This window comes from Xanthobacter sp. ZOL 2024 (assembly GCF_052932325.1).
Window position 1 is genome coordinate 2,783,143 of the sequence record NZ_CM128808.1, and the last position, 55,826, is coordinate 2,838,968.

50 protein-coding genes and 2 riboswitches (2 of these 52 only partly in view) are annotated in these 55,826 nt (G+C 68.1%); of the genes, 18 read left to right on the top strand and 32 right to left on the bottom strand.

The annotated features are described in order from the left end of the window. Nucleotides 1-1,236: the 3' portion of an NADP-dependent malic enzyme gene (locus ACU4E7_RS12795; RefSeq protein ID WP_447019079.1), read on the top strand. Its footprint begins 1,047 nt before the window's first position; only the last 1,236 of its 2,283 coding nucleotides appear in the window; its start codon lies beyond the left edge, outside the window; the stop codon is at nucleotides 1,234-1,236. 51 nt (nucleotides 1,237-1,287) lie between these two features. On the opposite strand, the gene ACU4E7_RS12800 is transcribed toward ACU4E7_RS12795, so the two are convergent. The 4 genes from ACU4E7_RS12800 to ACU4E7_RS12815 all read right to left on the bottom strand — a co-directional run bounded on the left by ACU4E7_RS12800 (nucleotide 1,288) and on the right by ACU4E7_RS12815 (nucleotide 4,629). Beyond that, nucleotides 1,288-1,836 (bottom strand): GNAT family N-acetyltransferase, encoded by a 549-nt coding sequence (locus tag ACU4E7_RS12800; RefSeq protein WP_447019080.1) that lies wholly within the window; start codon nucleotides 1,834-1,836, stop codon nucleotides 1,288-1,290. A 22-nt stretch (nucleotides 1,837-1,858) separates the two neighbouring features. Continuing rightward, on the bottom strand, nucleotides 1,859-3,112 hold the full coding sequence (locus tag ACU4E7_RS12805; RefSeq protein WP_447019081.1) for a cell wall hydrolase: 1,254 nt from the start codon (nucleotides 3,110-3,112) through the stop codon (nucleotides 1,859-1,861). Nucleotides 3,113-3,190: 78 nt separating this feature from the next. Further along, nucleotides 3,191-4,135, bottom strand: coding sequence for a methylmalonyl Co-A mutase-associated GTPase MeaB (gene meaB / locus ACU4E7_RS12810; protein WP_447019082.1), 945 nt, complete (start codon nucleotides 4,133-4,135; stop codon nucleotides 3,191-3,193). Nucleotides 4,136-4,323: 188 nt separating this feature from the next. Further along, entirely contained in the window at nucleotides 4,324-4,629 is a 306-nt protein-coding gene (locus ACU4E7_RS12815) for a glycine zipper domain-containing protein (RefSeq protein WP_238120147.1), read from the bottom strand. A 277-nt stretch (nucleotides 4,630-4,906) separates the two neighbouring features. Between ACU4E7_RS12815 and ACU4E7_RS12820 the strand changes: the two genes are divergently transcribed. The 3 genes from ACU4E7_RS12820 to ACU4E7_RS12830 all read left to right on the top strand — a co-directional run bounded on the left by ACU4E7_RS12820 (nucleotide 4,907) and on the right by ACU4E7_RS12830 (nucleotide 7,981). Continuing rightward, nucleotides 4,907-5,248, top strand: coding sequence for a rhodanese-like domain-containing protein (locus tag ACU4E7_RS12820; RefSeq protein ID WP_238120148.1), 342 nt, complete (start codon nucleotides 4,907-4,909; stop codon nucleotides 5,246-5,248). A gap of 117 nt (nucleotides 5,249-5,365) precedes the next feature. Further along, nucleotides 5,366-6,760: a glutamine synthetase family protein gene (locus tag ACU4E7_RS12825; protein ID WP_447019083.1), complete on the top strand. Its 1,395-nt coding sequence runs from the start codon at nucleotides 5,366-5,368 to the stop codon at nucleotides 6,758-6,760. A 90-nt stretch (nucleotides 6,761-6,850) separates the two neighbouring features. Further along, nucleotides 6,851-7,981: a polyamine ABC transporter substrate-binding protein gene (locus ACU4E7_RS12830; RefSeq protein ID WP_447019084.1), complete on the top strand. Its 1,131-nt coding sequence runs from the start codon at nucleotides 6,851-6,853 to the stop codon at nucleotides 7,979-7,981. A 179-nt stretch (nucleotides 7,982-8,160) separates the two neighbouring features. Here ACU4E7_RS12830 and rnhA read toward each other — a convergent pair whose 3' ends face one another. From rnhA to ispH, 3 genes are read right to left on the bottom strand one after another with little or no spacing between them, the layout of a single operon-like run. Next, the gene (gene rnhA / locus ACU4E7_RS12835; protein WP_447019085.1) at nucleotides 8,161-8,619 is read right to left on the bottom strand and encodes a ribonuclease HI; all 459 of its coding nucleotides are present in this window, start codon (nucleotides 8,617-8,619) and stop codon (nucleotides 8,161-8,163) included. Further along, nucleotides 8,616-9,581: a homoserine kinase gene (thrB, locus tag ACU4E7_RS12840; RefSeq protein WP_238120152.1), complete on the bottom strand. Its 966-nt coding sequence runs from the start codon at nucleotides 9,579-9,581 to the stop codon at nucleotides 8,616-8,618. The genes rnhA and thrB overlap by 4 nt, the downstream gene beginning before the upstream one ends. A gap of 3 nt (nucleotides 9,582-9,584) precedes the next feature. Further along, the gene (ispH, locus tag ACU4E7_RS12845; protein WP_447021628.1) at nucleotides 9,585-10,577 is read right to left on the bottom strand and encodes a 4-hydroxy-3-methylbut-2-enyl diphosphate reductase; all 993 of its coding nucleotides are present in this window, start codon (nucleotides 10,575-10,577) and stop codon (nucleotides 9,585-9,587) included. Between the two features lie 406 nt (nucleotides 10,578-10,983). On the opposite strand from ispH, the gene ACU4E7_RS12850 reads away from it, so the two are divergent. Then, nucleotides 10,984-14,181, top strand: a complete 3,198-nt coding sequence (locus ACU4E7_RS12850) for an autotransporter domain-containing protein (protein ID WP_447019086.1) — start codon at nucleotides 10,984-10,986, stop codon at nucleotides 14,179-14,181. A 324-nt stretch (nucleotides 14,182-14,505) separates the two neighbouring features. Then, nucleotides 14,506-15,210, top strand: coding sequence for a DUF1013 domain-containing protein (locus ACU4E7_RS12855; RefSeq protein ID WP_238120155.1), 705 nt, complete (start codon nucleotides 14,506-14,508; stop codon nucleotides 15,208-15,210). An 8-nt stretch (nucleotides 15,211-15,218) separates the two neighbouring features. Here ACU4E7_RS12855 and ACU4E7_RS12860 read toward each other — a convergent pair whose 3' ends face one another. Beyond that, nucleotides 15,219-16,229 carry a hypothetical protein gene (locus ACU4E7_RS12860; protein WP_238120156.1) on the bottom strand — a complete coding sequence of 337 codons (1,011 nt, stop codon included), beginning with the start codon at nucleotides 16,227-16,229 and terminating at the stop codon, nucleotides 15,219-15,221. Nucleotides 16,230-16,462: 233 nt separating this feature from the next. On the opposite strand from ACU4E7_RS12860, the gene ACU4E7_RS12865 reads away from it, so the two are divergent. The 4 genes from ACU4E7_RS12865 to ACU4E7_RS12880 all read left to right on the top strand — a co-directional run bounded on the left by ACU4E7_RS12865 (nucleotide 16,463) and on the right by ACU4E7_RS12880 (nucleotide 19,813). Then, nucleotides 16,463-17,500, top strand: coding sequence for a TIM44-like domain-containing protein (locus ACU4E7_RS12865; protein ID WP_447019087.1), 1,038 nt, complete (start codon nucleotides 16,463-16,465; stop codon nucleotides 17,498-17,500). A 96-nt stretch (nucleotides 17,501-17,596) separates the two neighbouring features. Continuing rightward, nucleotides 17,597-18,571, top strand: a complete 975-nt coding sequence (locus ACU4E7_RS12870) for an ABC transporter ATP-binding protein (protein ID WP_238120157.1) — start codon at nucleotides 17,597-17,599, stop codon at nucleotides 18,569-18,571. Next, nucleotides 18,568-19,329, top strand: a complete 762-nt coding sequence (locus ACU4E7_RS12875) for an ABC transporter permease (RefSeq protein ID WP_238120158.1) — start codon at nucleotides 18,568-18,570, stop codon at nucleotides 19,327-19,329. Before ACU4E7_RS12870 ends, ACU4E7_RS12875 begins: the two co-directional genes overlap by 4 nt. Before the next feature lie 25 nt (nucleotides 19,330-19,354). Next, a complete protein-coding gene (locus ACU4E7_RS12880) occupies nucleotides 19,355-19,813 on the top strand; it encodes a carboxymuconolactone decarboxylase family protein (protein WP_447019088.1) in 459 nt (152 codons plus the stop codon). A gap of 47 nt (nucleotides 19,814-19,860) precedes the next feature. Here ACU4E7_RS12880 and ACU4E7_RS12885 read toward each other — a convergent pair whose 3' ends face one another. Continuing rightward, entirely contained in the window at nucleotides 19,861-21,339 is a 1,479-nt protein-coding gene (locus tag ACU4E7_RS12885) for an NAD-dependent succinate-semialdehyde dehydrogenase (protein ID WP_447019089.1), read from the bottom strand. Between the two features lie 132 nt (nucleotides 21,340-21,471). Next, complete coding sequence (locus ACU4E7_RS12890) at nucleotides 21,472-22,077, bottom strand: SAM-dependent methyltransferase (RefSeq protein ID WP_447019090.1); 606 nt, start codon at nucleotides 22,075-22,077, stop codon at nucleotides 21,472-21,474. Between the two features lie 260 nt (nucleotides 22,078-22,337). Between ACU4E7_RS12890 and ACU4E7_RS12895 the strand changes: the two genes are divergently transcribed. Then, the gene (locus ACU4E7_RS12895) at nucleotides 22,338-22,562 is read left to right on the top strand and encodes a hypothetical protein (RefSeq protein ID WP_238120161.1); all 225 of its coding nucleotides are present in this window, start codon (nucleotides 22,338-22,340) and stop codon (nucleotides 22,560-22,562) included. Nucleotides 22,563-22,807: 245 nt separating this feature from the next. Here ACU4E7_RS12895 and gcvPB read toward each other — a convergent pair whose 3' ends face one another. The 14 genes from gcvPB to tesB form a co-directional block, all read right to left on the bottom strand. Next, complete coding sequence (gcvPB, locus tag ACU4E7_RS12900) at nucleotides 22,808-24,385, bottom strand: aminomethyl-transferring glycine dehydrogenase subunit GcvPB (protein WP_447019091.1); 1,578 nt, start codon at nucleotides 24,383-24,385, stop codon at nucleotides 22,808-22,810. Continuing rightward, a complete protein-coding gene (gene gcvPA, locus ACU4E7_RS12905; RefSeq protein ID WP_447019092.1) occupies nucleotides 24,385-25,725 on the bottom strand; it encodes an aminomethyl-transferring glycine dehydrogenase subunit GcvPA in 1,341 nt (446 codons plus the stop codon). Before gcvPA ends, gcvPB begins: the two co-directional genes overlap by 1 nt. Nucleotides 25,726-25,734: 9 nt before the next feature. After that, nucleotides 25,735-26,208 carry an OsmC family protein gene (locus ACU4E7_RS12910; RefSeq protein ID WP_238120164.1) on the bottom strand — a complete coding sequence of 158 codons (474 nt, stop codon included), beginning with the start codon at nucleotides 26,206-26,208 and terminating at the stop codon, nucleotides 25,735-25,737. Nucleotides 26,209-26,217: 9 nt separating this feature from the next. Continuing rightward, on the bottom strand, nucleotides 26,218-26,592 hold the full coding sequence (gene gcvH / locus ACU4E7_RS12915) for a glycine cleavage system protein GcvH (protein ID WP_238120165.1): 375 nt from the start codon (nucleotides 26,590-26,592) through the stop codon (nucleotides 26,218-26,220). 3 nt (nucleotides 26,593-26,595) lie between these two features. Then, nucleotides 26,596-27,768, bottom strand: a complete 1,173-nt coding sequence (gene gcvT, locus ACU4E7_RS12920) for a glycine cleavage system aminomethyltransferase GcvT (protein ID WP_447019093.1) — start codon at nucleotides 27,766-27,768, stop codon at nucleotides 26,596-26,598. 58 nt (nucleotides 27,769-27,826) lie between these two features. Beyond that, a riboswitch (glycine riboswitch) is annotated at nucleotides 27,827-27,934 on the bottom strand. Between the two features lie 3 nt (nucleotides 27,935-27,937). Beyond that, a riboswitch (glycine riboswitch) is annotated at nucleotides 27,938-28,044 on the bottom strand. A 156-nt stretch (nucleotides 28,045-28,200) separates the two neighbouring features. Further along, on the bottom strand, nucleotides 28,201-29,052 hold the full coding sequence (locus ACU4E7_RS12925) for a hypothetical protein (protein ID WP_238120167.1): 852 nt from the start codon (nucleotides 29,050-29,052) through the stop codon (nucleotides 28,201-28,203). 144 nt (nucleotides 29,053-29,196) lie between these two features. Beyond that, nucleotides 29,197-30,492, bottom strand: coding sequence for a M16 family metallopeptidase (locus tag ACU4E7_RS12930; RefSeq protein ID WP_447019094.1), 1,296 nt, complete (start codon nucleotides 30,490-30,492; stop codon nucleotides 29,197-29,199). 80 nt (nucleotides 30,493-30,572) lie between these two features. After that, nucleotides 30,573-31,958 (bottom strand): M16 family metallopeptidase, encoded by a 1,386-nt coding sequence (locus tag ACU4E7_RS12935; RefSeq protein ID WP_238120305.1) that lies wholly within the window; start codon nucleotides 31,956-31,958, stop codon nucleotides 30,573-30,575. Between the two features lie 202 nt (nucleotides 31,959-32,160). Continuing rightward, nucleotides 32,161-32,853, bottom strand: a complete 693-nt coding sequence (locus ACU4E7_RS12940) for a hypothetical protein (RefSeq protein ID WP_238120169.1) — start codon at nucleotides 32,851-32,853, stop codon at nucleotides 32,161-32,163. A gap of 80 nt (nucleotides 32,854-32,933) precedes the next feature. Beyond that, nucleotides 32,934-33,452 (bottom strand): signal peptidase II, encoded by a 519-nt coding sequence (gene lspA / locus ACU4E7_RS12945; RefSeq protein WP_238120170.1) that lies wholly within the window; start codon nucleotides 33,450-33,452, stop codon nucleotides 32,934-32,936. Nucleotides 33,453-33,469: 17 nt separating this feature from the next. Further along, complete coding sequence (ileS, locus tag ACU4E7_RS12950) at nucleotides 33,470-36,475, bottom strand: isoleucine--tRNA ligase (RefSeq protein ID WP_447019095.1); 3,006 nt, start codon at nucleotides 36,473-36,475, stop codon at nucleotides 33,470-33,472. Nucleotides 36,476-36,899: 424 nt separating this feature from the next. Then, nucleotides 36,900-38,261: an ammonium transporter gene (locus ACU4E7_RS12955; RefSeq protein ID WP_238120172.1), complete on the bottom strand. Its 1,362-nt coding sequence runs from the start codon at nucleotides 38,259-38,261 to the stop codon at nucleotides 36,900-36,902. 29 nt (nucleotides 38,262-38,290) lie between these two features. Continuing rightward, nucleotides 38,291-38,629 (bottom strand): P-II family nitrogen regulator, encoded by a 339-nt coding sequence (locus ACU4E7_RS12960; RefSeq protein WP_238120173.1) that lies wholly within the window; start codon nucleotides 38,627-38,629, stop codon nucleotides 38,291-38,293. 279 nt (nucleotides 38,630-38,908) lie between these two features. Then, entirely contained in the window at nucleotides 38,909-39,799 is an 891-nt protein-coding gene (gene tesB, locus ACU4E7_RS12965) for an acyl-CoA thioesterase II (protein ID WP_238120174.1), read from the bottom strand. A 163-nt stretch (nucleotides 39,800-39,962) separates the two neighbouring features. Between tesB and ACU4E7_RS12970 the strand changes: the two genes are divergently transcribed. Then, nucleotides 39,963-41,255 (top strand): ubiquinone biosynthesis hydroxylase, encoded by a 1,293-nt coding sequence (locus tag ACU4E7_RS12970; RefSeq protein ID WP_447019096.1) that lies wholly within the window; start codon nucleotides 39,963-39,965, stop codon nucleotides 41,253-41,255. A 17-nt stretch (nucleotides 41,256-41,272) separates the two neighbouring features. Here the strand turns inward: ACU4E7_RS12970 and ACU4E7_RS12975 are convergent, their stop codons facing one another. The 3 genes from ACU4E7_RS12975 to ACU4E7_RS12985 form a co-directional block, all read right to left on the bottom strand. Further along, nucleotides 41,273-41,968, bottom strand: coding sequence for an SOS response-associated peptidase (locus ACU4E7_RS12975; protein ID WP_447019097.1), 696 nt, complete (start codon nucleotides 41,966-41,968; stop codon nucleotides 41,273-41,275). 34 nt (nucleotides 41,969-42,002) lie between these two features. Beyond that, nucleotides 42,003-42,917 (bottom strand): MBL fold metallo-hydrolase, encoded by a 915-nt coding sequence (locus ACU4E7_RS12980; RefSeq protein ID WP_238120176.1) that lies wholly within the window; start codon nucleotides 42,915-42,917, stop codon nucleotides 42,003-42,005. A 194-nt stretch (nucleotides 42,918-43,111) separates the two neighbouring features. Continuing rightward, on the bottom strand, nucleotides 43,112-43,807 hold the full coding sequence (locus ACU4E7_RS12985) for an outer membrane protein (protein WP_238120177.1): 696 nt from the start codon (nucleotides 43,805-43,807) through the stop codon (nucleotides 43,112-43,114). 344 nt (nucleotides 43,808-44,151) lie between these two features. Here ACU4E7_RS12985 and ACU4E7_RS12990 point away from each other — a divergent pair, with 344 nt between their 5' ends. Next, nucleotides 44,152-44,493: a hypothetical protein gene (locus ACU4E7_RS12990; RefSeq protein ID WP_238120178.1), complete on the top strand. Its 342-nt coding sequence runs from the start codon at nucleotides 44,152-44,154 to the stop codon at nucleotides 44,491-44,493. 255 nt (nucleotides 44,494-44,748) lie between these two features. Further along, complete coding sequence (locus ACU4E7_RS12995) at nucleotides 44,749-45,033, top strand: hypothetical protein (protein WP_447019098.1); 285 nt, start codon at nucleotides 44,749-44,751, stop codon at nucleotides 45,031-45,033. Nucleotides 45,034-45,118: 85 nt separating this feature from the next. Here ACU4E7_RS12995 and ACU4E7_RS13000 read toward each other — a convergent pair whose 3' ends face one another. Continuing rightward, entirely contained in the window at nucleotides 45,119-47,035 is a 1,917-nt protein-coding gene (locus ACU4E7_RS13000; RefSeq protein ID WP_238120180.1) for a propionyl-CoA synthetase, read from the bottom strand. Nucleotides 47,036-47,272: 237 nt separating this feature from the next. On the opposite strand from ACU4E7_RS13000, the gene ACU4E7_RS13005 reads away from it, so the two are divergent. After that, entirely contained in the window at nucleotides 47,273-48,901 is a 1,629-nt protein-coding gene (locus tag ACU4E7_RS13005; RefSeq protein WP_238120181.1) for an acyl-CoA synthetase, read from the top strand. A gap of 34 nt (nucleotides 48,902-48,935) precedes the next feature. Further along, a complete protein-coding gene (locus tag ACU4E7_RS13010) occupies nucleotides 48,936-49,148 on the top strand; it encodes an alkylphosphonate utilization protein (protein WP_024280870.1) in 213 nt (70 codons plus the stop codon). 8 nt (nucleotides 49,149-49,156) lie between these two features. Here the strand turns inward: ACU4E7_RS13010 and ACU4E7_RS13015 are convergent, their stop codons facing one another. Further along, entirely contained in the window at nucleotides 49,157-50,146 is a 990-nt protein-coding gene (locus tag ACU4E7_RS13015; RefSeq protein WP_447019099.1) for a GSU2403 family nucleotidyltransferase fold protein, read from the bottom strand. A gap of 190 nt (nucleotides 50,147-50,336) precedes the next feature. On the opposite strand from ACU4E7_RS13015, the gene ACU4E7_RS13020 reads away from it, so the two are divergent. After that, nucleotides 50,337-52,091 (top strand): ABC transporter ATP-binding protein/permease, encoded by a 1,755-nt coding sequence (locus tag ACU4E7_RS13020; RefSeq protein ID WP_238124999.1) that lies wholly within the window; start codon nucleotides 50,337-50,339, stop codon nucleotides 52,089-52,091. Nucleotides 52,092-52,147: 56 nt separating this feature from the next. On the opposite strand, the gene ACU4E7_RS13025 is transcribed toward ACU4E7_RS13020, so the two are convergent. Further along, nucleotides 52,148-52,957, bottom strand: coding sequence for a ChbG/HpnK family deacetylase (locus tag ACU4E7_RS13025; protein ID WP_447019100.1), 810 nt, complete (start codon nucleotides 52,955-52,957; stop codon nucleotides 52,148-52,150). Beyond that, nucleotides 52,954-53,988: a glycosyltransferase family 2 protein gene (locus tag ACU4E7_RS13030; protein WP_447019101.1), complete on the bottom strand. Its 1,035-nt coding sequence runs from the start codon at nucleotides 53,986-53,988 to the stop codon at nucleotides 52,954-52,956. The genes ACU4E7_RS13025 and ACU4E7_RS13030 overlap by 4 nt, the downstream gene beginning before the upstream one ends. 333 nt (nucleotides 53,989-54,321) lie before the next feature. Here ACU4E7_RS13030 and ACU4E7_RS13035 point away from each other — a divergent pair, with 333 nt between their 5' ends. Then, nucleotides 54,322-55,155 carry a universal stress protein gene (locus ACU4E7_RS13035; protein WP_447019102.1) on the top strand — a complete coding sequence of 278 codons (834 nt, stop codon included), beginning with the start codon at nucleotides 54,322-54,324 and terminating at the stop codon, nucleotides 55,153-55,155. Between the two features lie 36 nt (nucleotides 55,156-55,191). Here the strand turns inward: ACU4E7_RS13035 and ACU4E7_RS13040 are convergent, their stop codons facing one another. Beyond that, nucleotides 55,192-55,826, bottom strand: partial view of an ABC transporter ATP-binding protein gene (locus tag ACU4E7_RS13040; protein ID WP_447019103.1) — the 3' portion only. The gene runs 166 nt beyond the window's last position; 635 of the gene's 801 nt are visible here — the last part of the coding sequence; its start codon lies beyond the right edge, outside the window — the gene reads right to left on this strand; it ends in the stop codon at nucleotides 55,192-55,194.

Below are 55,826 nucleotides of genomic sequence, written 5' to 3' on the forward strand. Positions count from 1 at the left end.
GCGGTGGAGGCCATCGCCGCGCTGGCGCGCGAGACCCCCTCGGACGTGGTGGCGCGGGCCTATGGCGGTGAGACCCGCGCCTTTGGCGCCGATTCGCTGATCCCCTCGCCGTTTGATCCGCGCCTCATCCTGCGCATCGCGCCGGCGGTGGCGAAGGCGGCCATGGATACCGGTATCGCCACCCGGCCCATCGCCGATTTCGAGCATTACCTCGTCCAGCTGGATGATTTCGTGTTCCGCTCCGGCTTCATCATGCGCCCGCTGTTCGCCCGCGCGAAGCAGGACAAGAAGCGCGTCATTTATGCCGAGGGCGAGGACGAGCGCACGCTGCGCGCCGTGCAGGCGGTGGTGGAGGAGGGCATCGCCATTCCGGTGGTGGTGGCCCGCCCCTCGGTGGTGGAAACCCGCATCAAGCGCTTTGGTCTGTCCATCCGGCCCGGCGTCGACTTCGAGCTGGTCAATCCCGAGGACGATCCGCGCTATCGCGATTATGTGCGCGATTACATCGAGGTGGCCGGCCGTCGCGGCGTGACCCCCGATGTGGCCCGCACCCTGGTGCGCACCAATTCCACGGTCATCGCCGCGCTGGCGGTGCATCGCGGCGAGGCCGACGCCATGCTGTGCGGCATCGAGGGCCGCTTCAGCCGCCATCTGCGCCACGTCCGCGACATCATCGGCCGTGCCGATGGGGTGAAGGAGCTGGCGGCCATGTCGCTGCTCATCACCCCCAAGGGCAACCTGTTCATCTGCGACACCCAGATCCAGACCGAGCCGACCGCGCCCGATCTCGCCGAGATGACCATTCTGGCGGCGGCGCATGTGCGCCGCTTCGGCCTGGAGCCGCGGGTGGCGCTTCTGTCCCACTCCAACTTCGGCAGCCATGAGACCATCTCGGCCCGGCGCGTGCGCTCGGCCCTGTCCATCGTCCGCGAGCGGGCACCGGACCTGGAGGTGGATGGCGAGATGCAGGCGGACAACGCCCTGGTGGAAGACATCCGCCGGCGCGCGCTGCCCCATTCGGGGCTCAGCGGCGTCGCCAACGTGCTGGTGATGCCCGACCTCGATGCGGCGAACATCGCCTACAACATGCTGAAGGTGCTGGGCGACAGCCTGCCGGTGGGGCCCATCCTGATGGGCACCGCCAAGCCTGCCCACATCCTGAGCCCCTCCATCACCGCCCGTGGCATCGTCAACATGACGGCGGTGGCGGTGGTGGAAGCCCAGACCAACTGCTGAGCGGGCCAAACCGTTGACCCTGCGGCGTTCCGCTTCGGCGGGACGCCGCGGCTACAGCAGCACGATTTCGTACAGCAGGAAGGGGGCGGGGCTGTACCAGGCCGGCGCGCCGGCCCGCAGCAGCAGCCCGCCATTGGCCTCGATGACCCGCCGCGAGGCCACGTTGTCGGTGGCGCAGCTCAGCCGCACCACGCCCAGCCCCATGCCGCGGCAGATGTCCAGCGCCAGCGCCAGCGCCCGCCGCCCATGGCCACGCCCCTGGCGGGAGGGGCGCACCGCATAGCCCACATGGCCGCCGAAACGGGCGAGCGCCGGCGTGTCGATGCGGGCACGGATGTTGACGGCGCCGATGAAATCGCCGTCCTCCACCAGCCAGAAGGTATTGGCCGGCACGCCGGACAGGCGGGGCGCGCCGCCCTGGGGCGTTTGGCCGTCTTCGTCCAGCTGGCGCAGGTAGTCGTCGAAATGGCTGTCGATGAAGGCGATGGCGTCGGCGTCCGGCGCCGTGCGCGTGGCCCACACGAAGCCTTCGCGCAGGGCTGCCACATAGCTCGGCCGGAACACGGCGTGGGGGCGGGCGAGGTAGCTGTTCGCGGTCATGGCTCCCCCGCCCGATGCGCTCTCAGCCCTGCCAGCGGCGCGGCCGGTAGAAGGTGTGCACGCCGATGCGGTCGAGCTTGCGCATCTCCCGCACCCAGCGCGGATGCACCCAATAGGCATGGTAATGGGTGGCGCGGCCGACACTGTCGAGCCAGAGCTTGCCGTCCAGCATGTCGGCGGCGATCTCCTTGGCCTGCACCCACATGTCGGGCTCGCGGATGACGTCCTTCACATTGTCGCAGGCGAAGGTGAACTGGCAGGCCAGATGCCGGTGGGCGTTCTGGTAGACCGTGCCGCACACGTCCGCCGGGTAGTAGCCGGAGAACACCCGGTTCACCACCACCTGCGCCACGGCGATCTGGCCGCGCTTGGGCTCGCCGCGGCTCTCAAAATAGATGGCCTCGGCCAGGCATTTCTGGGCGCGGGCGAGGGGCGGACCTTCGAGACCCAGGCGCTGCGCCGGCGAGGGCCAGATGCCGTCGCGCTCGGGACTCTGCTCGGCGTTGCCGGCGGTGGTCAGCGCCGGGGCTTCGGCCGGTGGCTGCAACGGCGCCGGCACGAAGCCCTGATCGGCCAGCGCGTGATACTCGAACGCCAGGGGCGGAAACAGCTTGGGATCGCTGCCGAACACCGTGAGGCTGTCGTGGCCGATGACCGGGGGATGGGCGACCTCGGTGGCGGAGACACCGGCCAGGGCATTGTCGGGCGGCAGCTCGTCCGGCGCCTCCTCCGGTACCTGTTCGGGGGCATCCGGCAGGGTGAGGGCGGCAGCTTCCTGGCCATCGAAATCGGGGCCGAAATCACCGGCGGTGACCGCTTCCGCCTCGTCCTGGATCACCGGCAGCTCCAGCAGCGCGTCGAGGGCGACCTCCAGATAGGGATGCAGCGGTGCGCTGGCGGCGGGCGCCGCGGCGGCCGCGAGGCCCGGGTCGCCCAGCACCAGCGGCGGGGGATATTGGAAGGCGCGGTCGGCGGCGGCCGGCAAGGCTGGGGGCAGGGCCGCGACGACGATCGGCGCGGCGGTGGGCGCCTCGCTCTCCAGCGCGGCGCGGGCCACCGGCGGGCCCTCGGGCATGGCGCCCAGGGGCCGGGGCAGATCGAGGGTCGCGACCTTCAGGGTGCGCAGGGGAACCGTCAGCGGCGCCGAGATCAGCGCGGCGCCGGGGGCGTCCAGCCGGTCCATCTCGCCGGCGCTCAGCCGCGCCGGCGCCGTGCAGATGGCGACGGCGGCGACCAGAAGCGGCAGCGGGTGCCGCAAGCTGTTCGATGATGCCATAGCTCTGCCCTCTGCCTGTCCGCTGACGCGCCACCAGCCGGCTGTGTCGTGCCGGCGACAGGCAAGAGCATTGTCCGTTTACCCTTGCGTGGAGGTTAACCGGGTCGCCAATTCCGCCTCGCGGGCGAACGGGGTGGTGGCGACGGTGCCCATGGCGCGGGCGCGGCCGAGGCCGTGGGTGCCGAATCGCACCTTGATGGCCTCTTCCACCCATTTGCGCTCCTGGGTGGCGCGCAAATGGTCGCGGCGCCCCCCTTCGGCCAGATGGTGCTGGTGGCTGCCCACCGCCGCCTCGAAGGCATCGAGCCCTTCGCCGGTGGTGGCCGACAGGCGGATCACCGGCACCTGCCAGCTGTCGCCGCCGTCGCCGGACAGGGAGAGGGCGCCGGCCACCTCGGAGGCGGCGCGCCGCGACACCTCCACCATGTCGGCCTTGGTGACGACGATGATGTCGGGCAGCTCCATGACGCCCGCCTTCATGAACTGCAGGCTGTCGCCGGATGCCGGCTGGATGCACAGCACCACCGTATCGGCGACCAGCGAGATGTCAGCTTCCGACTGACCGACCCCCACCGTCTCCACGATCACCAGGTCGTAGACCGCCCGCAGCAGCACCACGGCGGCGATGGCGTCGTCGGAGAGGCCGCCGAGCCGGTCGCGCGCGGCCATGGAGCGCACGAACACGCCGCGATCCTCGGGATCGGTCTGGATGCGGGCGCGATCGCCCAGCAGCGCGCCCTTGGTGCGCCGCGAGGAGGGGTCGACGGCCAGCACCGCCACGGTCCGCCCCTGCTGGCGGGCGCGCTGCACCAGCGCATTGGTGAGGGTGGACTTGCCGACGCCGGGCGGCCCGGTCAGCCCCAGCACCTGGGCCTTGCCGGCGCGGGCGGCCGCATCGAGCAGGGCCACCAGCGCGGCGGTGCCGCGGGCGGTCTCGATGGCGGCCAGGGCCTGCGCCACCGGCCGCTTGGCGCCGGAGGTGAGGGTGTCGAGAGCGGGCAGGGGAGAGGAGTGCGGCGGCATCAGCGGGAATCGGGCAGACCAAGATGCCCCATCTGAGCAGCTTTGCCGCGTCTCTGCCAACGCTTTGCGCCAGCAGGGGTGCGGCCGGGGCAAAGGGAAAAGGCGCCGGCTTGCGCCGGCGCCTTCCCATTGATCGGAACCGTGCGGGGGAACGGAACCGATCAACAGTTCGAATCTGTGTGGGCCCCTCAGCCGCAGTTGGCGCGGGAGACCCGGATCAGGTCGCCATTGGGCTGCTGCAGGTAGCAGCGCCCGTCGCGTCCCCACAGATAGCGGGGTTGCTGGCGATCGGCCTGGGAGCCGATGATGGCGCCGGTGGCGCCGCCGATGACCGCGCCGGCCGCCGCGCCGCCGGCCCGGCCGGTGACCGCGCCGCCGATGATGGCGCCCGTGGCGCCGCCGATCAGCGCGCCGGCGGCGGTGTTGTTCTGCGCCTGCGCGGCGGGGGCCAGGCTGAGCAGAGCGGCAGCGAGAATTCCGCTACGGATCCACATGTTGTTTCCCTTTCAGCTCCGGCTGCCGTGGCGACCGAAGCCCGACGTGGCAGCGGGTTTAGCAAGCCCAAGATGAACGCCAGATGAGCGGATCGTTCCGCTCCGGTTGAGGTGCCCACCCGGCCACGGCCGCCATCCGCCACTTCCATCCCCGTGAGTGGCGGCAAAAAGCGGCGTGATCGTGTTGCGCGCGCTCCCTTAGGGACGCTGCAATTTGCTTGCGTTGCAACAAGGGTCTGGTGCAGGGTTTGCGCCTTCTTTCGAGGACGTCGCATTCATGAGCGAGAAGAACCCCTTCGGTGGGACCATCGTCAATCTGGAGCCGGCCGACGTGAAGGCCGGCATGGACAACGGCAGCATCGTCCTGGTGGACGTGCGCGAGCCCAATGAGGTGGCCGCGGAGCGCATTCCCGGCGCCTATAACCTGCCGCTCAGCCGCTTCGATCTCGCGGCCCTGCCCGATGCGCAGGGCAAGCGCCTGGTGTTCTCCTGTCGCTCGGGCCAGCGCTCCATGCAGGCGGCGGCCGCCGCGCAGCGGGCCGGCCTTGCCTATGAGGAACATATGAAGGGCGGCATCCTGGGCTGGCGCGCCGCCGGGTTCGCCGTGGAGCGCGGCTGACCATGCGGCCGCGGGCCATCCGGTGCCGCGGCCACGCCCCCGCTGATCGTCGCGCTTGAAGGTTGCGCGGCTTCGCGCTTGGATGGATGCCGCGCTCAACGTTCTGACTGGAGCATCATGCCGGCATCCCCGCCCGGCCAGCCTCTCGACGCCGCGGCTCAAGGGGCCGCCACCGACGAGGTTGCGGCCTATCTCAGCACCTTCGGCTCCCCCGATGTGGTGGAGGTCCTGCTGCCGGACACCTCCGGCGTCTTTCGAGGCAAATGGCTGCCGGGGACCTCGCTGGCCAAGGTCTGGACCGACGGCGTCGCCATTCCCCTCTCCATCTTCGGCCTCGATGTGTGGGGCTGCGAGGTGGAGGCCACCGAGATCCACCTGGAGACCGGCGACAAGGACGGCCTGTGCTGGCCGGTGCCGGGCACGCTGACGCCGGTGCCCTGGGCCTCGCGCCCCACCGCCCAGGTGCTGATCACCATGTTCGAGCCCGATGGCTCGCCGCGCGGGCGCCCCTGGCGGCTCGATCCGCGCCAGCAGCTCACCAAGATCGTCGACCGCTTCACGGCCCTCGGGCTGACGCCGTGCGTCGCTTTCGAGCTCGAATTCTATCTCCTGAAGCCGGGCGAGCCGGGAGCGGCGCCGGAGCCGGTGTTCCGCGCCACCGGCCAGCCGCGGCAGAACATGTATTCCATGTCGGACCTCGACGCCTTCGCGCCGGTGCTGCACGAGGTGCGCGAGGCCTGCGCGGCCCAGGGGCTGCCCGCCGATACGGTGATTTCGGAGGCGGCGCCCGGCCAGTTCGAGGTCAATCTCTACCACCGGGCCGATCCCCTGAAGGCGGCGGATGAAGCGCTGCTGCTGCGCCGGCTCATCGAGGGTGTGGCCCGCCGCAATGGCCTGCGCGCCACCTTCATGGCCAAGCCGCTGGCGGATTTCGCCGGCAACGGCATGCATGTGCACGTGAGCCTGCTGGAGCAGGGGGGCGGCAACCTGTTCGCCCGCCCGGATGGGGGCGATGCGGCGCTGCGCCATGCCGCCGGCGGCCTGCTCGCCACCATGGCCGACGCCACCTTGATGTTCGTGCCCAGCTACAACGGCTACCGCCGCCTGGTGCCCGGCAGCTATGCGCCGGTTTCGGTGACCTGGGGCTATGACAACCGCTCGGTGGCGGTGCGGGTGCCCAATGGCCCGCCGGCGGCGCGGCGGCTGGAGCATCGCATCGCCGGGGCGGAGGCGCACCCCCATCTGGTGCTGGCGGCCATCCTTGCCGGCATGCTGGAGGGGCTGGAGGCCAAGATCGAGCCGCCGCCGGCTTTGTCCGGCAACGCCTATGACCACGAGGCCCCCCAGCTGAGCCCCTCCATGGCCGACGCGGTGGCGCGGTTTTCTTCGTCTCCCTTCATTGCCCAGGCGTTCGGAGAGGAATACCGGCGCGTCTATGGGGTGATGAAACGGGAAGAACTGGCGGCCTTTACCCGTGTCATTCTTCCACTGGAGTATGAAACCTACCTTTGACGTTTCCGGTTGAGGGTTGCGTCGCAACGCAATAGCCTCAGGTCGCGGGCGAGGTGGAAAATCTCGCCGTTTCTCAGAGGAGAAGAGCGGATGCGTCGCGCTGTTACTGCGGCTGTCCTGGGGCTGGGACTGGGGGTTGCGCTCGCCGCCACCGCCGGCCTGACCGGGCCGGCGTTCGCCCAGGACAAGGTGCTGAACGTCTTCAACTGGTCGGACTATATCGACCCGACGGTGCTCGAGGACTTCACCAAGGAGACGGGCATCAAGGTCCGCTACGACGTCTTCGACAGCAACGAGGTGCTGGAGACCAAGCTGCTCGCCGGCAAAACCGGCTATGACGTGGTGGTGCCCTCCAACTCCTTCCTGCAACGCCAGATCAAGGCCGGCATCTTCATGCCCCTCGACAAGGCGAAGATCCCGAACCTGAAATATGTCTGGCCGGAGATCGAGAAGCGGCTCGCCGCCTATGATCCGGGCAATGCCCATGCCGTGAACTACATGTGGGGCACCACCGGCATCGGCTACAATGTGGACAAGGTGAAGGAACGGCTCGGCGATATTCCCATGAATACATGGGACATCGTGTTCAAGCCGGAAATCCTCTCCAAGCTCAAGGATTGCGGCGTCTACATGCTGGACGGGCCGGAAGAGGTCATCCCCTCGGCCATGAAGTATCTGGGGCTTAATCCCGATTCCAAGAATCCGGAGGATATCCAGAAGGCCGGCGAGATGCTGATGAAGATCCGCCCGTATATCCGAAAGTTCGATTCCTCGGGCTATATCAACGCTCTGGCCCGTGGCGACATCTGTCTGGCGGTGGGGTGGTCCGGTGACGTGTTCCAGGCCAAGACCCGCGCCGTCGAGGCCGCGGAGAAGACCAAGACGGATCCGGTCAACATCGCTTATGTCATTCCCCAGCAGGGCGCCCTGATGTGGTTCGACAATTTCGCCATCCCCAAGGATGCCAAGCATGTGGATGAGGCACTCACCTTCATCAACTACATGATGCGCCCGGAAGTGGCGGCGAAGAACACCGATTATATCTCCTATGCCAATGGCAATCTGGAATCCCAGAAGTACATCAGCAAGGAGATCCTCGACAATCCGGCCATCTATCCGGACAAGGAGGTGTTCTCGCGACTGTTCATCGTGACCACGAACGACCCGAAGGTGCAGCGCGTGGTCACCAAGACGTGGAACAGCTTCAAGCGCGGCAAGTGACCCGCAAGTGACCCGCAAGGGGCCCGCAAGGGGCCCCGCAGGTGGAGCAGCAAGCGAAGCAAACTGTGAAGCAGAACGTGCAGGCGGCGCCGTGAGAGCGGCGCCGCGAACGCGGTGCGGGGCGCGCCTTCGGGTCCGGCACCGCGTGATCCCTCCCGGCCATGGCCGGGAGGACTTCCTCAGCCGCCGATGCGGCCTTTCAGCTTGAACGGGGCCATGCCCTCGCGGGCCAGCTCGTCGGCCCGTTCGTTCTCCGGGTGGCCGGCGTGGCCCTTCACCCAGTGCCAGCGCACCTCATGGCGCTTCAGCGCTTCGTCGAGCCGCTCCCACAGATCCTGGTTCTTCACCGGCTTCTTGTCGGCGGTGCGCCAGCCGTTGCGCTTCCAGCCGTGCACCCATTTGGTGATGCCGTCCTTCAGATACTGGCTGTCGGTGTGCAGTTCCACGGCGCAGGATTCCTTCAGCGCCTCTAGGGCGCTGATGGCGGCGGTCATCTCCATGCGGTTGTTTGTGGTGAGCTGCTCGCCGCCATTGAGCGGCCTCTCGTGGGCGCCGAAGCGCAGCAGCGCGCCCCAGCCGCCGGGGCCGGGATTGCCGGAACAGGCCCCGTCGGTGAAGATCTCGACCGTCTTCTTCATGCCGCGAGTCCATAGGCGGTGGCGCTGTCCACCGCCTGGTGGAAGCGCAGCTTGCGCAGATATTCCAGCGGGTCCTTCGGCCGCACCAAAGCGCCTTCCGGCACGTTCAGCCAGTCCACCAGCCGGGTCAGCAGGAAGCGCAGAGCGGCGCCGCGGGCGAGCCGGGGCAGGGCCGCGGTTTCCGCCGCCGTCAGCGGCCGCAGCCGCTCATAGCCGGCAAGCAGCGCCCGGCCCTTGGTGATGTTGTAGGAGCCATCCGCCTCGAAGCACCATGCGTTGAGGCAGATGGCCACGTCATAGGCCAAGGCATCGGTGCAGGCGAAATAGAAATCGATGATGCCGGACAGGCTCTCATCGAGGAAGAAGGCGTTGTCCGGGAACAGGTCGGCGTGGATGACGCCGGTGGGCAGATTGCGCGGCCAATCGGCCTCCAGCTGCGCCAATTCCGAGCTGATGGCGGCGCCCAGCCCGGGCGCGACGGTGTCCGCAGCGCCGTGGGCGGCCTCGAACAGGGGGCGCCAGCCGGAGACGGAGAGCGCATTGGCCCGGCGCATGGCGAAGTCGGCGCCGGCCAGATGCAACTGGGCGAGGCCATGGCCGAGCTCGGCGCAATGGTGGGCGGTGGGGCGGCGCACCGAGACCCCGGGCAGGAAGGTGACCATGGCCGCCGGCCGGCCGGCAAGCTCGCTCAGCATGGTGCCGTCGCGCCGCGCCACTGGCTGCGGGCAGGAGAGGCCGCGGGCCGCCAGATGCTGCATGAGGCCGATGAAGAACGGCAGATCGGCGCGCTCCACCCGCTTTTCATAAAGGGTGAGGATGTAGGTGCCGCTGGTGGTCTGCACCAGGAAGTTGGAATTCTCCACCCCCTCGGCGATGCCGTGGAAGGAGGTGAGGGTGCCCACGTCATAGGTGGCGATGAAGTCCGCCAGAGCGGCGGGGGAAACGTCGGTATAAACGGCCACGATCTACTCCGCGGCGTCCGGGCGCAGGGCCCGGGGCAGGGGGAAGAACACATCCTCCTCGGTGGAGAGCACCGTCTCCACGCTCACCTGGTAGCGGGTGGAGAAGGCATCGACGATCTCCTCCACCAGCACCTCGGGGGCCGAGGCGCCGGCGGTGAGGCCCAGGGTGGCGAGGGGGCCGAGGCTGTCCCAGTCGATGTCGGCGGCGCGCTGAAGCAGCAGCGCCTTGGCGCAGCCGGCCCGCTCGGCCGCTTCGCGCAGGCGCTGGGAATTGGAGGAATTGGGAGCACCCACCACGATCAGCGCATCCACCTGCGGCGCCACCTTCTTCACCGCCTCCTGGCGGTTGGTGGTGGCATAGCAGATGTCTTCCTTGTGCGGCTCGGCGAGGTCAGGGAAGCGGGCACGCAGGGCCGCGACGATCTGCGCCGTGTCGTCCACCGACAAGGTGGTCTGCGTCACATAAGCGAGCTGGCCGCCGGTGGGGGGCGTGATGCGCGCGGCGTCGTCCACCGTCTCCACCAGCGTGATGGCGCCGTCGGGCAATTGGCCCATGGTGCCCACCACTTCCGGATGGCCGCGATGGCCGATGAGCAGGATATGACGGCCCTTCTTGTGGTGCAGCAGCGCCTCGCGATGCACCTTGGTGACCAGGGGGCAGGTGGCGTCGATGGCGAACAGCCGGCGGCCGGAGGCCTCCTCCGGCACGGATTTGGGCACCCCGTGGGCGGAGAAGATGACCGGTGCGCCGGTATCGGGCACCTCATCCAGCTCCTCGACGAAAATGGCGCCCTTGGCGCGCAGGGCATCCACCACGAATTTATTGTGCACGATCTCGTGCCGCACATAAACCGGCGCCCCATAGCGGGCGAGGGCCTGCTCCACGGCATCAATGGCCCGCACCACGCCGGCGCAGAAACCGCGCGGCGCGCACAGGAGAATGCGAAGCGGCGGCTTTTGATGGGGTTGGGCCGCAGGTGGAATGGTGCCATCCATGGTCGGGAAGTCCAGTCGAGACATTCTCGCAGAAGGGGGCGCTGGCTGCGGCATGTCAAGGGTGCGGCGGGCGGGCATGGTCCGCAAGGTGTGTCGCGCTTCTGCAACAACCCGGAAGCAAAACGATCGCCTTGCGGCATGTGTCGCCGCAGATGTCGCCGGCAGGCGCACTGCTATCGCCGTGCCGCTGTGCTTTCAAAGCCATGCGCCATAAGCGGTTCTTCTCCGTGCTCGGACGGCATGCCGCCACGGCGATGCGGTCATTTTAAGCCAGCGCCCTGCAGGCGCATCGGTTGTCCACCGTTTGGAGGTATTAAAAAACTGTCACGCTTCCACGCCATAGGGACCGTGCAGACGGATGCGACGCGCCAATCGGGTGTCGGCTGCTGCAGATCAGGGCTGGATCATGACCATTCACACCAAGGCTGCGGCGGCACTCCTGTGCACGACCGCGTGTTTATCGCTGCCGGCACACGCGCAGACGGCCAGCAACATTGATGTCATCAATGTACTGATGCCGTTCAGTCAGCTGCTTTCGACTGAGGCCGGGCGCAGCGTGCTGGCGCAGAATCTGGCCACCTCCATCGCCGTGAACAATGAGGCCGATACAGCCCGTCGTGCGCAAGCCGTCCACGACTACACCATCGATCTTTATCGCGGCACAACCTTGGCCGACGGCCTGGGAACCAAGCTGCAGAGCGTTTATTTCAATTCCATTTTCGCCGGTGATCCGCGAACCACCTCCAACAGCAGCAGTGCCCTGATGGGGGTGCTCACCCAGGCCAATCTGGTTTCGGTTCTCGATGCGAACGCCGCGAAGAACTTCTTCGGTAGCGGTACGGTGGACGGCTATCCCCATTTCACACCGGCGAACGGCGTGTCGCTGCCGGCGGATGGCCAATACAATGTCTATGACACGGCCTATGGCCCGCTGGCGCCGCCGCAGCAGACCAACCTGTCTGGCAATTCGCGTCCCTATCAGGTGGCGCCGGACGCCATTGATGTGTTCTCCGCGCCCGCGTTCGTGGCGCCCGTGGTGGGTGGCACCATGGCCGATACCGTCGGTCCGGGCACTTCCAGCGCGGAACTCAACGCCGATCTCTATGCCAGCGCCGCGTTTCCCAGCGGACATACGGCCTATGGCTACACCACATCGCTGCTGTTCGCGATGATGGTTCCGGAAATGTACCAGGAGATGGTGACGCGCGGTTCCGAGTTCGGCGACAGCCGGATCGTGCTGGGCGCCCACTATGCGCTTGACGTGATCGGTGGTCGCATCACCGCCACTCATGATCTCGTGCAACTGCTCAACAACAACCCCGATTATGCCGGGCAGTCCATCAATCTCGGTGGCGGCCAGGTCATCACCGTGACCTCAGACTTCTGGTCGCTGTTTGAGGCGGCCACCTCACAATTCCGCTCCGTGCTGGCGGACGGCTGCGGCACCGATATCGCAACCTGTGTCGCCAATCAGGCGCCCAACCGTTTCTCCAACTATGCCAAGAACAAGGCGGATTACGAATATCGGCTGACCTACGGGCTGGCGCCCACCGGCCCCACGGATCTGGCGCCGGTGGTGCCGGTGGGCGCGGAGATCCTGCTGGTCACGCGCTTCCCCTATCTTTCCGCCGAGCAGAGGCGTGAGGTCTTGGCCACCACCGAGATCGCTTCCGGCAGCGCGCTCGACGATGGCTCCGGCTGGGCGCGGCTCAATCTGTTCGCGGCCAGCGGTGGCTATGGCGCTTTCCGTAACGACACCACGGTGACCATGGATGCCAGCCTTGGGGGCTTCAACGCGGTCGACAGTTGGCTGAACGACATCTCCGGCGCCGGGCGCCTCACCAAGGCCGGCAGCGGGACCCTGTTCCTGGTGGGTGCCAACAGCTTCGGCGGGGTCAGCGTGGATGGCGGTCTGCTGGGGCTCACCGGCGGGAATGTCCTCACGGGAGCAAGCCGTGTGGGCGGGGCAGGGGCAACCGCGGGCCTCATCGTTTCCGGCACCCTTGCGACCGCTGCCCTGGACGTGCACGACAAGGGCGTACTGATGGGTTCTGGCACCATCTCGGCGCCGGTGAGCGTGCATGCCGGAGGCATCCTCGCGCCTGGCAATGGCGCCGTCGGAACACTCGCCATCGATGGCAACCTGAAGCTGGCGTCGGGGGTCACCACCGAGATCGAGGTGGTCGGCGGTGTTGCCGATGCGGTGACCGTCTCGGGGACGGCGGAGCTGGCTGGCGTGGTCCACGTTTTTGGCGCGCGCAGCGATTTCGAGATCGGCAAGCGCTACGCCATCGTCGCCACCGATGGCGGCAGGATCGGGACTTTTGATGGCGCCGCTTGGGACCAGTCCCTGCTGTTCCTCGACACGAAGCTCTCCTATGACGCGGATGCCGCATATCTGAGCCTCGACCGCAACGACGTCGCTTTCGCGGATGTGGCGCGCAGCGCCAATACTGCGGCCGTCGCCGCGGCCCTTGACCGTCTGGGCCCCGACAATTCCGCGTGGACGGCCGTGGTCGACCAGAGCGACGCTTCGTCCGCGAATGCGGCCTTCAACGCTCTTTCCGGCGAGGTCTATGCCTCCACGCGCGGCGTGCTGATCGAGCGAAGCTCGGATGTGCGTGACACGCTGGTGGACCGGATGCGCAACGCATCGACTGTGGGTGCGGGCGCCGCTGCGGCGCTCTCTCGCGGGCAGCTTGTGGCTTCCTATGCAGAGCCGGGGAGGACTGGCGCCGCCACTGCGGCCATCACCGATGCGGTGGCGGCACCTGCGCCGGCGTATACCTTCTGGGGCCAGGGCTATGGCAATTTCGGGCGGGGCTGGGCCAATGGCAACGCGGCGACCGTCTCGCAGAGCACTGGCGGCTTCCTGACCGGTGTCGATGCCCAGCTCGGCAACCATTGGCTGGTGGGCGTGGCCGGGGGCTATTCCAACACCTCCATCGATGTGGATGATCGGGCTTCGTCCGCGAGCAGCGACAACATCACGGCGGCGCTTTATGCGGCCGCACGCTTCGGCGACCTCGCCTTGCGGCTGGGTGGTGCCTATACCTGGAACGATGTCTCCACCTCGCGCTCGGTGGCTATCTCCGGACTTATGGAAAGCCTGCATTCCACCAGCGACCTGGGCACCGCGCAGCTGTTCGCCGATGTGGGCTATGATGTGGTTGTCGGTGCTTTCGCCTTTGAACCGTTCGCGGCTCTTGCTTATGTGAACCTGTCTGGGGGCGATTTCGTCGAAAGTTTCGGCGGAGCCGCGCTCAAGGGTGGGTCAGTGGATACGGATGTGACGTTCACCACGCTGGGCCTGCGGACGTCGACGGAGGTGGTGTTCGGCGAGGCGACCTATCGCGCCTTGGTTGGGCTCGGTTGGCGACATGCCTTCGGGGATGTGAACCCGACCGCGACCATGGCTTTTGCCGCCGGCTCCCTGCCGTTCGCCACCGAGGGCGCGCCCATCGCCGAGGATGCCGCGTTGGTGGAAGCGGGGCTTGGCGTGCGCTTCAGCCCGGTTGCGCGGCTCGATCTCACCTACCTTGGCCAATTGGCCGGCCCGGCGGTCGACAATGCCTTCAAGGGGACGTTTTCCCTGCGCTTCTGAGGCTCCTTGCAAGCAGGATGGCCCGCGCCTGTGCGCGGGCCATCGTAGATGACGTCCGCGTTTTGGCCTCCGGCCACCTCACGCACGGCGGCTTTTCCAAGCCTGGGTATTTGCAAGTCGCAGTCGAGGCGACTATGCTACGTCTATTCCGGACATTGCGATGTGCTTCGCGGTCCGCCCTCGGGAACGGGGGCGCCAGCGAACCCGCACATGTCCTTCGGTATCGGGCGCTCTGCCCTTGCTGTGGCGTTGGCTGTGCCGCAATGAGGAAAACGGGCCGAACCGACGAATTTCAGAACACGAACCCCAGCCCCCGAGGCCGCCATGTCGACGAATACTCCTTTGATGCCCAAGGCCACCGCCGTTTGGCTGGTGGACAATACGGCACTCTCGTTCGAGCAGATCGGCGATTTCTGCAAGCTGCACCCGCTGGAGGTGAAGGGCATTGCCGATGGCGAGGTGGCGCAGGGCATCAAGGGGCTCGACCCCATTTCTTCCGGCCAGCTGACCCGTGACGAGATCACCCTCGCCGAGAAGGATCCCAACCGCCGCCTGAAGCTGCAGGAATCCAAGGTGCGCCTGCCGGAGCAGAAGAAGCGCCGCGGCCCGCGCTATACCCCCGTGTCGCGCCGTCAGGACCGGCCCAACGCCATCCTGTGGCTGCTGCGCAACCACCCTGAATTGAAGGATGCCCAGGTCATCCGCCTGGTGGGCACCACCAAGTCCACCATCCAGTCCATCAAGGAGCGCACCCACTGGAATGCGGCGCAGCTCACCCCGATGGATCCGGTGACGCTGGGCCTGTGCAGCCAGATCGACCTTGACCTCGAGGTGCAGCGCGCGGCCAAGGATCGGCCCGCCGACATGGTGCAGGACGATCGCGGCGCCACCCTGCTGCCGGCCGATGTCACCACCGGCGAGGAGGCCGAAGAGCCGGCCCGCGGCCGTGGCCGCGAATCCCTCGATCTCGAGACGGTGTTCGCCAAGCTCGGTGGTTCCAAGAAGGGCGAGGAAGAGCCGGAGGAGTGATCCGCCGCTCAGCCCCCGGCGAAGCCGGAGAAGACGAGATCCGGCGCCGTGGGCGCCGGACGGGTGGGCGTCAGGCGGCCCGCCCACAATAAAGTGACATCCGGCGTGTCGGTGAAGCTCATCACCGGCGCCTCGCCGAGCGGGGCCGATGTGCCCGTGCGCCAGGCCAGCCGCGTGATGTCCGCTTCCCCCTGCATCACATAATGGGCCCTGAGGGCCGCGAACGGCGCTGTCACCGGCTGCGCGAAGGTGGCGTCGAGGGCCAGACGCTGCCGGTCGGCGCCCGCCAGGGTCACTTGCGCGCTGCCGCCGTCCGCGAAGCGCAGGGTGAAGCCGCGTCCGTCCGGTGCGATGGCCACCGATGCCAGCTTCACCAGAACCTGCCGTTCCTGCGCCACCGGGCCGATCAGCACCGCCGCGCCAAAGGCGGTGTGGCCGAGGTGGGGCGGCGGCAGGGGACGCAGGCGCCAGGAGCCGTCACCGGGAAACAGGTCCAGCACCGGCACCACCGCGCCGTCGCGCTTGACGGCGAGCTCCACCCGGCCGAAGCCCTCGAACCTCTTGTCTCCCACCCGCACGGGAACCGTCGCCGGCCGCCAGAAATCCGGCGCCCCGTGGCCGCTCACCCGCAGCTCGGCGGTTTCCAGCAGCACCTGTCCATCCGCCCCCTGTGCCACCGGGGGCATCGGGGCGGCGGGATCGGTGGGACAGCCGAGATAGGACGGCACGTCCGCGTCGGAGGCCAGAGCCGTGGTGAAGGCGGGGTGGCGCGCCTCCACATGCAGCCGGCGCACCGCTTCCGAAACGAAGGTGAGAACCAGGTTCTCCGGCCCCGCGCAGCTCGGCGCCGTGCTCTGGTTGCGCACCAGCACGCCCAGGGCAGACGCCGCGCGCGGGCCGATGGATGGCTGGGCGCCGGCAGGCGTCGCCAGCACCGGGGCCATGAAGGGCGTGAACGGGGCGGCGAGCAGCGCTTTCAGCAGCGTGCGGCGCGGCGGGAGCGGAACGGGGGTGGGCATGCGAGGTCCCATGCAAGGTCCCATCCAAGGTCCCCGGGGCGGGGCCATGTGCGGTTCATTCTGGAAGGTCACGGCACAGTAGCAGCCGCGGCCAATTGACATCAAATGCCGAAAGCCCCCTCGCAATCGCTGACGCGGCTCCCCATATGCGTCATATTCCGTTGCGGAAAGGTGGTGCCGGCTTTTGGTATCACGGTAGCAACGTCATTTGGGATGGAGGGTTATCCGTGGGCATGAGGCCGGTTCTGGCGATGCTCGGCATCGTCGCCGCGTTGGGCGTTATGGTGGTGGACAGCGCCGAGGCGCGACGGGGCATGTCGGTGGGCAGCCGCGGCTCGCGCACCTATCAGGCACCCCCCACGACCCAGACGGCGCCGACGCCCGCCGCGCCCATCCAGCGCTCCACCACGCCCCAGCCGGCGGCCTCGTCCACGCCCAATGCATCCGCCATGCGGCCGCAGGCGGCGCGGCCTTCCATGTTCGGCAGCGGCCTCGGCGGCAGCCTCATGCGCGGCCTGCTCATCGGCGGCCTCATCGGCATGCTCATGGGGCACGGCCTGGGTGGCCTTGCCGGCTTCCTCGGCCTGCTGCTGCAGGGCGCGCTGCTGGCGCTGGTGGTGATGCTGGTGCTGCGCTTCTTCCGCCGCCCGCAGCCGGCTCCCGCCGGCGCGACGGCCTATGGCCGCTCCGCCACCGGCCCGGCATCGGGCAACGGTGGCCCGCTCGGTGGCGCCTTGGGCGGTGCCCTGGGGGGCTCCCTCGGGGGGGCCATGGGGCGCGGCATGGGGAGCGGATTGGGGGGCGGGACCGGCACAGCCCAGCCTGCGGCCGCCGCCGCGCGCGGGCCGGTGGACGTGCTGGGTATCACGCCGGCGGATCTCGACACTTTCGAACGGCTGCTCCAGGAAGTCGAGACCGCTTTCGGCCGGGAAGACGCCGCGGCGCTCAAGGCGGTGACCACCCCGGAGGTGTTCGAGGCCATGGCCGAGGAATGGCGTGACAACGCTGCCCGCGGCGTGCGCAACGAAGTCTCCGACGTGAAGCTGCTGCAGGGCGACCTTGCCGAATCGTGGCGCGAGGGGTCCCTGGAATACACTACCGTCGCCATGCGCTTCGAGAGCCGCGACGTGATGGTGGATCGCGCCACCGGTCGCTTCATCTCGGGTGATCGTGACCGGCCGGGTGAAGGCACCGAGGTCTGGACCTTCGTGCGCGAGGCGGGTGGCCCCTGGCGCCTGTCCGCCATGCAGGAGGCGCGCGCGGGGGCCTGAGGCTGCGGCGCAGGGATCCTGAACGGCTCCGTGCGCCGGCATCCCATCGCCGGCGGGGCTTCCCGCCGTCGACGGTCCGTGGTCTAACCGCGGACCATGATCGCTGCCCCCTCCGCTCCGCGCACAGCTGATCCGCCGGCTCCCGGCATCGTCAGCGTCCGCCATCTCTCCAAGACCTACGCCACCGGCCACAGCGCCCTGAAAGACATCACCCTCGACATCGTGCCGGGGGAGATCTTCGCATTGCTCGGCCCCAATGGCGCCGGCAAGACCACCCTCATCTCCACCATCTGCGGCCTGGTGAAGGCGACATCGGGCACCGTCCAGGTGGCCGGCCACGACATCGTCGTCGACTATCGCGCCGCCCGCGCCCGCATCGGCCTGGTGCCGCAGGAGCTGTCGACGGATTCCTTCGAGACCGTCTGGGCCACCGTGAGCTTCTCCCGTGGCCTGTTCGGCCGCAAGGCGAACCCCGCTTATATCGAGACCGTGCTGCGCAGCCTGTCTTTGTGGGAAAAGAAGGATGCCCGCATCATGACGCTCTCGGGCGGCATGAAGCGGCGAGTGCTCATCGCCAAGGCTTTGGCCCACGAGCCCGAGGTGCTGTTCCTGGACGAGCCCAGCGCCGGCGTCGACGTGGAACTGCGCCGCGACATGTGGCGGCTGGTGCGTCGGCTGAAAGAGCAAGGCGTCACCATCATCCTCACCACCCATTATATCGAGGAGGCCGAGGAGATGGCCGACCGGGTGGGGGTGATCAACCGGGGTGAGATCATCCTGGTGGAGGAGAAGGCCACGCTCATGCGCAAGCTGGGGCAAAAGCAGCTTCTCATCGAGCTGGCCGCGCCCCTGGCCGAGGTGCCCGAACTGCTGGCGCCCTATGGCCTTGTCCTGTCCGGCGACGGGCAGATGCTGACCTACAGCTATGGCAGCGCCGACCGGCCGGGCGAGGCGCCCATTGCCGCGCTGCTGGCGGACCTGTCCGCCCAGGGCATCGCCTTCAACGATCTGCGCACCGAGCAGAGCTCGCTGGAGGACATCTTCGTCAGCCTGGTGAGGCCCGCGTCGTGAATCTTCAAGCCATCAGCGCCATCTACCGGTTCGAGATGGCCCGCACCCTGCGCACTGTGCTGCAGAGCGTGGTCTCGCCGGTGATTTCCACCTCGCTCTATTTCGTGGTGTTCGGCTCCGCCATCGGCAGCCGCATGACCCAGGTGGAGCATGTGCCCTATGGGGCCTTCATCGTGCCGGGTCTCATGATGTTGACCCTGCTCACCCAATCCATCTCCAACGCCTCGTTCGCGATCTATTTCCCGCGCTTCTCGGGCACCATCTACGAGATCCTGTCGGCGCCGGTGTCGCCGTTCGAGATCGTGTGCGGCTATGTGGGGGCGTCGGCAACCAAATCGGTGGTGGTGGGGCTCATCATCCTTGGCACCGCCGCGCTGTTCGTGCCCATGGAGATCCGCCATCCGTTCTGGATGCTGGCGTTCCTGGTGCTCACCGCAGTGACCTTCTCGCTGTTCGGCTTCATCATCGGCATCTGGGCCGATGGCTTCGAGCGGCTGCAGCTCATTCCCATGCTGGTGGTGACACCCCTGACCTTCCTGGGCGGCACCTTCTATTCCCTGGATATGCTGCCGCCGCTGTGGCGCACCATCACCCTGTTCAACCCGGTGGTCTATCTGGTCTCCGGCTTCCGCTGGAGCTTCTTCGGCCTGTCGGATGTGGGAGTGGGCATCAGCTTCGGCATGACGCTGCTGTTCCTCGCCGCCTGCCTGTTCATTGTCAGCTGGATGTTCAGAACCGGCTATCGGCTCAAGAGCTGAGCGGCGCCATCGAAAGGGTCTCGCCATGAGCGAAAATCTGCTCCGTCCCGATTACAAGAGCTTCATCGACAGCGCACCTGACATTTATGCGGGCCTCGCCGCCCTCACCAAGGGGGTGGATGCCTCCGGCCTGGAGAAGGGGCTCACCGAGCTGGTCAAGGTGCGGGTGTCGCAGATCAACGGCTGCGCCTTCTGCCTCAAGTTCCATGTGGGTCTTGCCCGGAAGGTGGGGGTGAGCGGGCAGAAGCTCGATCTCGTCGCTGCCTGGCGGGATGCCGGCCTCTATTCGGAGCGCGAGAGCGCGGCCCTGGCCTGGGCCGAGGCGCTGACGGAGCTGGGTGAAGGCGCCGCCTCCGAAGCCGCCTGGGCGGCGCTGCGGGTGGTGTTCAGCGAGGCGGAGGCCACCTATCTCACGGTTTCCATCGCCACCATCAACGCCTGGAACCGCATCGGCGTCGGCCTCCGCTTCGCCCCGCCGGCGTGACGCAAAAAAGCCCCCGCCATGGGCGGGGGCTTTGATTCTGGCGGGGCTCAGATGCCGCCGACGCACACGTACTTGATGTTGAGATAGTCGTCGCAGCCGTATTTGGAGCCCTCGCGGCCCATGCCGCTCTCCTTCACGCCGCCGAACGGGGCGACTTCGGTGGTGAGCACGCCGGCATTGACGCCCACCTGGCCATATTCCAGCTGTTCGGAGACGCGGAAGGCGCGGCCGAGGTCCTTGGTGAAGAAATAGCAGGCGAGGCCGTATTCCGTGGCATTGGCATAGGAGACCGCCTCTTCCTCGGTCTCAAACTTGAACAGCGGCGCCAGCGGGCCGAAGATCTCATCGCGGGCGAACGCCATGTCCTGGGTGGCGCCGGTGAGCACCGTGGGCTCGAAGAAGGTGCCGCCCTGGGCCGGCTGCTGGCCGCCGGTGACGACCTTGGCGCCCTTGTCCAGGGCGTCCTTCAACAGCCGGTTCACCTTGGCGAGCGCCCGGTCGTCGATCAGCGGACCGGCGGTGACGCCCGCCTCCAGGCCATTGCCGATCTTCAGCTTTTTGGCAGCCTCGGCGAATTTGGCGGCGAAGGCGTCATAAATGCCGGCCTGCACATAGAAGCGGTTGGCGCACACGCAGGTCTGGCCCACGTTGCGGAACTTGGAGGCGATGGCCTGCTCCACCGCGAGGTCGAGGTCGGCATCGTCGAACACCAGGAAGGGGGCGTTGCCGCCGAGCTCCATGGAGATCTTCTTCATGGTGTCCGCCGACTGCTTCATGAGCAGCTTGCCCACCGGGGTGGAGCCGGTGAACGTCACCTTCTTCACCAGCGGGTTGGCGGTCATTTCGGCGCCGATGGCCGGGGCATCGCCCACCACGATGTTGACGACGCCGGACGGAATGCCCGCCATCTCCGCCAGCACGCCCCAGGCCAGGCCCGAATAGGGGGTGAGCTCGGAGGGCTTCGCCACCACCGTGCAGCCCGCGGCCAGCGCCGCGCCGATCTTGCGCGAGAGCATGGAGGAGGGGAAGTTCCAGGGGGTCACGGCGGCGCAGACGCCCACCGGCTCCTTGGTCACCATGATGCGGCGGTTGGCCCAGGGGGAGGGGATGACATCGCCATAGATGCGCCGGGCTTCCTCGGCGAACCAGCGCACATAAGCGGCGGAGGCGCCGATTTCGCCACGGGCCTCGGCCAGCGGCTTGCCCTGCTCGGTGGTGAGCAGCACCGCCAGTTCCTCGGTATGGGCGATGATGAGGTCGGCCAGCTTGTGCAGCTTGGCGGCCCGCTCGGCGGCGGTCAGTGCCTTCCAGAGCCGGAAGGCGGCTGAGGCGGCCTCGATGGCGCGCCGGGTCTCGGCGGCGCCTGCCTTGGGGATGGAGCCGATGAGGGCGCCGGTGGCGGGATTGTGAACGGCGATGGTCGCGCCATCGTCCGCGTCCACCCATTGGCCGCCAATCAGCATTTTCTCGCGCAGAAGGGTGAAGGCGGGCGTGTGCGGGTGCGCAAGAGGCTGGGATGCGGCCATGACGGGCTCCTTGGGACGTTGCGGCGGCGCGGCAGGGCGCGCCGCCGCTCATATAAGACGAAAGGCGCACGGCGGGGAGGTGTTCGTGATGCACCGGCGTGGCGGCTATCGCGTCGCCGCTGGTGTCGGCGTTCAGGCCGGCTTGCGGGCCACCAGGTCCACCAGCGCCGACAGGCCGTTGTGGGCGGCGCCCTCGGCGATCTCGGCGTCGTAGCTCACCAGCTCCACGATCTCCAGATCGGCGAACGCGGTGCGCAGCAGCTCTTCCGTATAGAGATTGTCGAGCTGGCCCGGTCCGCCGGTGCGATACTCCAGCTGCTTGGGGCCATAGCCCTCCAGCAGCAGCACGCCGCCGGGCTTGAGGGCGCGGCGAATACCCTCGAACATCTTCGCCCGCGGCTCCGGGCCGAGAAACTGGATGAAGATGCCGGCAATCACGTCATAGGCGGCCTCGGGCCAGGTCCAATCGGCGAGGTCCACCAGCTCCAGCTCGAGGCTCACGCCCCGTTCGGCGGCAAGGCGGCGGGCCTTGTCCTGGGCGACGCTGGAGGCATCCACCGCATGCACCGAAAGGCCCTGCTCGGCTAGCCAGATGCCGTTGCGGCCTTCGCCGTCGGCAATGGCCAGGGCCCGGCCGCCGGCGGTGAGCCGCGGCGCCTGCCGGGCCAGAAACGCATTGGGGGCAACGCCGAAGAGATAATCCTCGCGCGTATAGCGTTCATTCCAGAATGCCGTCATATCCACTCTCACCTTCGCCCAACGTCACGCCCGCCCGCGGTGCGGGTGCGGCGTACTCCGAGACTCGAAACGGGAACGCGGTTCTGAGCCGTGTGGCTGCGGGTTGCAGCATCACACCGGTCGGCGGCACCTTAAGGGCGTTCGTGGCCGGCGCTGCCATCCTGGGGCGAGGTGACGCAGGGGTCGCTTTCCCTTGATCGAGGTCAAGCGAAAGCGATGTTTTGGAAATATATTGAGCGCTTCCAAGGAGGAGGTGTGCCGTGCTGAAAGTTGCAGTTCTCATCTGGTCGGTTCTGGCGGTGGCGTTTGCCGGCATTCTGGTGATGGTCGTGCTGAACGTTCCGACCCCGGCGCAGGAGGACATGCGGGCCATTCCGATCGCCGCGGCCATCGGCGCGGTGCTGGCGATTCCCGCTTCCATCTTCGTGGCCAAGCGCATCCTGGCCCTGACCGCCAAGCCCGGCAACGGGCCCCAGGGCAGCTGAGCGGGTGGGTCCCGTGTGTCGCGAGGCGCGGCACACGGTGAACGCCGGAGCGGCGCGGTCCGCCCTGTGCGCCGGTAGGCTTCGCACGGGTGTTCTCTCTCGCGGGTCTTGCCGCGGGCCCGGCGCGTTCGCCTGACGCCGTCCTATCCTCCTGACGGCCTGTAGCAGTCTGAAACACAACGCCCCGGCCGGAGCTGATCCGACCGGGGCGTTTGCGTTTCAGGGACCGGCCCGCAGGGCCGGTGCTACTCCGCGGCGTCGGGCAAAGGCTGCGGCGCGGTCCAGCGCAGCACCGGGGCACGGGCGGCGCGGGTCTCGTCCAGCCGCCGACGCGGGGCATAGTGCGGCGCGCCGAGGAAGCGCTGGGTGTCTCCGGCCTTGGCCGCCATGGCGAGATCCCGCAAGGCGGCGATGAACAGGTCGAGGGACGCCTTCGATTCGCTCTCGGTGGGCTCGATGAGCATGGCCCCGTGCACCACCAGCGGGAAATACACCGTCATCGGGTGATAGCCCTCGTCGATGAGTGCCTTCGCCACGTCCAGGGTGCTGATGCCGGTGCCGGCGAGCCAGGTGTCGTCGAACAGCGCCTCATGCATGGCCGGGCGCTCGGCGAACGGGGCCGAGAGCAGGTCCATGAGGCTGGCGCGCACGTAATTGGCGGCGAGCACCGCGTCTTCCGACGCCTGGCGCATGCCGTCGGCGCCGTGGGAGAGCATCCAGGCCAGCGCCCGCACGAACATGCCCATCTGCCCATGGAACGCGCTCATGCGGCCGAGGGCCTGTTCCGCGCCGGTGCCGCCCCGCTCTTCCGCCAGGGCCAGGGTGCCGTCGGTCTCCACCAGGGCCGGCACCGGGGCGAACGGCGCCAGCGCCTGGGACAGCACCACCGGGCCGGCGCCGGGACCGCCGCCGCCATGGGGTGTGGAGAAGGTCTTGTGCAGGTTGATGTGCATGGCATCGACCCCGAGGTCGGCCACCTTCACCTTGCCCAGGATGGCGTTGAAGTTCGCGCCGTCGCAGTAGAAATAGGCGCCCGCCGCGTGCACGGCGGCGGCGATCTCCACCACGTCCCGCTCGAACAGGCCGCAGGTGTTGGGGTTGGTGAGCATCAGCGCCGCGACTTCAGGGGAGAGCGCCGCGCGCACCGCCTCCGGGTCCACCGTGCCATCGGCACGGGCGGGGATGGCCCGCACCTCATAGCCGATGAGGGCGGCGGTGGCCGGGTTGGTGCCATGGGCGCTTTCGGGCACCAGCACCACATGGCGGCTGGAGCCCGCCGCCATGTGCGCGGCCTTGATGGCCATCATGCCGGTGAGCTCGCCATGGGCCCCGGCCTTGGGCGGCAGGGCCACCGCCGCCATGCCGGTGAGCGCCAGCAGATAGCGCGACAGCTCCGCCATCAGCGCCAGCGCCCCCTGCACGGTGGAGACCGGCTGCAGCGGGTGGATGTCGGCAAAGCCGGGCAGCCGCGCCATCTTCTCATTGAGGCGCGGGTTGTGCTTCATGGTGCACGAGCCGAGCGGGAAGAGGCCGCTGTCGATGCCGTAATTCATGCGCGAGAGGCGCACGTAATGGCGCATGGCCTCCGGTTCGCTCAGCCCCGGCAGGCCGAGGGCGGCGGTGCGGCCGTGGCCGCCCAGGCGGTCGGCGCCGCCCTTGGGCGCGGGCAGGTCGACGCCGGACACTTCCGGGCGTCCCACCTCGAACAGCAGGCCTTCCTCGAGATCGAGGGCCCGGTTGCCGGTGAAGGTTTCGGGGGCAGGGGTGGGGGCAGGGGTGGAGAGGGGAGCGGGCGCGGTGGCGCCCCGGCCTTCGCGGTTCATCACAGCACCTCCTTGAGGGCCGCGGCGAACGCGGCGCGGTCCTCTGCGGTGGTCACCTCGGTGGCCGCCACCAGCAGCAAATTGTCGAGCCCCGCAGCCGGGGCGAGGCGGGCATAGGGCACGCCGGCCAGAATGCCCTTCCGCGCCAGCTCCTCCACCACATCCACCGCCGGGCGCGGCAGGCGCACGGTGAATTCGTTGAAGAAGCTGGTGTTGACGAGGCTCACGCCGGGCACTGCCGCGAGCTGTTCGGCGAGATCGCAGGCGGCTTCATGGTTGAGCCGGGCGAGCTTGGTGAGGCCCTGTTCGCCGAGCAGGGACATGTGGATGGTGAAGGCTAGCGCGCACAGCCCCGAATTGGTGCAGATGTTGGACGTCGCCTTCTCGCGGCGGATATGCTGCTCGCGGGTGGAGAGGGTGAGCACGAAGCCGCGCCGCCCCTCGGCGTCCACCGTCTCACCGGCAAGGCGGCCGGGCATCTGCCGCACATATTTCTGGCGGGTGGCGAACAGGCCCACATAGGGCCCGCCGAAATTGAGGGCGTTGCCGATGGACTGGCCCTCGCCCACCACGATGTCCGCGCCCTGGGCACCGGGGGGCTCCACCAGGCCGAGGGCGACCGCCTCGGTGAACACCGCCACCAGCAGCGCGCCGGCGGCGTGGGCCGCTTCCGCGATGGGCTTCAGATCCACCAGGTTGCCGAACACGTCCGGGCTCTGCACCACGATGCAGGAGGTGTCCTTGTCGATGCCGGCGATGAGGTCTTCGCCCCCTTCCGGCCGGGCCGGCAGCGCCGTGACCACATCGTCCGCATAACGCGAGACGGTCTCGATGGTGGCGCGATACTGGGGATTGAGATTGCCCGCCAGCACCGCCTTGCGGCGGCGGGTGACCCGGTGGGCCATCAGCACCGCCTCGGCGGCGGCGGTGGAGCCGTCATACATGGAGGCGTTGGCCACCTCCATGGCGGTGAGGGCGGCCACCTGGGTCTGGAACTCGAACAGATATTGCAGCGTGCCCTGGGCGATCTCGGGCTGATAGGGCGTGTAGGAGGTGAGGAACTCCGAGCGCTGGATCAGGTGATCGACGGTGGCGGGCACATGGTGGCGATAGGCGCCGGCGCCCAGGAAGAAGGGCACCGAGCCGGCCGTCATGTTGCGCCCGGCGAGGCGCGCCAGCTGCCGTTCCACCTCCAGCTCACCCTTGGCGGGCGGCAGGTCGGGCAAAGAGGTCATGCGCTTGTCGGCGGGAATATCGACGAACAGGTCGTCGACGGTGGGAACGCCGATGCGCGCCAGCATCTCGGCGCGGTCCTCGGCGGTGAGGGGAAGATAACGCATGGGGGTCCCTCAGGCCTTCACGACGCGCGGAAGGATGACCATCTCGGCGCGCAGGGAATGGGCCACGTAGCATTCCGCATGTGCCTTGTGGTGGATGGCGGCGAGCTCTTCCTCGGTGGGGATTGTCTCGCCGGAAACCGTCATCACCGGAGTGAGGGTGACGCGGGACAGGAACAGCTTGCCGGCGGCGTTGGGGGTCAATTCTCCCACGGCCGCATCCTCATAGCTGTCCACGGTGAGCCCGGCCTTGCGGGCGAAATCGAGGGCGAACAGCATGTGGCAGCTGGAGGCGGCCGCCACCAGCGCCTCCTCCGGATCCACCGCGTCCTCGCGGGAGAGGGGCAGCCGCACCGAGGAGGGCGCGGAGGAGCCAGGCACCTCCAGCCCATCGAACGCCCACACATGGGCGCGGGAGTAACGGCCGTCGGTGAAGACGGCGCCGTCCCGGCTCCACCTTATGGTGGCATGGAAATCATGTGCCATGGGGGCGCCTCAGAGGGTTTCGAGGAAGGCCTTGTAGGCGGCCTCGTCCATCAGGGTGTCGAGCTCGGCGGGGTTGGTGATCTTGAGCTTAAGGAACCAGCCCGAGCCTTCCGGCTCTTCGTTCACCAGGGCCGGATTGCCTTCCAGCTCGGTGTTGACCTCCACCACCTCGCCGGAAACCGGGGCATAGACCTCACTCGCCGCCTTCACGCTCTCCACCACCGCGGCTTCCTTGCCCAGGGCCACGGTCTTGCCCACCTCGGGCAGCTCCACGAACACCACGTCGCCGAGCTGGCTCTGGGCATAGGCGGAAATGCCCACCACCCCGGTGTCGCCCTCGACGCGCACATATTCATGGTCCTTGCTGTAACGCACGCTGCTCATGGCTCAGGCCCCCACGGGATTGGCTTTGGCGGCGCGGGCATAGCGCGCCGGAATGAAGGGAAGGGTGGTGACGGTGGCGGCAAGCGGCTTGCCGCGCACTAGGAGGTGAAGGGCGGTGCCGGGCGCCGCGAGGGCGGGGGGCACATAGCCCATGGCGATGGGCGCGTTCAGGCTCGGGGCGAAGCCGCCGGAGGTGACGATGCCCACCACCGCGCCGTCATGGACGATCTCGGCGCCTTCACGGGCGGGGGCGCGGCCTTCCAACTTCAGGCCCACCCGCACCCGGCTCGGTCCTTCGGCCAGCTCTTGTTGGATGCGCGCGGCGCCGGGGAAGCCGCCCTCGGTGCGGCGGCGCTTCTGGATCGACCACACCAGGGCGGCTTCCACCGGCGAGGTGGTGGTGTCGATGTCATGGCCGTAGAGGCACAGGCCCGCTTCCAGGCGCAGGCTGTCGCGGGCGCCAAGGCCGATGGGCTTCACCTCCGGCTCGCCGAGGAGCGCGGTCCAGATGGCGGGGGCGTCCCCCTCCGCCATGGAGATCTCGAAGCCGTCCTCGCCGGTATAGCCGGAACGGGAGATGTGCACCGGCAGACCGTCGAACCGGGCGGGGGTCGCCGTCATGAAGGCGAGGCCTTCCGCCTCAGCGCAATGGCGCGCCAGCGCGATGACCGCCTCTGGCCCCTGGATGGCGATGAGCGCCCGATCCGGCTGCGGCGTCAGCCGCACGTTCTCGGGCAGGTGGCGGGCGATGTGGGCGAAATCGGCGGCCTTGCCGGCGGCATTCACCACCAGCAGCAGCCGGCCGTCCTCTGCCGGATCCACCGGTCGGGTGACCATCAGATCGTCAAGGATGCCGCCGGCGTCGTCCAGCAGCTGGGAATAGCGCTGCTGGCCGGGCTTCAGATTGAGGATGTCCGCCGGCAGCAGGGCTTCCAGGGCGCGGGCGGTGGTGGCGTGATCGGGCCCCTCCAGCAGGGCCTGACCCATGTGGGAGACATCAAACAGGCCCGCATGGGCGCGCGTCCAATGGTGCTCGGCGAGGATGCCATCGGGATATTGCACCGGCATCTCATAGCCGGCGAACGGCACGATGCGGGCCCCGAGGGCGACATGGGCCGCGAACAGCGGCGTGGTATGGAGAAGGGTTTTTATGAACGGATCGACGGCGTCTGTCATCGCAGCTCCTGAGCAGGGCGCCAAAACTCAGAACCCGTGAAGGTTCCAGCGGCGCCCCCTCTGTCTGCGAGACCTGAGAGATTTCACCGTGCCGTGTGGACCGGCGCGGCTTACTCCTTCGGTGAGCCGGCGCCTCTTCACGAGGCCCCAAGGCTGCTTTCCAGAGCGTCGTCCCCCTGCGGTCCTTTGGCCTGAGCGGTTCCGGGGCGGTTGCGCCTTCGGCGCCGGCGTCGCATCCGTTTGAACGGTGCAGCCGGTCTCTCCCGCAGGGATCATCCGAAACGATGCCCGGCGATGCGGCGTAAAGCACGAATCCGCAGGGTCAGCGTATCGGCGGTGACAATAGGCAATCGGCAGCGGGCGTCAACTGCTGGCTGACACCCGCCCACGCTTTCCGCCGTCGCGCCCGACGGCGGCCCCGCTGGGGGCGACTCAGTTCGGCGGCGGATCGAAGGCGTTGCCCGACGGCGGCGCGGTGAAGCCGCCGCCGCTGCTGCTGGTGCCACTGGTGCTGGTGGGGCCGGAGGGCGGCGGTCCGAACACGTCATCGGCCGGCGGGCCGCGATCGGGCTTGGGGGTGGTCGCCCGCGTGCTCGCGGCGGGCGCGCTGGCCTCCGGCTTGGGCTGGGCGGGCGCGGCCGGGCGGGTGCGGCGCGGCCGGCTGGCAGCCGGCGCCGGCTTTTCGCCCTGCGCGTCATAACCCACGTAGATCACGTAGCGCTCAAGCTCGTCTACCTTGGGAAGGGGGAAGGAGAGCTGGTCCTCGATCACCGTGTAGGGCGCCTGTTGCTGGCCCTGTGCCACCTGAACCGGCACCTTGAAGAATTTGGTGGTGATGGTCTTCGGGGTGGGGCCTTCCTCGACCACGGCGATCCGCACCGGCACGTTGATGGTGCCGGGGGTGCCCTTCTCGCCAAGGATCACCCGTCCCTCGATGCCCACCTTCACGGTCATGGTCTGGCCGGCGATGGCGCATTCCCGCGCCAGCTGGCCCACATTGCCCTGGTAGCGCAGGCCGTTGGCATCGCCCACCTGCCACACGCCGGCGCCGGTGCGCACGGTCACGGAGGGGCAGCTGTAGGTGACCGCGTCGGCGCCGGTCCCCACGGTGAGGGAGGGAGTGGCCGCGCTGGACACGCCGGCGGCGCGACCGGTGGCCACGCCGGTATCCTGGGCGCCGAAGGCTCCATCCAGGTTCTCGCCTGCGGCGCATCCCGCCATTGCCAGCGCCAATGCCATGCCGGCAATGCTGCGTGCGGAGGTGGCTGCTTGCGCAAGAGCCATGTTGCTCAACTCCTTGGCCTGCCCTGATCGGGCGAGGTTATAGCAAAGCGGCGGCGCAGCGGCACCGCCTGGCGGCGGAATTCCCGCCACGGGTCTTGAAAAGCCGACGGCATGGTGAACCGCGCCGGCGGTACCGGCCCGCGCTCAGCCGCCGGAGAGGCCGACCGGCTTGCCCACCACCACCACCAGCGCCTTGCGGGCATCGGCCAGGCGGCCGGCCACGCGCTTGATGTCGTCGAGGGTCACCGCCTCCACCAGCGCGTTGCGGCGGTCGATATAATCAATGCCGAGCTTGTCGAGCTGGATCTGCAGCAGCTGTCCCGCCACCTTGGAGGAGGTGTCGAAGCGCAGGGCATAGCTTCCGGTCAGGTAGCTCTTGGCCTCGGCCAGCTCCTCGGCGGTCGGGCCGTGATCGAGGATGCGCTGGAACTCGGAGGTGATGAGCGAGATGGATTCGGCCGCCCGCTCGTTCTTGGTGGCGGTGCCGGCGAACCACAGGCCCACATGATCGAGGGCCACCTGGTAGGAATAGACGGAATAGGCGAGCCCGCGGGCTTCCCGCACTTCCTTGAACAGGCGTGAGGAGAAGGCACTGCCGCCGAGAATGTGGTTGAGGACGTAGGCGGCCATGAAGTCCGGGTCCTGGCGCTCCAGGCCCACGGTGCCCATCACCACCACCGACTGCGGCACGTTGAGCGGCACGATGTCGACGGTGCCGAGATGCTGCGGCGTGACGTTGGCGATGGGCGCGAGCTCGGCGGCTTCCGGCAGGGCACCGAACACCGCATCCAGCCGCCGGCCCAGCTCCTCGGCGGTGATGTCGCCCACCACCGCCACCCGCAGGTTGGAGCGCGCCAGGGTCTTGTGAGCGAACTGGACGATGTCGGCGCGGGTGAGGGTGGGCACGCTCTCCAGGGTGCCGTCCACCGGCCGGCCATAGGGGTGGCCGGGGAAGGCGCGGGCATACCAGCGCTCGTTGGCGATGGCGTTGGGTTCGGTGGAGCGGCGGCGCAGGGAGGCCATCAGCGCCGCCCGCACCCGCTCGATCGCCTCGTCATCGAAGCGCGGGGCATTCACCGACAGGCGCAGCAGGTCGAACGCCACATCCGCATTGTCGGACAGGGTGCGCAGGGAGCCGCGCATGTCGTCGCGGCCGGCATCGAAATGCAGCTCCACCGCGTGGTCGGCCAGCTTGCGCTGGAACGCCTGGGCGTCGAGATCGCCGGCGCCCTCGTCCAGCAGTGCCGCCGTGAGGTTGGCGAGGCCCATCTTCTGCGAGCCGTCCTGGGCGGCGCCGCCGAGGAAAGCGAACTCCATGGCAATCAGCGGCAAAGTGGTGTCGTGCACCAGCCAGGCCTTGATGCCGCCGGGGCTCGTCACCTCGGTGATGCGGCTGGACTGGGCCTGGGCCGCGGGCGTGGAAATGAGGGAGAGAGCCATCGTCACCATCATGAAAAAAAGCCAACCGGCGCTCGAAAAAGGCCGGCCGGCGGTCTGGCCGGCAGTGGCGGAAGCGCCCGTCACGAGCGATCCCCCGCCTTGCCCGGGCCGGCGGGGGCGTCAGCGGCGGCGGCCGGAGCCGGCTTGAGCTGTCCCGTCACGGCGCGATTGGTCGTGAGATAGCGCTTGGCGGCGGCCTGGACATCGGCCGCGGAAACCGCCTTCACCCGCTCCGGCCAGGCGCGCACCGCGTCGGCGCTCATGCCGGTGGCCCAGGCGGCGCCATAGATGCGGGCGAGGGTAGCCTGATTGTCCTGGGCATAGACCATGTCGGCGGTCAGCCGGGTCTTGGCGCGCGCCAGCTCCAGATCGTCCACGCCCTTTTCGGCCACTTCGGCGATCACCGCGTCGATGGCCGCTTCCAGGGCCTCCAGCGTCACCTCCGGGCGCGGGGTGCCGTAGACGACGAAGCGGGTCGCATCATAGGCGGTGCCTTGATACCAGGCGCCGGTGCCGGCTGCGAGGCCCTTCTCCACCGCGAGGGTGCGGTAGAGGCGGCCGGTCTGACCGCCGCCGAGAATCTGCGCCAGCACTTCCAGCGCTTCCGCCTCGCCGGGGGCGGCGGTGCGGTCGGATGGCACCAGATAGGAGCGCTGCACGCTCGGCTGGGCCACCCGGGCATCGGCCAGGGAGACCCGGCGCTCGGCTTCCGGCTCCGGTTCCTGCGGGCGGTTGCGGGGCGGCGTGTCGGCGCGGGCGACCTTGCCATAGGTCTTCTCGGCCAGCGCGCGCACCTCGTTCGGGTCCACGTCGCCGGCCACCACCAGCAGCGCGTTGTTGGGGGCGTAATAGCGCTGATAGAAGGCGAGGGCGTCCTCGCGGTTCAGCTGCTTGATCTCGTGTTCCCAGCCGATGATGGGGTGCTGGTAGGGGTGGTTGACGTAGCTGGTGGCCTGCATGATCTCGCCCAGCCGGGCGCTGGGCTCGTTGTCGGTGCGCATGCGGCGCTCTTCCAGCACCACGTCGCGCTCCGGCAGCACCACCTCGTCGGAAAGCTTGAGCCCGGTCATGCGATCGGCCTCGAAGCCCATCACCTTTTCCAGGTGTTCCTTGGCCACCCGCTGGAAATAGGCGGTGTAGTCGTGGGAGGTGAAGGCATTTTCCTGGCCGCCCAGGCGCGCCACCTCGGCCGAGAACTCACCCTGGGGGTGGGCCTCTGTGCCCTTGAACATCAGGTGCTCGAGAAAATGGGCGATGCCCGATTTGCCGGGCTGCTCGTCGGCCGACCCCACCTTGTACCACACCATGTGGGTCACCACCGGGGTGCGGTGGTCGGGGATCACCATGACCTCGAGGCCATTGTCGAGCTTGAATTGGGAAATATCGGGCCCGGCCGCAGCGGCGGAACGGGACGCGAGCGCGGCCGCGCTCGCGGCAAGAATGGCAACCATGGCGATATGGCTCATCTTCACGTGAAGGATCTTCCGACATTGCACGCGCCCGCAGGCACGCTCGTCAAGGATAGATAGGGCGTCGCGGCCCCGGGGCCAGGGGCCGGTCGGCGATTTGAAGGGTTCCAGCGCGCCACATGGTCATGCGCGCACAGGGCATCGTCGCCCGCCGCCGGGGCGCGGGGCCGCAGGCCACCCGGTCCGGTGCCCCGGGCCGTCAGTTCTTCTGCTGGTCCTGCCGATCGAAATAGTTCGGCAGCTTGAAGGGCTCGTTCTTCTTCTCGACCACGCCATAGGGGGCGTTCGGCGCCGGGGTCTGGTAGCCCGCGGGCGGCTGCAGCAGGGTTTCCCGCTCCGGCTCGCCGTTGAAGGTCAGCGGCTTTTCCTGGGCGAATCCCAGGCCGCTGGCCCAGCCGGTGAACCCCAGCTCGCTTGGAGAAACGACGTCGCGGGTGCTGTCGCCAGGGGTGCCGGTGTTCGGCTGGTTGATCACGCCGAGAATCTTCTTTCGGCCGCGTCCCAGCTCGGACGGCATCAGCGGCCGGCCGGGATCATCGCGGGTGACCGGGGCATTGGCGGCCTCCGCCTCACGCTTGCGGCGCGCCACGTCGGGATCGTTCGGCCAGGCGGGATTGTTGCGATAGGCCTGCTGCTCCGGGGTAGGCAACTGCTCGGTGGCGGCCGCGGGAGGCACCACCAGCGGCGCGCGCTCGCGATAGTCGATCTCCGGCTTCGGCTTTTCTTCCTTGAGGCCGAACAGCTCCATGGCGCTGTCCAGAGGGTTGGGCGTGAATTCGTCGCTTTGGGCGGCCGCCGGGCGGGGGGCCAGCGGACCGGCCATCACCGCACCGAGCGCCGCGGCACCGCAGAGCAGCTTGAAAGGCAGGCGCGTGGCAGCGGAACGGGACATGGATCTCACTCGGGTCGCGACGGCGGGTCGGGATGTCGGGCACAGGCGCATGATGCTCCCTCCGTGGCTCGCGCTCGGTTTCAGGATTTCGGCGACATTGGCGTCGCTGAGGGCGGCGTTTTTGAGGCACGCCCAAAAAACGCATCGTACAACAGTAGCGCAACACCGACGACCACCGCCACATCGGCGATGTTGAACACATACCAGCGGTAGCCGAAGGCGTGCAGCGAGATGAAGTCGAACACCGCCCCATAGACCACCCGGTCCACCGCATTGCCCAGCGCACCGCCGATCAGCAGGCCGAGGGCTAAGGCCTCCAGGGTGCGATGGGAGCGGGTGAGCCAGACGGTGAACAACAGCGCCGCCACCACTTTCACCCCCACCAGCACCCAGCGCCCGGTGTCGCCCTGCTGGAACAGGCCATAGCTGATGCCGCGATTCCACAGCGCCACCACGTCCATGAATGGGGCGACGGGGTAGAGCGCCGGCCCCATGTCCTGGGTGAAGCCCATCACCCAGGTCTTCGACACCTGATCGGCCACCAGCACCAGCAAGGCGACCAGCAGTCCGAGAATGATGCGGTTGGAGGCGCGGGTCATGGACAGGGCTCCTCGGCCTATCGGGCGTAGAATTCCCGCAGCGCCGCCGCATCGCGCGGGGTCACATCGGGAAATTCGGGATCGGCGCCCACCTCGGGAGAGATCTTCCACGAGCGGGCGCACTTGCGGCCCTCGGCCCGGGCCGGCACTACGGCGACGCCGGGCACCTCCGGCAGCCGGAACGCCTCGGCGGGGCCTTCACCGCGGATCAGGGTCGCCGCGGAGGTGATGCAGATTTCCGCAAGATCGAGCCCGGCAAAGGCATCGGCCAGCGCCTCGTCGGTCACATAGACCTCGGGCGCCGCCTCCAGGGACGAGCCCATGCGCTTTTGCGCCCGCTCCACCTCCAGCGCGCCCAGCACCACCCGGCGCACCAGCCGCACCTTGCGCCACTGCTCCGCCAGGGCCGGATCACGCCAGCTCTCTGGCGTTTCGGGGAAGGTGAGCAGATGCACCGAGCCCTCTTCATCCCCGGTGCGGGCGATGAACGCCTCTTCCGTGGTGAAGGGCATGATGGGCGCGAGCCAGGTGACGAGCCGGTTGAAGGTCTCGTCCAGCACCGTCAGGCAGGCCTTGCGGGTGAGCGAGGACAGGGGATCGCAATAAAGCGCGTCCTTGCGCACGTCGAAATAGAAGGCCGACAGCTCGATGTTCATGAACTGGGTGAGCAGCGCATGCACCTTCTTGTAATCGAAGGAACGGTAGGCGGCGCGGATCTCCCCATCGAGCTCGCTGAGGCGGTTGAGGATAAAACGCTCCAGCGACGGCATCTCGGCAAACGCCACCCGCTCTTCCGGCCGGTAATGGTGCAGCGAGCCCAAAAGCCAGCGCAGGGTGTTGCGCAGCTTGCGATAGGTGTCGGCGGTGGTCTTCAGGATCTCCGGGCCGATGCGCAGATCGTCCGAATAGTCGGAAGCGCACACCCACAGGCGCAGGATGTCGGCGCCGGAGGCCTTGATGACCTCCTGCGGGGCGGTGACGTTGCCCAGGGACTTGGACATCTTGCGCCCGTCCTCGTCGAGCACGAAGCCGTGGGTCAACACTGCATCATAGGGCGGGCGGCCGCGGGTGCCGCAGCTCTCGAGCAGCGAGGAATGGAACCAGCCGCGATGCTGGTCCGAGCCTTCCAGATACATCACCCGGTCATCGCCCTCCGGCGGCCGCACCGCCTTCAGGTCCGGGCGCACCTCCAGGGTGAAGGTGTGGGTGGAGCCGCTGTCGAACCACACGTCGAGCACGTCGTTGACCTTGACCCAGCCTTCATCGGCGCGTTCGCCCAGGAAGCGGGCGCTGGCCCCCTCCTTGAACCAGGCGTCGGCGCCCTCCGCCTCGAACGCTTCGGCGATGCGGGCGTTGACGGCGGGATCGCGCAGGATCTCCACCGCCCCGTCGCCCTTCTCCTTGACGAACACGGCGATGGGCACGCCCCAGGCGCGCTGGCGCGACACCACCCAGTCGGGCCGGTTGGCGATCATGCCGGTGATGCGGTTCTCACCCGCCGCCGGCACCCATTCCACGGTCTTGATGCCGGCCAGCGCCCGCTCGCGCAGGGTGTCGGGCACGTTGCCGTTGAGGGTGGCCGGGCGGACCGCCGCGGTGCCGTCACCCTTGCGGATGTCCTGGTCCATGGCGATGAACCATTGGGGCGTGTTGCGGAAGATGACCGGCTTCTTGGAGCGCCAGGAATGGGGATACTGGTGCTTCACCCGCCCGCGCGCGAGCAGGTTGCCGGCCGTCACCAGGGCCTCGATGACGGCGCCATTGGCGTCGCCCTTCTCGCCCTTCTCGGTGATGACGCGCTTGCCGGCAAAGCCGGGCGCCTGGGCGGTGTAGAAGCTGTCCTCATCCACTGTATAGGGGATGGCGGGGTTGATGCCGCGCTCCTCCAGCCAGCGGCGATGGGCCACCCAGGCGTCGAAGTCTTCGCGGCCGTGACCGGGGGCCGTGTGGACGAAGCCGGTGCCGGCGTCGTCCGTGACGTGGTCGGACTCGATAAGCGGCACCTTGAAGTCATAGCCGCCAAGGCCGAGCTGAGCGAGCGGGTGGAAGCATACGAGCTCCGCCAGTTCCCGCGGTTCCAGCGCGCGCTCCTTGGTGAACCCGGTGACGCGGGCCTGCCGGAAGACGTCCTCTGCCAAGGTGTCGGAGAGGACCAGCCGGTCGCCGACCTTGGCCCAATTGTCGGCGGGGGCCTCGGTCACCTCATAAACGCCATAGGCGATCTTGGAAGAATAGGAGATGGCCCGGTTGCCGGGCATGGTCCAGGGGGTGGTGGTCCAGATCACCACACAGGCGCCGCCGAGGTCATCCTTGACGCCGGACATCACCGGGAACTTCACCCACACCGTGTCGCTGGTGAAGTCGTGGTATTCCACCTCGGCCTCCGCCAAGGCGGTCTTTTCCACCACTGACCACATCACCGGCTTGGAGCCGCGATAGAGCAGGCCGTTTTCCGCGAACTTCATGATCTCGCGGGCGATCTGCGCCTCGGCGGCGAACGCCATGGTGGTGTAGGGGTGGTCCCAGTCGCCTTCCACGCCGAGCCGCTTGAACTCCTCGCGCTGGGTGTCCAGCCAGTGCTGGGCGAAGGCGCGGCATTCCTGGCGGAAGGCGACCATGGCTTCGGCATCGGAGAAGTCGGGCTTGGCCTTGCCCTTCTTGCGGTAGTTCTCTTCCTCGATCTTCCATTCGATGGGCAGGCCGTGGCAGTCCCAGCCGGGCACATAGTTGGAATCATGGCCCAGCATCTGCTGGGAGCGGGTCACCACGTCCTTCAGGATCTTGTTCAGCGCGTGGCCGATGTGGATGTTGCCGTTGGCATAGGGCGGGCCGTCGTGCAGCACGAAACGCGGGCGGCCGCGCCCCACCTCGCGCAGGCGGGAATAGAGGCCGAGGCGCTTCCAGCGCTCCAGCAGCTCCGGTTCCTTCTTCGGCAGGCCGCCGCGCATGGGGAATTCGGTTTCCGGCAGCAGCAGCGTCTTGGAATAGTCTGCGGCTGCGGTCTTGTCGGTGGTGTCGGTCATGAAAGGCTCGGAAAATCAGGGCCGTCAGGCGGCCGGAAGGGCGATGCGAAAACGTCCCGGCTCCCCGGCGCGCTCAGCTGCGCCGGCGGGGAACCGGGCCGGTAATTCGCGCCTGAAGCGGCCGCGGCGTCGCCAGGGGCGCGCGCGGCGCTGAGCTTCCGCCCTGCATGTCTGCGGTCATCCTCGGGCCGTTCGATGGAAATCCGAAGGCCGGCTTCTAGCAGGCGCGGCGGGCGGGGAAAAGGCCGGCGATGCATCGCGCCACGGTCGGCGGGCGTCTGGAGGGGTGTTGGCGGCCCCGCCGCGGGGCGGCAGACAAAGATTTGGCCCCGGCACACGAGGCGCCGGGGCCATTTGGTTCCCCTCTTTTTAAACTGTCCGGACAATGCCGGAATGCGGGGGCGGCGTGCGCCCCCGCTTGAGCTCACGAGTGATACGCGCGCTCGCCGTGCTCGTTGATGTCGAGACCCTCGCGCTCCACTTCGACCGACGGGCGCAGGCCCACGACGATGTTGAGCACGAAGAAGATGATGGCGGAGACCACGCCCGACCACACCAGCGTCACGATGGTGGCCTGGGTCTGCACCCACACCTGGTGACCCATGGAATAGTCGGCCACGCCGGCGCCGCCGAGGGCGGGAGACACCAGGATGCCGGTGCCGATGGCGCCGATGATGCCGCCCACGCCGTGGACACCGAACACGTCCAGGCTGTCGTCATAGCCGAGGGCATTCTTCACCGCGGTGCAGAAGAAGAAGCACACCAGCGCCGCGACGATGCCGAGCACGATGGCGCCCATGGGGCCGGAGGCGCCGCAGGCCGGGGTGATGGCCACGAGGCCGGCCACCGCACCCGACGCACCACCCAGCATGGAGGGCTTGCCGCGCACGATCCACTCGATGACCAGCCAGCCGACGACCGCGCCCGCGGTGGCCAGGAAGGTGTTCACCATCACCAGGGTGGCGAGGCCGTTGGCTTCGAGGTTCGAGCCCACGTTGAAGCCGAACCAGCCGACCCACAGCAGGGAGGCGCCGACCATGGTGAAGGCCAGCGAGTGGGGCGGAAGCTGCTCCTTGCCGTAGCCGATGCGCTTGCCGACGATGATGCAGCCGACCAGGCCGGCGATACCGGCATTGATGTGCACCACGGTGCCGCCGGCGAAGTCGAGGGCGCCCAGGGTGAACAGGTAGCCTTCCGAGAACCACACCATGTGGGCGATCGGGAAGTAGACGAAGGTGCCCCACAGGATGGCGAACAGGATCACCGCCGGGAACTTCATGCGCTCGGCGAAGGCGCCGATGGCCAGGGCCGGGGTGATGGCCGCGAACGTCATCTGGAAGGCGATGAACACGAATTCGGGGATCTGCACGCCCTTGGTGAAGGTGTCGGCGAGGCTGTCGGCGGTGATGCCGGCCAGGAACGCCTTCTCGAAGCCGCCGATGAAGGCGTTGCCCGAGGTGAAGGCCAGCGAGTAGCCGTAGAGGGCCCACACCAGCATCATCACCGCGGTGATGGTGAGCACCTGCATGAGCACGGAGAGCATGTTCTTGGCGCGCACCAGGCCGCCGTAGAACAGGGCGAGGCCGGGAACGGTCATCAGCAGGACGAGGACCGTGGAGGTCATCATCCAGGACACGTCACCCTTGTTGACGGTCGAAACCGCCGCGGCCACGGCCGGGGAGGCGGCGGCGGGGGCTTCGACCGGCTGGCCGAGCGCCGGCAGGGCGAGCGCCGCTGCGGCCAGAAGCGCAGGGAGCCCCGCGCGAGTCCACGTCTTGAACGTCATGGATGAAAGCTCCGTGAAATGAGGATGGCTCAAAGCGCGTCGGCGTCGGTCTCGCCGGTGCGGATGCGCACGGCGTGATCGATGGCGAAGACGAAGATCTTGCCGTCGCCGATCTGGCCGGTCTTGGCGGAGGCGGTGATGGCCTCGACCACCTTCGAAACCTGGTCAGCGGGAACCGCCACCTCGATCTTCAGCTTCGGCAGGAAGCTGACGGCGTATTCGGCGCCGCGATAGATCTCGGTGTGGCCCTTCTGACGCCCGTAGCCTTTCACTTCAGTAACGGTGAGTCCGTGCACGCCGATACCGGTGAGGGCGTCGCGCACCTCCTCCAGCTTGAATGGCTTGATGATGGCCATGACGATCTTCATGGATCGGTCCCTGTCCCCTGATGCCCGTGGATGCGGTCGCGCGGGGCTCACCCCCACGCGCCGTCCATCCGGTGTTTTCTCGCGGCTTCGCCGTGCGGGACCGGGGAGTTCCGCGCTGCGGCAGGCAAGCCTGAACAAAGCGGAATCAATTACCGTGCCAAGTAAAGAAGAGTGGGAGACTCGTTGCTTATTTTCTCGCCATGCCGGGCAAGGGAATGGCGATGCCCAAGGACTGCCGCTTTTGATGCCTAAATTTTAGACGCATCGCCTCAAACAGCGTCATTTCTTCTGGGTGCGCCGCATCAATCCCTCTTGCGCCGCCGAAGCCACCAGCACGCCATCGCGGGTGAAGAACTCGCCGCGGCAGAAGCCGCGCGCACCGAAGGCCGCGGGGCTCTCCTGGCTGTAGAGCAGCCATTCGTCGGCCCGGAACGCCCGGTGGAACCACAAGGCGTGGTCGAGGCTCGCCACCTGCAGGTCGCGATCGAACACCGAGCGGCCGTGGCGCAGCAGCGCCGCCTGCAGCAGCGAGAAGTCCGAGGCGAAGGCGAGCACCGCCTGATGGGTGGGCAGGTCGTCCGGCAGGGGGCCGCGGGCCCGCACCCAGACGCTGGGCGAGGCCTCGGCGGCGGTGCCGAGATAGGTCGGGTCCAGGCCGGTGGGGCGCACCTCCAGCGGCCGCATGGTCATCCAGCCCCGGGTCGCCGCCTCGGGAAAGCGCTTCAGCAGCCGCTCGCGCCACACGTCGTCCGGCGGCAGGTCCTCCGGCATGGGCACTTCGGGCATGGTGATCTGGTGCTGCATGCCGTCTTCGTCCTCGTGGAACGAGACCGCCATGGAGAAAATGGCGCGGCCGTGCTGGATCGCCACCACCCGCCGGGTGGTGAAGGTGCGGCCGTCGCGGATGCGCTCCACGTCATAAATAATGGGGATGGTGGGGTCGCCACCCAGCAGGAAATAGCCGTGCAGAGAGTGGGAGACCCGTTCCGGCGGCACGGTGCGGCGCGCCGCCACCAGCGCCTGGGCCACCACCTGGCCGCCGAACACGCGCCCGCCGCCGGGGTTGCCGCTGCGACCGCGGAACAGATTGATCTCCAATTGCTCCAGGTCGAGGATGGACAAAAGTGCTTCAACGTCGGACGACGGCGTGTCGGTCATCATGTCGCTCATGCGGATCGGCCTCAGGCAACCCGGATCTCTGCCGAAGCCGGCGCCGGGGACGTTGGACAAAGGGTGCACGAACACGCCATGGCACATGCGGTGGCGTCAAGACCTATGCGTGAACGGCGTGCCGCAAGGGTGCACCGTGACCGCCGCGTGAAGGAGACGGACGTTGACTGGCCTGAACGAGCCCGATGTGGCGCCTTCCCCCTATACGGGTGAGTCTGCGGCCTTTGTCCGCCCCGATGCGGAGCGGTGGGATGTGGCCATCGTCGGCGGCGGGCTGGCGGGGCTCAGCCTGGCGCTGGCGCTGCGGCAGGGGCTCGGCGCCGATGCGCGCATCATCCTGTTCGACCCCGCCTTGGCGCGGCCGGTGATCGACGACGAGCGCTGCTCGGCCATCGCCGCCGGCGCCCGGCGGCTGCTCACCACCATCGGCGTCTGGGACAAGGTGGGCGCGGCGGCCGAGCCCATCCGCTCCATGGTGGTCACCGACAGCCGCACCAAGGACGTGGCGCGGCCGGTGTTCCTGACCTTCGATGGCGAGGTGCAGCCGGGCGAGGCGTTCGCGCACATGGTGCCGAATGCGGTGCTGCAGCAGGCGCTTATCGAGGCGGCCGCGGCGGCGGGCATCGCCCTGACCCCGGAGGGGGTCTCGGCCTTCACCCCGGAGGGCCAGGGCGTGTCGCTCACCGCCGGCGACGGCGGGCCGGTGCGCGCGAAGCTGCTGGTGGCCTGCGACGGGGCACGCTCGCGCCTGCGCGCCATGGCGGGCATCGACACCGTCTCCTGGGCCTATGGCCAGAGCGCGCTGACCTTCACGGTGGAACATGAACGCCCCCATGAGGGGCGGGCGGAAGAGCATTTCCTGCCGGCGGGCCCGTTCGCCACCCTGCCGCTGCCGGGCAACCGCTCATCCATCGTCTGGGCCGAGCGTACCGCCGATGCCGAGCGGCTGGCCCATCTGCCGGCGCTGCTGTTCCAGGACGAGTTGGAGCAGCGCTTCGGCCACAAGTTGGGCTGGGTGAAGCCGGTGACGCGGCCGCGGGCCTATCCGCTGGGCTTCTCCATGGCGCGCAGCTTCATCGGCGAGCGACTCGCTTTGGTGGGTGATGCGGCCCATCTCATCCACCCCATTGCGGGGCAGGGGCTGAACATGGGGCTGCGTGATGTGGCGGCCCTGGCCGAGGCGGTGACCGACGCGGCGCGGGTGGGGCTCGATTTCGCATCGCCCCAGGTGCTGGAGCGTTACCAGCGCTGGCGCCGCTTCGACACTCTGGCCATGGGCGTCGCGACGGACAGCCTCAACCGCCTGTTCTCCAATCATTCCGACGCCCTGCGGGCGCTGCGCGACGTGGGCCTGGGGCTGGTGGATCGGCTGCCGCGCCTCAAGGGCCTGTTCATCCGCGACGCCGCCGGGCTCACCGGAGCGCTGCCGAAGCTGCTGCGCGGCGAGGCCCTTTAGAGGGGCCGGGCACCCGCTCAGCCCGGCTGCGGCGGGTGTTCCTGCAGCGGCGCGAGCAGTGCCGGATCGTCGTTGCGCACTGCATTGACGGCGGTCGAGACCGGCCAGAAGGTGAGGAGATCATCGGCGCAGGGGGTGAGCAGGGCGTGGGGATCGTCGGCGCCGAGGAATGTGGGAATGGCTGCCGCGTCGAGAATCACCGGCATGCGCGCGTGCAAAGGCGCCAGCCGCCCGTTGGCGGCGCAGGTGAGAATGGTGAAGGTGCGCAGCCACTGGCCCGTGTGCGGGTCCTTCCACCCCTCCCACAGGCCGGCGAAGGCCAGCGGCGCTCCGTTCGCCGGTGAGATGTAATAGGGCTGCTTGCCGGCGGGGCGGGTCTGCCATTCGTAGAAACCATCCGCCGGAATGATGCAGCGCCGCTTCTTGCGCCAGGCGTCGGCGAAGGTCGCGGTGTGGGCCACCCCTTCCGAGCGGGCGTTGATGAGGCGGGCGCCCCCGCTCGCATCCTTCGACCACACCGGCACCAGCCCCCAGCGCAGCAGCGACAGGTCGAGCCGGCCGGTGTGCGGGTTGAGGCGGATCACCATCAGGTCCTGGGTGGGGGCCGCATTGTACCGTGCCGGCGCATTGGGCAGCTGGATCGCCGCCACGTCGAGCCCGAAATGCTCAGCATAGGCGAGCGGTGCGCGATGCTGGACGAAACGGCCGCACATGCGGGAACCTCCGCTCAGAACCCCCGAGCCCGCCCTACGAGGCGATCCGGAACCGCCCGTCGATGGCCGCCGGGCCATCGGTTGTCACTCGTCCGCTTTCCACGAGGTGCTCGAGATGGGCGAGCACGGTGAGGGAGGCGGCGCCCACGAGCCGCGGGTCGAGCCCGATATAGATGCCGCGCACCAGGTCCGGCACGGTTTCCGCCGTGCGTTCCAGCCCGCGCAGGATGGCGAGCTCGCGGGCGATGCGATGATCGAGATAGTCGCGCACGAAGGCCGGGGCATCGCGCACCGGGCCGCCGTGGCCCGGCAGGTAGGTTCGCTCGGGCCGGGTGCCGAGCAATTCCAGCGAGCGGATGTAATCGCCCATGGCGCCATCCGGCGGTGCGACGATGGAGGTGGCCCAGGCCATCACATGATCGCCGGAAAACAGCACCTCCTCCTCGCGCAGGGCAAAGGCCAGATGATTGGCGGTATGGCCGGGGGTGGCGACGGTGTTCAGCGTCCAGCCACGCCCTTCTACGGCCTCGCCGTCGGCCAGCATGTGGTCGGGCTGGTAGTCGGTGTCGGCGCTGGCGTCGAGCGGGTTGATCTCGCCGATATGTAGTGGGCGTGCGGCGCGGTGCGGCGCGGCGCCGACGATGGGCGCGCCGGTGGCCGCCTTGATGGCGGTGGCGGCGGGGGAGTGATCGCGGTGGGTATGGGTGACGACGATGTGGGACACCGTCTCTCCCGCGACGGCCTGGAGCAGAGCGTCGATATGCTCGGGGCTGTCGGGGCCGGGATCCAGAATGGCCACCGAACCCTGGCCGATGATGTAGCTGCAGGTGCCGGTGAAGGTGAACGGCGAGGGATTCGGCGCCACGATCCGCCGCACCAGCGGCGTGACCTGGTCCAGCCGGCCGGCCGGGACGTTGAAATCGCGATCGAAGGGGATGTCTGCGCTCATGCCCCCAGGCTAGCGCAGTTCCCGCGAAAGGGCATCAGGGACAGCGCAGCTCGGGCGCCGAAGCGGGCAGACGCAGACCGTCGCCCGTGCGGCGGCAGCGCATGGCGTATCCGGGCGGCCGCACGAGTCGGAAAGGGACAAAAGAAAAGGCCCGCCTTGCGGCGGGCCTTTCCCGTCAAACCCTGATCGTTGGATCAGAACTTGTAGTTCACACCAGCCTTGATGGTGTGGAACTTGGTGTCGCCGTCCACGGCGATCGGGCCGATGACGGCCACGTCGTGGCTGCCCAGGTCGACGTACAGGTATTCAGCCTTGAACGTCCAGTTGTTGGTGATGGCATACTCGGCGCCGCCGCCGATGGTCCAACCCCAATCGGTCGAAGAGGTCGACACGGCCCAGGCCGGCACGCCGAACCAGGCGTTGTTCGAGGTCTTGCCGTAGGCAGCACCACCGGTGATGTAGGGCAGGAACCGATCGAACGCGTAGCCGAGGCGGGCGCGGATGGTGCCGAAGTAGTCAACGGTGGAGCCAGCGGTGATGCCGGTGCCGCCCGAGGTCAGGCTGACGTTGCCTTCGATGTTCGACCACTGGATATCGGTCTCGAGACCGACCACCACGTTGTTGGCGAACTGATAGTTGTAGCCCAGCTGACCACCAGCGAACCAGCCGGAGGAGTTCACGTCGGCGCTGGCGACCGGGAGGCCGACGGTGTAGGCGTCGTAGGAGAACTTGTCACCGCCGAAGCCGACGTTGGCACCGATGTAGAAACCGGTCCAGGAGAACACCGGAGCAGGAATGGCCTTCACCGGGTACTTCGTCGCCAGGTCAGCAGCCGCGGCCGGAGCCGAGAGCGCCGCCAGCGCGACAGTGGCGAGAAGAAACCGCTTCATAACTAACCCCCTTGTTTGGGTTGTCCTTGGTCGTGAGACAGGCGAGAGCAAAAATCGTCTCGCGCCGCTCAGTGAGGTGGTTCTAGCAGAGTTCCGTGGCGGGTGCCGTAGCTTTCATGCCACACTGCATTGAAATCGAAGCCTGTTCATTACCCTAGGTATATGATGCTACCTCTATTTCGGGGTTGCCGGGTTGTGAAGCGGCATCCCTGCGGCCTATCCGATAAGAATATGGTAAAAGAATAGTAAATAAAGGCAGTTAGACACCACTTCCCGAACCTCGCCCTGGGCGCCGTGAAGCCGTCGGCGAGGAAAGGCAAGACTGGCGGAGAGGAGGGGGTAAGATGCAACCGAAGGTAAATGGTATGCGGGTCGGTCGCATCCATCGCGGGTGGTATGGGATGCCGCTGGCGCTGCTGCTCGGTCTCGTTGCGCCCGGTGTCGCTCTTGCGCGGCCCGATTCGACGGCCATGAGCTGCCGCGATGCGGCGGCCCTGGTGGCCCGGCAGGGCGCGGTGGTCATGGCCACGGGTCCCAATACCTATGACCGTTACGTGTCGCAGATTCGCTATTGCGCCGGCGGCGAGGATCTCAAGCCGGAGTGGGTGCCCACCCGCGACGTGCGCCAGTGCTTCATCGGCTACACCTGTTTCATCCCGTCGCGCGAAGGGCATCCGGGGCATTGAGGCGGCCGCCGGGGCCGCCGCCGGAGCCGCTGCCGCTTGCGCGGGCCGCCCCGGCAGCTCATGTGAGGCGCGGCCGCCGCGGGGGGCGGGATGCTCCGAGCATCCCGCGGACACGGGGCGCGGAGACGGGTGAGGTGAGTCATGATGGGCAGATGGAACGGCCGGCGGCCGGGACACGCCGGCAACAGCCGGCGGGGCAGGGGTCCGAGCGGCCCGTTTTTCAGTGGTCTGGTTATGGCGGCACTGGGGCTGGCGATGGCGACGCCGGCCGCGGCCAAGTCCCTGGAGGCAGCCGCGTCGGATCCTCTGGTGCAGAGTCGCACGCTCACCTGCGCGCAGGCGGCCGGACTGGTTCAGGACAAGGGCGTCGTGGTCATGGCCACCTCGCCGACACTCTACGACCGCTATGTGCGCGATCTGAATTTCTGCCTGCATGACCAATTGCTGCGGCCGGAATGGGTGCCCACCCGCGACGCGCCGCAGTGCTTCGTCGGCTATGTCTGCCAGGAGCGGATGGGAGCTGGCGAGAAGGGCAATTGAGGCGGGTGCCACAAGACCCGACGGCCCGGCCGGCCCCCGGGTGGGGGCCCGGCCGGGCCGTCGCATTCGTGCCCGCGCGGGGCGCTCAGCCGATGCCACGATCCTTCAGGATGTCTTCGATCTCCTCCAGCACCACCGGATCGTCGATGGTGGCGGGGATCGACCACGGGTCGTGATCGGCGATCTTCTTCATGGTGCCGCGCAGGATCTTTCCGGAGCGGGTCTTGGGCAGGCGGTTCACGGTGACCGCCAGCTTGAACGCCGCCACCGGGCCGATTCGATCACGCACCAGGCCCACCAGCTCCTTCTCGATCACCTCCGGCGGCCGGCGCTCGCCCGCCTTCAGCACCACGAAGCCGCACGGCACCTCGCCCTTCAGGGAGTCCTTGACGCCGATCACGGCGCATTCGGCCACGTCCGGGTGGGAGGCGATCACCTCCTCCATGCCGCCGGTGGAGAGGCGGTGGCCGGCGACATTGATGATGTCGTCGGTGCGGCCCATGACGAACACATAGCCGTCGTCATCCATGAAGCCGGCGTCGGCGGTCTTGTAGTAGCCGGGATAGTCGGCGAGGTAGCTTTCCCTGAAGCGCTCGTCCTGCTGCCACAGGGTGGGCAGGCAGCCGGGAGGCAGCGGCAGCTTCACCACGATGGAGCCCATGGTGCCGGCCGGTACCGGCTTGGCCGCCTCGTCCACGATCTGCACGTCGAAGCCGGGCATAGGCACGGTGGGCGAGCCGAGCTTGATGGGCAGAAGGCCGAGGCCCACCGGATTGGCGGCGATGGCCCAGCCGGTTTCGGTCTGCCACCAATGGTCCACCACCGGCACGCCCAGCTTGTCCTCGGCCCATTGCACCGTGTCCGGATCGGCCCGCTCGCCGGCCAGGAACAGGGTGCGGAAGTGGCTCATGTCGCGCCCGGTCTTGAAGGTGCAGTCCGGGTCTTCCTTCTTGATGGCCCGCAGCGCGGTGGGGGCGGTGAACAGGGCCACCACCTTGTGCTCCTCCACCACCCGCCAGAAGGCGCCGGGGTCAGGCGTGCCCACCGGCTTGCCCTCGTAGACGAGGGTGGTGCAGCCGGCCAAAAGCGGGGCATAGACAATATAGGAATGGCCCACCACCCAGCCGATGTCGGAGGCCGCCCAGAACACCTCGCCGGGCTTGATGCCGTAGAGATTCTCCATGGTCCAGGTGAGCGCCACCATGTGGCCGCCGGTGTCGCGCACCACGCCCTTCGGCTTGCCCGTGGTGCCGGAGGTATAGAGGATGTAGAGGGGATCGGTGGCCGCCACGTCCACGCAAGGGGCGGTGCGGCCAGCCTGGATCGCGTCGTTGCAGGCCTCCATCCAGTCGATGTCGCGGCCTTCGCTGAGGCTCGCCGGACCCTGCGGGCGCTGCAGCACCACGCAATGCTCCGGCTTCACCGCCGACATGGAAATGGCAAGGTCGAGCAGGGGCTTATAGGGTACGACCCGGTTCGGCTCGATGCCGCAGGAGGCGGCCAGGATGACCTTGGGCTCGGCATCCTCGATGCGGGTGGCGAGCTCCTTGGCGGCGAACCCGCCGAACACCACCGAATGGATGGCGCCGATGCGGGCGCAGGCCAGCATGCCCACCAGGGCCTCGGGCACCATGGGCATGTAGACGAGCACGCGATCGCCCTTGGTCACACCGAGGTCGCGCAGCACCGCCGCCAGGGTCTCCACGTCGCGCTTCAGCTCGGCATAGGTGAGCGAGCGCTTGGTATCTGTCACGGGGCTGTCATAAATGATGGCGGGCTGATCGCCGCGGCCGGCGGCCACGTGGCGGTCCACCGCATTGAAGCAGGTGTTGCCGGTGGCGCCCTCGAACCAGCGGCCATAGACGCCGGCATCGGGATCGAACACCTTGGTGGCCGGGGTCGTCCAGTCGATCTTCCTGGCCGCCTCGCCCCAGAAAGCGGACGGATCTTCGCGCCAGCGGGCATAGGTTTCGCCGTAGCGGCTGCTGCTCATCTCACCCATGGACGTCTCCCTCGTCGGCATAATCGTTGGTGTGGTTAGTGCCGATCGTTATTTTACAGAGCAAGTACGCATAACTGCGTACGACCTTGGTTGGATGGATAAACGCCTTGTTCTATCTTGGCCTTGGATTGCGCCTCCCTTAAGCCCTGCTAGGTTCTTGCCCGTCGAACGGGCATTGTTGGCTGGTCTCCCGTGCCCGTCACGTGGCCGGGAGCGATAAGGATGATGGGGAGTTCCATGGCCGGTAGCATCTACGACCTGCATCTCGACCGCAATCAGGCGAATTACCAGCCGCTGACCCCGCTTGGCTTCCTCGAACGGGCGGCGCGGGTGTTCCCCGATCGCACCGCCATCATCCATGGCTCCACCCGCCGCACCTATCGCGAATTCTATGATCGCAGCCGGCGGCTCGCCTCGGCGCTCACCAAGCTGGGCGTGGGCAAGGGCGACACGGTGGCGGTGATGCTGCCCAATGCGCCGGCCATGCTGGAAGCCCACTACGGCGTGCCCATGACCGGGGCGGTGCTGAACTCCCTCAACACCCGGCTCGACGCCGCCATCCTCGCCTTCACCATCGACCATGGCGAGGCCAAGGTGCTGATCACCGATCGCGAGTTCTCGCCGGTGATGAAGGCGGCCCTCGCCATGGCGGTGAAGAAGCCCATCGTCATCGACTATGACGACCCGGAATATACCGGCAAGGGCGACCTCATCGGCGGCACCGAATATGAGGCCTTCCTGGAGACCGGCGATCCGGAATTCGCCTGGACCGGGCCCGCTGACGAGTGGGACGCCATCGCCCTCAACTACACCTCCGGCACCACCGGCGATCCCAAGGGCGTGGTCTACCACCATCGTGGCGCTCACCTCTTGGCGGTGGGCAATGCGGTGACCTGCGCGCTGGGCAAGCACCCCGTCTATCTGTGGACGCTGCCCATGTTCCACTGCAACGGCTGGTGCTTCCCCTGGTCCATCACCCTGGTGGCGGGCACCCACGTGTGCCTGCGGCAGGTGCGGGCGAAGGCCATGTTCGATGCCATCGCCGATTATGGCGTCACCCACATGTGCGGCGCGCCCATCGTCATGTCGACCCTGCTCGGCGCGCCGGAGGCCGACAAGCGGCCGCTGCCGGGCAAGGTGGAATTCATCACCGCCGCGGCCCCGCCGCCGGAAGCGGTGCTGGCCGCCATGCAGGATGCCGGCTTCAACGTGGTGCACGTCTACGGCCTCACCGAGGTCTACGGCCCCTCGGTGGTGAACGACTGGCACGAGGAATGGGATGCGCTGCCCGCCGCCGAGCGGGCCATGAAGAAGGCGCGCCAGGGCGTGCGCTATGCGGCGCTGGAAGCTCTCGACGTGCTCGATCCCGAGACCATGCAGCCGGTGCCGGCCGATGGCGCGACCATGGGCGAGGTGATGTTCCGCGGCAATACGGTGATGAAGGGCTATCTCAAGAACCCCACCGCCACCGATGCCGCCTTCGCCGGCGGCTGGTTCCACTCGGGCGATCTCGGGGTGAAGCATCCCGATGGCTATGTGCAGCTCAAGGACCGCTCCAAGGACATCATCATTTCCGGCGGCGAGAACATCTCCTCCATCGAGGTGGAAGATGCCCTTTACAAGCATCCGGCGGTGAGCGCGGCGGCGGTGGTGGCCAAGCCCGACGAGAAGTGGGGCGAGACCCCGGTGGCGTTCGTGGAACTGCGCGACGGCATGAGCGCCACGGCGGAGGAACTCCTTGCCCATTGCAAGACCCACCTCGCCGGTTACAAGTGCCCCCGCTATATCGTGTTCGAGCCCATTCCGAAGACCTCCACCGGCAAGATCCAGAAGTTCCGCCTGCGCGATATGGCGAAGGAGGTCTGAGCGGGCGAGCGCTGAAGGAGCAGACATGTCCGACATCGAGGTGCGCGACGCCAATGGCGCCGTGCTGAAGGACGGTGACAACGTCACCCTCATCAAGGATCTCAAGGTGAAGGGCACGTCTGTGACCCTGAAGCGCGGCACCCTGGTGAAGGGCATCCGCCTCACCGGCGATCCCGAGGAGATCGACTGCAAGGTCGAGAAGGTGAAGGGCTTGGTGCTGCGCACCGAGTTCGTGAAGAAGGCCTGAGCTCCGGCTCAGGCCACGAGGTGCGCGGGCGTGAGTCCGAGTTCGGTGAGGGAGCGCACCATGGGGCGCTCCCAGCCGGTGGTTCCCTTGGCCGCGGCGTCCTCGAAGGCATCGGACAAGGCGAAGGGATCGGCGCTCTTCAGCGCGGTGATCAGGGCCTCGGCCTGGGCAAGGTCCTTGCGGCGCTTGGTGGTGTCGCCTCCGCGCTTCTGGGCGATGATCAGCTTATGCACGGCGAAGCGCGCCGGCTGGGGAATCCGCACGGCGATGCCGCTGCGGTAGAGGACCGCCGCGGGCATGGGATCGGCAATCAGCCAGTCGAGATGCTGGAGCGGCACGGCGCCTGCGGCCAGGGCCGGGAGCGCCATCGGGTTGGTGTCCGTCCGTCGGCGTTGCGGCGTCAGCAGGTCCACCACGAAGCCTGAAGCGGATCGGAAATGAGACGGCAGCGCCGCCGGATCGAGGCCGGGAACGCCGCGAAAGGTCGGGTCCGCCCGTTTCAGGATGGTCTCCATCGTCTCTCCCGCCTCGTCCGCCGTGACGGCGAGGCTGGCGGTGGCGAGATCCGCGTCCTGGGTGATGAGGCCGGCGGCGGGCAGCATGTGCCCCAGGGGGGCCGGATAGCATTGATAGGCGGCCGTGCCGACCAGGACCGCTTGCCGGAGCAGGCCGGCGTCGCTCATGGTATCGAGCACCTGCGAGAGAGCCTGCACCGGGGCGGGCACATGGGCGCGCCGGAGGGTGGAGACGATCTGCCGCCGCTCCGCCGCCCGCGCATTCTCCTCTTCGATGAGGGCCACCCGTGCCACCACGAGGGGATCATCGGCGCGGCCGATGAAAATGTCGCGCCGCACGCTGCCGACCGGCCGCTTGCCATAGACATAGGACATGCCCTTGATCTCGCGATGATAGAGCGAGGCAGGGCGCTCCATGCTGGCCTGGAGCTGCTGCGCCAGTTCCGCGTAAAGGGTCTGCAGCGGGAGCGGGATGGGCTTCATGGTTACAGACGGATCTTGAGAAACTGTCTGTATTTTTATGCCTTACAGACAGAAATTTCAATTCTGTCTGTAAGGGGCGGCGCGCATCGCCAGGGCCTTCCCCAGCGCCACCTTTCCAATCGTTCATGTGGCCGCCATGGTGCGGTCAGGTTCGAGGCGTCACAAGGCGAGCGGACCCCTTGCGGAGACGATGCCGGTGCGCGCCCTTCTGTCCCTTCTCGGCGACATCCGTCGCCTTGCCGTGCCCTATTTCAAGAGTGAGGAGCGCTGGATCGCCATCGGCCTGCTGGCGGCGGTGATCGCGCTGGAGCTCGCCTGGGTCTTTGCCACGGTGCTGCTGAACGAGTGGAACGTCGCCTTCTACAACGCCATCCAGGAGAAGGACTTTCCGGCCTTCAAGACGCAGCTCCTGGTGTTCTGCGCCATTGCCGCCGGGGCCATCTTCGTGGCGGTGTACCAGGTCTATCTCAAGCAGTGGCTCGAGATCCGCTGGCGGCGCTGGCTCACCCAGCGCTATCTCCACGCCTGGCTGAGCGACGAGGTGCACTATCGCCTGCGCCTCGCCGGCGACAGCGCCGACAACCCCGACCAGCGCATCGCCGAGGATGTGCAATTGTTCGTCGGGCGCACCATCGGCGTCGGCGTCGGCCTGCTCGGCACCATCGTGTCGCTGATCTCCTTCTCGGTGATCCTGTGGAACCTCTCCGGCCCGCTCGCCTTCAGCCTGTTCGGCCATGATCTCTCGGTGCCCGGTTATCTGTTCTGGGCGGCGTTGGTCTATGCCATGGCCGGCACCTGGATCGCCCATCTCATCGGCCGGCCGCTGGTGCGGCTCAATTATGACCAGCAGCGCTACGAGGCGGATTTCCGCGTGGATCTCGTGCGGGTGCGCGAGAATGGCGAGCAGATCGCCCTGCTGCACGGCGAGGCCGCGGAGGATCGCAAGCTCGAAGGCCGCTTCACCCGGGTGTGGGGCAATTTCTTCGATCTCATGAAGGCGCAGAAGCGTCTCACCTGGTTCACGGCCGGCTACAATCAGATCTCGACGATCTTCCCTTATGTGGTGGTGGCACCGGCTTACTTCGCCGGCCAGATCCAGCTTGGGCAATTGATGCAGACCGCATCCGCCTTCGGCTCGGTGCAGGGTTCCTTCTCCTTTTTCGTGTCGAGCTATGTGTCGCTGGCGGAATGGGCCTCGGTGGTGCAGCGGCTCACCGGCTTCGAGGCGGCCATGGTGGCGGCCCGCACCCAGGCGCAGGCGCCCGCCTTCACCGCCGCCACCCATGAGGAGGGGCCCGCCCTCGGCCTGTCGCAACTGGAGGTGCGCCTGCCCGGCGGGGCGCCGCTGATCGCCACCGGCGAACTGGAGATCGGCCACGGCGAATGCGTGCTCATCACCGGCCCCTCGGGGGCGGGCAAGAGCACCCTGCTACGGGCGGTGGCGGGCATCTGGCCCCATGGCAAGGGGCGCATCGCCCGCAAGGCCGGGCAGAAGGTGATGGTGCTGCCGCAAAAGCCCTATGTGCCAGTGGGCCGGCTCGATGCCGCGCTCGCCTATCCCGGCGCCGCTGAAACCTTGCCGCGCGACAAGGCCGTCGAGGTGCTGGAGGCGGTGGGGCTCGGCGCTCTGGTGCCGCGCCTGGAGGAAACGGCGCTGTGGCCCCATGTGCTCTCCCTGGGCGAGCAGCAGCGACTGTCCGTGGCCCGTGCCCTTCTGGAGGCGCCGGACGTGCTGCTGCTGGACGAAGCCACCTCCGCCCTCGATGAGGCGTCGGAAGCCGGCCTCTATCACCTGCTGCGGGCGCGCCTGCCCAAGGCCACCTTCATCTCCATCGGCCACCGCAGCACCCTGGTGGGGCTGCACGACCGGGTGCTGCATCTCGATGGCGAGAGCGCGCCGCGCCTGCTGCGCCCGGCCACCGCGCCGCAGCTGCAGCCGGTGTGAGCGCGCGTCCGCGCGGGCGCTTCGCAGCCGGCGCGCAGGGGCGCGACGGCCGTGGCTCAGAACAGCCGGGTCTGGGTCTCAGCGAGGATCTGCGGCAATTGCGGGCCGTGCAGCACCTCGAATTCCACTTCGCGCTGATGGGTGACGGGGTCGCGGGCGGTCAACGGATCATCCACATGGCCGGGATGCACCATCACCACCGCGCCATCGGGCACGCCGCTGAGGAAATGGGTGAGCAGGGTCGCGAAATCATGGTCGGCGCTGAAGTCATAGGCGCCGGCGAAGCCGGTGTTGGTGGCCAGGCCCAGACGCGCCGCATCCCGCGCGAAGCCGCGCCCGAACAGGCCGATGAGCCGGCCCTTGAGGTCCAGTCCATGGAGCGCCGCCGGGGCCGGGGTCACGTCCCGCAGCCAGGCATTGGGGGCGTGGCGGCGGGTGGCCGCCAGCACCGCCGGGCGCACCCCCGGCAGGACGTGCACATGCTGGTGGCCGTCCACATGGCTGGGCGGCCGGCCGAAGGCGGCCTCGAAGGCCAGGAACTGGGCTTCCACCTCGGCCGCCACCGCTTTGGTGTCGAGGCGGCGGGTGAAGGCTTGGAGAATGAGGTCGTTCAGTCCCGGCAGGGTCCCGCTGCCGGTTCCCGCCGCCAGCGGGGCATAGCCGCCGGTGAGGGTGAGGTGAAGGCCGACGCTCACCGCGGCGCTGCCCGCCACCGCATCGAGCGCGGCTGCCTCGGGGGCCAGATCCGGAAACAGGGTCATGACCGAGGTGGCGTTGATGCGCCGCTCGTCGATCAGCCGGCGGATGGCGGCGGAGACGCCGGGGGCGATGGCATAATCGTCGGCGCAGATGGTGATGCTCTTCACCGGGCGGCTCCCAGCTCGCGGTCCAGCGGCGCGGCGGCGTGGCCTTCCCCGGTGAGCGGGGCGGCATCGGCCTCACCTCGGCTCGCCTCATGGAGCATGTGCTCGGCGACGAAATAGACCGGGCGCGCTTTGATCTCCGACAGGATGCGGGCGATGTACTCGCCCACCAGCCCCATGACCAGCAGCTGGGCGCCGCCGATGACCATGACGCCCACCACCAGCGACGGATAGCCCGGCAGCGGGATGCCCCAGATGAGGCGTTCGAGCACGATCCACAGGCCGTAGAACAGGGCGAGGCCGGCGAGCATGGCGCCGGTGAGGGCGGCGAGCCGCAGGGGCGCCGGCGAGAACGAGGTCAGCGCCTCCATGGACAGGCCGAGCAGGCGCAGGAAATTGAAGGAGCTGGTGCCGTGGGCGCGGGCTTCGGGCTGGTAGGGCACCGCCACCTGCCGGAAGCCCACCCAGCTCGACAGGCCCTTGAAGAAGCGGTTGCGCTCGGGCATCCGCCGCAGCGCCGCGGCGGCCCGTGGCGACAGGATGCGGAAGTCGGCGCCGTCCTCGGGAATGGTGCTGGCTGCGCCATAATTGAGCAACCAATAGAACATGCGCACGAAGGTGCGGCGGGCGAAGGGCTCATCCATGCGGTTCGCCTTCACCGCATAGGCCACGTCATACCCCTCGTCCTTCCAGAGGCGCAGAAAGGTCGCGATCATCTCCGGCGGGTGCTGCCCATCTCCGTCCATGAACAGGATGGCGTCGCCGCGGGCGTGGTCGAGGCCGGCCATCAGCGCGGCTTCCTTGCCGAAATTGCGCGACAGGGCCACCACCTGGATATCCACCCCCGCGGCGGGCAGGCCGCGCGCCACCTCGGCGCTGCCGTCCCGGCTGCCGTCGTCCACATAGACGATCTCCAGCCGCAGCCTTCGGGCGTCGGCCTCGGCCTGGGCGGCCCGGCACAGCCGCTGGTGGAAGGCCCCGAGGCCGGCGGCCTCGTTATAAAGGGGGACGACAATGCTCAGATCGGGTGTCATGGCTCGGCCACTGTCGCAGCTGGCGGCGGGAGGAACGGGTGTAAGTCCGGCCGGGGAGAAAGTGTACGGAATTTTCTTCATGGCGTGGGAACCTGTCGGTCCCTTGGGGCCTTGTCCTCGCAGCACGGTCATACCCCACCAGGCCGTGTCAGCGGCGCGGCTGTCTTCCCCCAGGATGGCCGCGCCGCCTCGGACCCTGCGGACCCGGCGTCGCGGCACCCTCCGCGTGGAACACGGGGCTTCGGCGCGCTTGCGCTACATCAAGACATGAGACTTTGGGCGAGTTTAGGGTAATGTCGCGACGGTGAAACGGCTTAACGAGGGCCTTCGTTCATGATTCGTGACATTCTGGTCAACCTGGCGCAAGGCGTCGAAAAGGACGCCGCCCTGGAATATGCCGTGAGCCTCGCCAAGGAGTTCGGCGCGCACCTGACCGGGCTTTCGGTGGCTTACGAGATCGACGTTCCGCCCTTCTACATGGGCGCCCTGCCCACCGACTTCATCGATGCCCAGGTGCTGGAGAACCAGGCCTCGGCGGAGAAAGCCGCGGAGACCTTCCGCGCTCTCGCCGATGCGGCCGGCGTGCCGCACGAGACCCGCTCCATCTCCGCTTCGCTCGGGGTGGCTGCCAACACTTTCGCCCGCATGTCCCGCCTGTTCGACCTCACGGTGGTGGCCCAGCCCGATCCCGACAAGCCGGGACCGGAGGAAGTCCTGGCGGAAACGGTGCTTCTGGAAGCCGGCCGGGCTGTGTTGATGGTGCCGTATGTGCAGCAGAAGGGCTTTTCCGCCGAGCACACGGTGGTGGCCTGGGATGGCGGCCGCGCCGCCGCCCGTGCGCTCGCCGAGGCCCTGCCGCTGCTGCACCGCACCAAGAGCGTCGAGATCTTCCGGGTGGTCACCGACAGCACCGAGGAAGTGGATGAGGAAGGGCTGGAAGTGGCCCGTCACCTCGCTCGCCACAATCTGGATGCGAAGGTGCGCCGCCTGCCGGTATCCGGCTCCGAGCCCATCGCCTCGGTCATCCTCAATGAGGTGTCCGACCAGGGCGCCGATCTGGTGGTGATGGGCGGCTATGGTCATTCCCGGCTCAAGGAGATGGTGCTCGGCGGGGTGACCCGCGAGATCCTGTCGTCCATGACCGTGCCGGTGCTGATGGCCCACTGAGGGCCCAGGCCCGGCGCCGGGCGACGGCGCCGGGCTTCAGCTCGATGTGTCGGGGTGGGGCGCCTCCAAAGGGGGCGCGTCCCGCCGGGACCAGGGCAGAATGAAGCGCTGGCCGTGCCGCTCGCCGGTCTCCACATGAACGCCATAGGCCGCTTCCAGCGCCACGGGGGTCAGCACCTGCTCCGGTGTGCCCCGGGCCAGTATGCGGCCCTCGCGCAGCAGGGCCAGCATATCGCAGAAGCGGGCGGCCAGCGTCAGGTCGTGCAGCACCACCACCACGGTGCGCCCCTGGCGCGCCTGCTGGCGCAACAGTTCCATTACATGCAATTGGTGATAGGGATCGAGGGCCGCCACCGGCTCGTCGGCCAGCAGCGCTTCACCTTCCACCGCCAGGGCACGGGCGAGCAGCACTCGCACCCGCTCGCCGCCGGAAAGGCTGCCGGTGGTGCGGGTGGCCAACGCCGTGACATCGCAGGCGGCCATGGCGCGGGTCACCGCCGCCGCGTTCTCGGCCGGGCTGGTGCCGTGGGGCAGCCGGCCGAGCTCCACCACATGGGCCACGGTCATCGGCCAGTGGATGCGCCCGTCCTGTGCGAGATAGGCGAGGCGCCGACCCATGGCCCGCCGATCCATCTCGGCGGCGGGGGTGCCATCATAGGTGAGCTGGCCGC

Bases quoted from the DNA above. Each gene is read 5' to 3' on its own strand.
- ACU4E7_RS12800 (WP_447019080.1), bottom strand. From the start codon at position 1,836: ATGACCGCGAACAGCTACCTCGCCCGCCCCCACGCCGTGTTCCGGCCG.
- ACU4E7_RS12805 (WP_447019081.1), bottom strand. From the start codon at position 3,112: ATGGCATCATCGAACAGCTTGCGGCACCCGCTGCCGCTTCTGGTCGCC.
- meaB (WP_447019082.1), bottom strand. From the start codon at position 4,135: ATGCCGCCGCACTCCTCTCCCCTGCCCGCTCTCGACACCCTCACCTCC.
- ACU4E7_RS12815 (WP_238120147.1), bottom strand. From the start codon at position 4,629: ATGTGGATCCGTAGCGGAATTCTCGCTGCCGCTCTGCTCAGCCTGGCC.
- ACU4E7_RS12820 (WP_238120148.1), top strand. From the start codon at position 4,907: ATGAGCGAGAAGAACCCCTTCGGTGGGACCATCGTCAATCTGGAGCCG.
- ACU4E7_RS12825 (WP_447019083.1), top strand. From the start codon at position 5,366: ATGCCGGCATCCCCGCCCGGCCAGCCTCTCGACGCCGCGGCTCAAGGG.
- ACU4E7_RS12830 (WP_447019084.1), top strand. From the start codon at position 6,851: ATGCGTCGCGCTGTTACTGCGGCTGTCCTGGGGCTGGGACTGGGGGTT.
- rnhA (WP_447019085.1), bottom strand. From the start codon at position 8,619: ATGAAGAAGACGGTCGAGATCTTCACCGACGGGGCCTGTTCCGGCAAT.
- ispH (WP_447021628.1), bottom strand. From the start codon at position 10,577: ATGGATGGCACCATTCCACCTGCGGCCCAACCCCATCAAAAGCCGCCG.
- ACU4E7_RS12850 (WP_447019086.1), top strand. From the start codon at position 10,984: ATGACCATTCACACCAAGGCTGCGGCGGCACTCCTGTGCACGACCGCG.
- ACU4E7_RS12855 (WP_238120155.1), top strand. From the start codon at position 14,506: ATGTCGACGAATACTCCTTTGATGCCCAAGGCCACCGCCGTTTGGCTG.
- ACU4E7_RS12860 (WP_238120156.1), bottom strand. From the start codon at position 16,229: ATGCCCACCCCCGTTCCGCTCCCGCCGCGCCGCACGCTGCTGAAAGCG.
- ACU4E7_RS12865 (WP_447019087.1), top strand. From the start codon at position 16,463: ATGAGGCCGGTTCTGGCGATGCTCGGCATCGTCGCCGCGTTGGGCGTT.
- ACU4E7_RS12870 (WP_238120157.1), top strand. From the start codon at position 17,597: ATGATCGCTGCCCCCTCCGCTCCGCGCACAGCTGATCCGCCGGCTCCC.
- ACU4E7_RS12880 (WP_447019088.1), top strand. From the start codon at position 19,355: ATGAGCGAAAATCTGCTCCGTCCCGATTACAAGAGCTTCATCGACAGC.
- ACU4E7_RS12885 (WP_447019089.1), bottom strand. From the start codon at position 21,339: ATGGCCGCATCCCAGCCTCTTGCGCACCCGCACACGCCCGCCTTCACC.
- ACU4E7_RS12890 (WP_447019090.1), bottom strand. From the start codon at position 22,077: ATGACGGCATTCTGGAATGAACGCTATACGCGCGAGGATTATCTCTTC.
- gcvPB (WP_447019091.1), bottom strand. From the start codon at position 24,385: ATGAACCGCGAAGGCCGGGGCGCCACCGCGCCCGCTCCCCTCTCCACC.
- gcvPA (WP_447019092.1), bottom strand. From the start codon at position 25,725: ATGCGTTATCTTCCCCTCACCGCCGAGGACCGCGCCGAGATGCTGGCG.
- ACU4E7_RS12910 (WP_238120164.1), bottom strand. From the start codon at position 26,208: ATGGCACATGATTTCCATGCCACCATAAGGTGGAGCCGGGACGGCGCC.
- gcvH (WP_238120165.1), bottom strand. From the start codon at position 26,592: ATGAGCAGCGTGCGTTACAGCAAGGACCATGAATATGTGCGCGTCGAG.
- gcvT (WP_447019093.1), bottom strand. From the start codon at position 27,768: ATGACAGACGCCGTCGATCCGTTCATAAAAACCCTTCTCCATACCACG.
- ACU4E7_RS12925 (WP_238120167.1), bottom strand. From the start codon at position 29,052: ATGGCTCTTGCGCAAGCAGCCACCTCCGCACGCAGCATTGCCGGCATG.
- ACU4E7_RS12930 (WP_447019094.1), bottom strand. From the start codon at position 30,492: ATGGCTCTCTCCCTCATTTCCACGCCCGCGGCCCAGGCCCAGTCCAGC.
- ACU4E7_RS12935 (WP_238120305.1), bottom strand. From the start codon at position 31,958: ATGAGCCATATCGCCATGGTTGCCATTCTTGCCGCGAGCGCGGCCGCG.
- ACU4E7_RS12940 (WP_238120169.1), bottom strand. From the start codon at position 32,853: ATGTCCCGTTCCGCTGCCACGCGCCTGCCTTTCAAGCTGCTCTGCGGT.
- lspA (WP_238120170.1), bottom strand. From the start codon at position 33,452: ATGACCCGCGCCTCCAACCGCATCATTCTCGGACTGCTGGTCGCCTTG.
- ileS (WP_447019095.1), bottom strand. From the start codon at position 36,475: ATGACCGACACCACCGACAAGACCGCAGCCGCAGACTATTCCAAGACG.
- ACU4E7_RS12955 (WP_238120172.1), bottom strand. From the start codon at position 38,261: ATGACGTTCAAGACGTGGACTCGCGCGGGGCTCCCTGCGCTTCTGGCC.
- ACU4E7_RS12960 (WP_238120173.1), bottom strand. From the start codon at position 38,629: ATGAAGATCGTCATGGCCATCATCAAGCCATTCAAGCTGGAGGAGGTG.
- tesB (WP_238120174.1), bottom strand. From the start codon at position 39,799: ATGAGCGACATGATGACCGACACGCCGTCGTCCGACGTTGAAGCACTT.
- ACU4E7_RS12975 (WP_447019097.1), bottom strand. From the start codon at position 41,968: ATGTGCGGCCGTTTCGTCCAGCATCGCGCACCGCTCGCCTATGCTGAG.
- ACU4E7_RS12980 (WP_238120176.1), bottom strand. From the start codon at position 42,917: ATGAGCGCAGACATCCCCTTCGATCGCGATTTCAACGTCCCGGCCGGC.
- ACU4E7_RS12985 (WP_238120177.1), bottom strand. From the start codon at position 43,807: ATGAAGCGGTTTCTTCTCGCCACTGTCGCGCTGGCGGCGCTCTCGGCT.
- ACU4E7_RS12990 (WP_238120178.1), top strand. From the start codon at position 44,152: ATGCAACCGAAGGTAAATGGTATGCGGGTCGGTCGCATCCATCGCGGG.
- ACU4E7_RS12995 (WP_447019098.1), top strand. From the start codon at position 44,749: ATGGCGACGCCGGCCGCGGCCAAGTCCCTGGAGGCAGCCGCGTCGGAT.
- ACU4E7_RS13000 (WP_238120180.1), bottom strand. From the start codon at position 47,035: ATGGGTGAGATGAGCAGCAGCCGCTACGGCGAAACCTATGCCCGCTGG.
- ACU4E7_RS13005 (WP_238120181.1), top strand. From the start codon at position 47,273: ATGGCCGGTAGCATCTACGACCTGCATCTCGACCGCAATCAGGCGAAT.
- ACU4E7_RS13015 (WP_447019099.1), bottom strand. From the start codon at position 50,146: ATGAAGCCCATCCCGCTCCCGCTGCAGACCCTTTACGCGGAACTGGCG.
- ACU4E7_RS13020 (WP_238124999.1), top strand. From the start codon at position 50,337: ATGCCGGTGCGCGCCCTTCTGTCCCTTCTCGGCGACATCCGTCGCCTT.
- ACU4E7_RS13030 (WP_447019101.1), bottom strand. From the start codon at position 53,988: ATGACACCCGATCTGAGCATTGTCGTCCCCCTTTATAACGAGGCCGCC.
- ACU4E7_RS13035 (WP_447019102.1), top strand. From the start codon at position 54,322: ATGATTCGTGACATTCTGGTCAACCTGGCGCAAGGCGTCGAAAAGGAC.